Genomic DNA, 57,671 nt, shown 5'->3' with positions numbered 1-57,671 from the left:
TGCGGCAGCGGGAGAATATGTGCGCGGCATTAACGGTCAGTGGCTGAGAAAAGTGGCACAGAGCAGTCAGTAACCGGCGAAAAAAAACCGGGCGCATGGCCCGGTCTTTTACAGCGTCATCCTGAGATGAGTGAGACTTATGCCGTCACGATCTGCTTGATAGCGTCTTTCGCTTCAGCGGTCGCTTTGCTGGCCACTTCAGGACCGTAAGCGATGCCTTCAGCAAACACGAACTCAACGTCAGTGATGCCGATGAAGCCCAGGAACAGCTTAACGTATGGGGTAAGAAGATCGGTTGGGGTATCTTTATGAATGCCGCCACGGCTGGAGATCACCACAGCCTTTTTGCCTTTAACCAGACCTTCCGGACCTGCTTCGGTGTAGCGGAACGTCACGCCAGCACGGGCAATCAGGTCGAAATAGTTTTTCAGCTGCGTCGGGATGTTGAAGTTGTACATTGGCGCGGCAATCACCACTTCATCATGAGCCTGCAGTTCTGCAATCAGTTCATCGGACAGGTCCAGTGCTTCCTGCTGACGTGGTGACAGTGGCGCTTCGGATGGGCGCATTGCACCCACTAACTCACCATCCAGAACCGGAATCGGGTTAGCGGCCAGATCACGTACAGTGACTTCTTTACCCTGTGCCTTTGCCTGTTCAACGTAGAAGTCAGCGAGCTGGCTTGACTGTGAGTAGCCTGCAAGGATGCTTGATTTCAGAACTAAAACTTTGGTCATGGTGGTTTCCTGTCTGTTACGCGGAAGACTTTCCGCTCAATGGTTTACACTCTACGGTTATCAATGGCGCGGTGAAAGCGCAATATTTCGAGACCCATGTTCGAATTTATTGAATAAGCGTAACCGGGGCCAGCCGCCGGAACGGTTCAGAATGTGCTATGATGCGCACAATTATTTTATTGAATCAGCTGGTTATCCCGGCTTGCAGGGCGCTGCTTCTCGCAGCGACACCGTCTGAGTAAGGTACGTCACTATTATGTCATCTCCCGATACTTCCCCACTGGCAGCGCTCTGGCCACGGCTCGACGGTGTAATGCTGCGCGATCGCCAGCGTCTGCAGCGCCGCTTGCAGGGTGCCAGAAAAGCTAAAAATTCCGAGGCACAGCAGGGCATTGCCCGTGAGCTGGAGCAGGAATTTATTGCTGCTGAACAGCGCGTGGCCCAGCGCCACGCGGCTACGCCAGCCATTACCTTTCCGGACAATCTGCCGGTCAGTCAGAAACAGCAGGATATTGCCGCCGCGATTCGCAACCATCAGGTAGTGATTGTTGCGGGTGAAACCGGCTCAGGTAAAACCACGCAGCTGCCGAAAATCTGTCTGGCGCTGGGACGCGGTATCACGGGTCTGATTGGTCATACGCAACCGCGCCGTCTGGCTGCGCGCACCGTGGCGAACCGTATTGCTGATGAGCTCAGCACCTCACTGGGTGGCTGTGTCGGCTATAAAGTGCGGTTTAACGACCAGGTCAGCGAACTGACGCAGATTAAACTGATGACCGACGGGATCCTGCTGGCGGAGATCCAGCAGGATCGCCTGCTGATGCAATATGACACCATCATCATTGATGAGGCGCACGAGCGCAGCCTGAATATCGATTTCCTGCTCGGTTATCTGCGTGAGCTGCTGCCGCGCCGCCCCGATCTGAAAGTGATTATCACCTCGGCGACCATCGATCCGCAGCGCTTCTCGCGGCACTTCAACAACGCGCCGGTGATTGAAGTCTCCGGCCGGACTTATCCGGTCGAAGTGCGCTACCGGCCGGTGGTTGAAGAAGCGGATGATGGCGATCGCGATCAGCTGCAGGCGATTTTTGATGCGGTGGATGAACTGGGACGCGAGAGTCGCGGCGATATCCTGATCTTCATGAGCGGTGAGCGCGAAATCCGTGATACCGCCGATGCGCTGAACAAACGCGACCTGCCGCACACCGAAGTGCTGCCGCTCTATGCGCGACTGTCGAACGCGGAACAGAACCGGGTATTTCAGTCGCACAGTGGCCGTCGCATCGTGCTGGCGACCAACGTCGCGGAAACCTCACTGACGGTCCCGGGCATCAAATATGTCATCGATCCTGGCACGGCGCGTATCAGTCGCTACAGCTTCCGCACCAAGGTGCAGCGCCTGCCGATTGAGCCGATATCGCAGGCCTCCGCTAACCAGCGAAAAGGGCGTTGCGGTCGTGTTTCGGATGGTATCTGTATTCGCCTCTACTCGGAAGATGACTTCCTGAGCCGTCCGGCTTTTACCGATCCGGAAATCCTGCGCACCAACCTGGCGTCGGTGATCCTGCAGATGACCTCACTGGGACTAGGCGATATCGCCGCCTTCCCGTTTGTGGAAGCGCCCGATAAGCGCAATATTCAGGATGGCATCCGCCTGCTGGAAGAGCTGGGCGCGCTGACCCTGAATGAGGAGAGCGGACACTACAAACTCACCGGGTCCGGGCGTCAGCTGGCACAGCTGCCGGTCGATCCGCGTCTGGCGCGGATGGTGCTGGAAGCGCAGAAATTTGGCTGCGTACGTGAAGTGATGATCATCACTGCCGGTCTGTCGATCCAGGACCCGCGCGAGCGCCCGGCAGAGAAAAAGCAGGCGTCCGATGAGAAGCACCGGCGCTTTGCCGACAAAGATTCCGACTTCCTCGCCTATGTGAACCTGTGGAACTACCTGGCGGAGCAGCAGAAAGCGCTGTCCGGCAACCTCTTCCGTCGCCAGTGCAAAAGTGACTTCCTGAACTATCTGCGGGTGCGGGAATGGCAGGATATTTATACCCAGCTGCGGCAGGTAGTGCGCGAACTGGGCATTTCGGTTAACAGCGAGCCGGCTGAACTGCAGCCTGTTCACTGCGCGCTGCTCAGCGGTCTGCTGTCACATATCGGCCAGAAGGACACCGACAAGCAGGAGTACACCGGTGCACGCAATACCCGCTTTTCGATTTTCCCCGGCTCCGGGTTGTTTAAAAAACCGCCGAAATGGACCATGGTGGCAGAACTGGTCGAGACCAGCCGCCTGTGGGGCCGCACTGCGGGTCGCATTGAACCGGAGTGGATTGAACCGCTGGCGCAGCATTTGATTAAACGCAGCTACAGTGAACCGCACTGGGAGAAATCGCAGGGCGCGGTAATGGCTGCCGAGAAGGTTACGCTCTATGGTCTGCCCATTGTCGCCGCGCGCAAGGTGAACTATGGAAGCATTGATCCCACTCTGAGTCGTGAGCTGTTTATCCGTCACGCGCTGGTGGAGGGCGACTGGCAGACCCGACATGCTTTCTTCCGTGCTAACCAGAAGCTGCGCAGTGAAGTCGAAGATCTGGAACACAAATCCCGCCGTCGCGATATTCTGGTAGATGACGAAACGCTGTTTGCTTTTTATGACCAGCGCATTGGCAAAGAGGTTGTTTCAGCGAAGCATTTCGACAGCTGGTGGAAAAAGGCCAGCCGTGAAAACGCGGAGCTGCTGAACTTCGACAAACAGATGCTGATCAAAGAGGGCGCGGATAAGGTCAGCCAGCTTGATTATCCTAACTTCTGGCATCAGGGCAACCTTAAACTGAAGCTGAGTTACCAGTTCGAGCCGGGGGCCGATGCGGATGGCGTGACGGTACATATTCCGCTGCCGCTGTTGAATCAGATTGAAGATAGCGGTTTTGAATGGCAAATCCCGGGCGTACGCCGTGAGCTGATCATCGCGCTGATTAAGTCACTGCCCAAGCCGCTGCGCCGCAACCTGGTGCCGGCACCCAACTACGCCGAGGCGTTCCTGGGGCGTGTCAACGCAATGGAGATGCCGCTGCTCGATGCGCTGTCGCGTGAGTTTCGCCGCATGACTGGTGTCACGCTGGAGCGGGAAAACTGGCAGTGGGAACAGGTGCCCGATCATCTGAAAATGACCTTCCGTGTGCTGGATGAGCACAACCGCAAACTGCTGGAAGGCAAAGATCTCACCGCGCTCAAGGCACAGCTGAAAGGCAAAGTGCAGGAGACGCTATCGAAAGTGGCAGATGACGGGCTGGAGCAGAGTGGTCTGCATATCTGGAGCTTTGGTGAACTGCCGCGCAGCTACGAACAGAAGCGCGGTAGCTATCAGGTCAAAGCCTGGCCTGCGCTGGTCGATGAGAAAGAGAGCGTCGCCATTCGCCTGTTTGACAGCGAGCAGGAGCAGCAGAAAATGATGTGGCGCGGTCAGCGTCGTCTGCTGCTGCTGAATGTGCCGTCACCCGTTAAATATCTGCACGAGAAGCTGCCGAACAAAGCCAAGCTCGGACTTTACTTCAACCCTTATGGCAAAGTGCTGGAGCTGATTGATGACTGCATCGCCTGCGGCATCGACAAACTGATGGATGAAGCGGGCGGTCCGGCCTGGGATCAGACCTCATTTGAGCAGTTGCGTGACAAAGTTCGCGGCGAACTCAATGAGACTGTAGTGACCATCGCGAAGCAGGTTGAACAGATCCTGACGGCCGTCTTCAACATCAATAAGCGTCTGAAGGGCCGGGTCGATATGACGATGGCGCTGGCGTTGTCCGACATCAAGGCGCAATTAAGTGGCCTGGTCTACCGCGGCTTTGTCACCGGAAACGGCTGGCAGCGGCTGGCGGATACGCTGCGTTACCTGCATGGCATTGAGCGTCGGCTGGAAAAACTGCCTGCCGATCCACACAGCGATCGTGCGCGCATGTTAAAAGTGCAGGCAGTGGAACAGGCGTATCAGGCGTGGCGCAACAAATTGCCGCCACAGCGTCAGGATGATGAAGAGGTGCAGAATATCCGCTGGATGATTGAGGAGCTGCGTATCAGCTTCTTTGCTCAGCAGCTGGGTACGCCGTACCCCATCTCAGATAAGCGAATTCTGCAGACAATGGAGCAGATAGCAGGATAAAAGCCAGGATGCGTGCCTTAACAGGCACGCATCAACAGTGAAGGGTTGGGAAGGCTACTGCGCGAGAGATTCCAGCTTATCTTTAAACGAGGTGACCGAAATCGCGCGATTGTCAGCCAGATAGCGATCTTTCGCTGCCGGTGCTGAGCTTTGTACCGCGATTAACTGCCAGCCTTTATCGCTTTTGAGCAGCAGCGGTGAACCACTGTCGCCCGGCAGGGTGTCACACTGATGCGACAGCACGGCACGCTGCGCCCAGCCGGTAATCAGGCAATCACTGTGAGAATAGAGCGTATCCAGATGATCGGCCGGATAGCCTGCCTGCGTCACTTTGCGTCCGGTCAGCTTCAGCGCCGCAGTAAGGTCGCTGCGTGAGCCATCGAACAATGGAATCGGCGTAATTGCAGAGGGCGGATTGCGTAAAATCACGATGCCATAATCATAGGGCGCAGCACTGCTCGGCACGATCCAGCCTTCACCATCCGCTTTTAATTTTGACGCCAGCGAGGGTTCAACGCGCGCATCAATATCATGAAGCTCGTAACGCCAGCCTTTATCACTGGCCATAAATCGCAGTGCCACCGGCTTATCGAAATTACCCGGTGGAGAGAGCAGACAGTGTCCGGCCGTCAGCGCCAGATGCGGAGAGATGAGCGTGGCAGTACAGAGGTTGCCGCTTTCGGTTTCCAGCTGACCAATGGCATCCCAGGGGGCAGCGGTAATATCGGTGATTGCCTGGCGATGATCCTTGCCGAAGAACAGCATCTTAATTTCAGCAGGAGTAGGCGAGTCATCGTCATCATCGGCGTGAACCGTGGTGGCAAAGCTGAAGAGTCCAACCATTAACAGGGTAGCCAGGCGCATAGAAATCTCAATGGCGACAAAAATTAACGTTATTGTTATTACGTAAGTACGGTAACTATAGTCGGTGAGCGTTGAAAAAGGGAGTTTTATTGGTTAATCAGTACGCTACAGCGGCTAAATAAAAAAGCTGGCTGCAACAATGCCACACAGGATCATAACAAGCAGAATAATTTCGAAGCGATAGCGACGCACTATTTCATCCACTCTCGTCATTTCATCCACTCCAGTAAAGAAACACCCGGCATAACCGGGTGTTTTTAATTATCATCTCGTGGCCGTGCGCTGAAGGCGACCTTAGTTTTTAGCTGCTGGTTTCACAACTTTTTTGTGGTGAACTTTTTTAGCGGCCTGCGCTTTCTGAGCAGCTGGCTGAGTTACTTTTTTATGGTGAACTTTTTTAGCAGCCTGGGCTTTCTGAGCGGCTGGTTTAGTTGCTTTTTTATGGTGAACTTTTTTAGCCGCCTGCGCTTTCTGTGCAGCAGGTTTTACCGCTTTCTTGTGGTGCACTTTTTTAGCCGCCTGCGCTTTCTGCGCGGCATCTTTTTTCACTGCTTTTTTGTGGTGTTTCTTAGCAGCCTGGGCTTTCTGAGCTGCTTTATGGTGTTTCTTGTGCGCAGTTTTGTGAACGGTTTTAGCCGGTGCTGCAGCGGTAGTTGTTGTTGCGGCTGGCGCAGCAGCTGGAGCAGCTGTGGTGTCAGCAGCGAAAGCAACAGAAGACATACCCATAGCAGCGGCGACAACCAGTGCAAATAATTTTTTCATTGCAAATCCCTCGGAGACTGTTTTTTCATGTGTAGCCCACTGCGGGGCCGGTGAAGAGACTATAGGGAAATCAATGAACGGTGTCCGTGGGTGTTTGGTATCGGCGTGTAACCGATTGTACAAAGGCGGAAAAGGGCGGTCAGCAGACCGCCCGGAAGCTTAGCTATTCAGGTAGCGTTGTTCAAGATGCTGGCGGAAGAGAGCCGGATTCAGCGCTTCGCCGGTAGCATTGATCAGCAACTGGTCGGTGGAGAAACGGCTGCCGTGCTGCCAGATGTTCTGTTGCAGCCAGTCAAATACCGGCTGCAGTTCACCATGCTGAATCAGCTCGCTGAGTTGAGGGATGGCCTTCTGAACTGACCGGAACAGCTGTGCGGCATACATCGCGCCCAGCGTATAGGTCGGGAAGTAACCAAATGCGCCGTCGGTCCAGTGGATATCCTGCATACAGCCATCGCGATAATTACCCCGGGTATCCAGACCCAGTGACTGCATCATCTTCTCATCCCACAGCGCCGGGATGTCTTCAACCTCAATCTCGCCTTCAATTAGCGCCTGCTCGATTTCATAGCGCAGAATGACATGCGCCGGGTAGCTCAGTTCATCTGCGTCAACCCGGATCAGGCCGGGTTTCACCTGCTGGGTCAGGCGCACGAAATTATCCGCCTGCAGAGCGGGCTGATCGCCAAAGGTAGCGATCACCTGCGGTAAAATGCGCTGCAGGAATTCGCGGCTGCGACCCAGCTGCATCTCCATAAACAGGCTTTGTGATTCGTGAATAGCCGTGGAGCGCGCCAGCGCCACTGGCTGACCGCGCCACTGCTGCGGCAGATTCTGCTCATAGCGGGCATGACCGGTTTCGTGAATCACGCCCATCATGGCGCTGAGAAATTCATTCTCGTTGTAACGGGTGGTGATGCGCACATCTTCCGGGACGCCGCCACAGAAGGGATGCGCACTGATGTCGAGGCGGCCATGGTTAAAGTCAAAACCCAGCGTCTCCATAATGCTCAGACCGAGCTGACGCTGCGCTGGAATGGCGAACGGCCCGTGCGGCGTGATAAATGACTGCTGTGCCTGTTTTTCCACGACTTGTTGCAGCAGATCGGGCAGCCAGGTTTTCAGCTCGCCAAAGGTTTTATCCAGTCGGGCGCGGCTCATACCCGGCTCATAGAGATCCAGCAGCGCATCGTAACGCGAACAGCCACGGGCGTCAGCGCGGCGCTGGGCCTCTTCGCGGCTCAGTCGTACGACTTCTTTGAGGTTGGCGGCAAAGCCCTGCCAGTCGTTGGCGGGACGCTGAGTGCGCCATGCATGTTCACATACGGAACCGGCGATCGATTTGGCTTCAACAAAATCATCAGGGAGCAGGGTGGCCTGATGATATGCGCGCTGCATCTCGTTGAGATTGGCCCGCTCGACATCGTTCAGCGACTGCTGCTCGGCGGCTTTAAGCCACTCGCCGACCTGTGGGGCGGTCAGGATCTGGTGCTGTAATACGCTCATTTCGGCCAGCGCTTCACCACGCGCCTGACTGCCGCCAGGTGGCATAGTGGTTTGCATGTCACAGCCAGCGATGGCCGTGACGTGACTGAAACGGGAAAGGCGCTGGAACGTTTTGGTAAGTTGTTGATACGCTGAGGTCACGTAAGACTCCTTGTGGATTTTAACGCAGCGGAATTTCACGCAAGGTTAGATCAACCGGCCAGCAAAAGCGAACGCTGGCACCGCCCAGCGGGCTGGACTCAATGGTTACGTTGCCGCTGAGTGCCTGGGCAATGGAGTGAACAATGGCCAAGCCCAGTCCGCAGCCGCCTGTGGCGCGATCGCGGCTGGGATCAAGCCGGACAAAAGGTTCGAAAACCCGTTCACGTTCGTCGGGCGGAATGCCCGGGCCGTCATCTTCAACCTGCAGACAACCGACCGGACCGTCGAACCATAAACTGACGCGCAGTCGCTGCTGCGCATAACGCAGCGCGTTGTTCACCAGGTTATCCAGCACCCGCTCCATCAATCGGGTGTCAGAAATGCCGATGTTTTCACGCTGCGGCAGATCAAGGTCGAGTCGCATGTCCGGGTTGATGGTGCGGAAATCGTCCAGCCGCTCGCTCAGCCAGCTGGCCAGATCCAGCGATTTAAGATTCAGATCGAGGCGCGGCCGGTCAAGACGCGCATAGGTCAGCAGCTCCTCAATCAGGCTTTCAAGCTGGCCGATGTCGCGATTCAGCGCCACCCGTTCGCCATCCGTAAGGTTATCGCTCATCTCCAGCCGGTAGCGCAGGCGTACCAGCGGCGTTCTCAGCTCATGGGCAATACCGTCAATCAGCTGCTTCTTGCTGGCGACCAGCGTGTTGATGTTCTCGGCCATCTGGTTAAAGGCGATACCCAGCCGGAACAGACTGGAGGTGCTGTCGAAATGGGTACGTACATCCAGTTCGCCCCGGCCAAAGCGCTGTGCCGCTTTTTCCAGGCGCTGCATCTCCTGCCAGTGCGGGCGGAGCCAGATAAATACCGGCAGCGCCAGCGACATGCCAATAAACACCAGCAGAGCAATATCCAGCAGTCGCATCTGGTGCAGATAAAAGAGATAGGGAATCGGCCCCACCGATAAGACATAGTGGCTGCGCGGAATATGCTGCAGAAAGGTGTATTGATCGTCGAGCGCCACGATCTCGCCTGCCCGTAACCGCCGCATGTTGGTCTCATCGAGCTGATATTTGTTCATCGGCTCAATGTGCAGGTCGAACGACAGGCCGAGATCAAGACTCTTGATGGTTTTGTTCCAGTCACGCGGCGGGATCTCACGCAGTTCGCTGCGGATCAGGTAGAGCGAGCTGGCCATCAGATCATTCATCGACTGCCGGCCCGCGCGCTCAGCGGTGAACTTATAGACCAGACCCACCAGCAGCGCCATGACCAGAAAGCAGACAAACAGCAGCAGATAGAACTGAATAAAAAGCTTTCTCATAATTCGCGCGTATCCCAGGCCTGGGGTGCGAACAGATAGCCTTTATTGCGGATGGTTTTAATGCGGAACGGCTCGGTGGCACTGTCGTGGAGCTTTTTACGCAGCCTGGAGATGGCCACGTCGATACTGCGGTCCAGGCCGTCATAACTGACGCCGCGCAATGTTTTCAACAGTGCATCACGGTTAAGCGTCTGACCTGCATGGCTGGCGAGAACCCACAGCAGATCGAAATCCGCAGTGGAGAGGGCGATCTGCTCGTCAAACAGCGTCACCTGACGGTTCAGGGCATCAATGGTCAGCGAGCCAAAACGCAGCATACGATTCGCGGCAGGCGCAGCAGGCGCATCTTCCGGCTGCCCATGCTGGGACTGGCGCAGATGCAGGCGCAGGCGGGCCAGCAGCACAGCGGGTGGTGTGGTTTTCAGGATGTAATCCTGCGCACCCATCTCCAGGGCCAGAATATGGTTCATGTCGCTGTCCAGTGAGGTAAGCAACACGATTGGTCCCTGCCAGTTGGCCCGCAGGTCGCGACAGATGGTCATGCCATCTTTGCCCGGCAACATGATATCCAGCATCACCAGGTCGGGCTGCTGTTCGGCGATGACCGCTTCAGCACGGTCGCCGCGTGTTTCAACAATGACTTCAATATCGTGACGGCCAAGATAGGCCGCAATCAGCGAACCCACTTCGGGTTCATCTTCTACATAAACAATTTTGTTCATAGTTCACAGGGCAGAGTCAGGGATGAATGAAAGCATATCTTTTCCTGGTCCTGAGCTCTACGTTATCGCACGAAATATCCGTGGCTTGCTGGTATATAACCGGCAAAATGTGCAATCATTAGCGCGGCCTTTTTGCGCCAGGTTTGGGATATTGATGATTACCATGAGGAGCGTTAGTGTGTCTGATAAAGAGCTGGCATCAGCCATATACCCTGACCGCATCTGCTTCAATTACAGTGACTTTCTTTCCGCTTCCTGCAAAAAGCGCTGGAGCTTCGTCGATGCTATTTATGGTGTGATGCCGATATTTGGCATGGTGACACGTAAATCGGCACACCGTTTACAGGGCAGTGACGACCCGTTAAAAGAATTAGCATTACAAATCATTTCCACTCAGGTTAGCGACGAAATTAATATCGCGCGCCTGATTACTCTCGCAGAACAACAACATATTAGTCGCTTTGATATCCAGCTCCCTTATCCGCTTTCGGCGGAGCAGCTGGATGCCATCCACTATGAGTATGCGAAGCCGCTGAACCTCACACAGCAGGATGACCTGCTGTGTGTATCCATCCCAGTGCAGGCACACTGAGACCCCTTTTTATCGGGCTTTAAGTCGTCAGCTCCCACACGGCGGGCAATGTCGCGGCAATCAGCAATCCCATCGCAATGCGCTCCAGCGAGGTCAGCGCAATATCGCCGCGGCCGCCGCGTCGTGCAAACAGAAACAGCAGCAGGCCCGGTGTGTAAAGCACCACTGACATCATCAGGTGCATGGGTCCCGAGGCGTACAACAGCCAGATGCCATACACGCTGGCACCCACACCGATTGCCATCGCCAGCGGCTTATGCTGTCCGCGCACCACTTTGATCAGATATAACCCCACCAGCAGATAGGGCACCAGAATCATCTCCGAGGCGATGGTCAGCAGGTTGTTATAGTCAGCACCGGTCAGGGCAATCAGGATCAGGCAGAGCTGAATACTGCCGTTGGTCAGCCACAGCGAGGCAGCTGGCGCGTTATGGCGGTTCTGCCGGGCGATACTGCGGGGAAAAGCACCCTGTTGCGCGGCAATCAGCGGCACTTCCGCGGCCATAATCGTCCAGCTCAGATAGGCACCGCACACGGAAACAATCAGACCCACCGCAATCACCGCATCGCCCCAGTGCCCCATCAGTCGGGTCATTAATCCGGCCATTGACGGGTTACGCATTTCAGCCAGTTCAGCACGCGGCACCACGCCAAGCGACAGCAGTGTCACCAGCAGATAGACCAGCAGCGCAGCCAGCACGGCGAATAAGGTTGCGCGGCCCACATCCTTTTTCTGGCGTGCACGGGCAGAGACGACCACAGCACCTTCAACCCCGATAAAGACCCACAGGGTAATCAGCATGGTCTGCTTAACCTGCTCCCAGAGCGGTTTTCCCAGCGTGACACCGGAAAAATCGAAGCGGAAACGATCATAGTTGAACGCCATCACCGCCAGTACAATAAACAGCAGCAGCGGCACCAGCTTGCCCAGCGTCGCCATCAGATTGATGCTGGCCGCGGTCTGCACGCCGCGCAGTACCAGCCAGTGAACCAGCCACAGCAGCACGGACGCACCCAGCATCGCCTGCCAGGTATTGCCATCACCAAAGATAATCCGGTCGGGTGTATCGGTGAAGAAGCTCAGGGCAGAGAAGACAATCACCAGATAGGAGACATTGGCGATTACGGCGCATAGCCAGTAGCCCCAGGCGGAACAGAAGCCCATCAGTTCGCCGAACCCGGCGCGTGCATAGGTAAAGATGCCGCCGTCCAGTTCGGGCTTAAGGCGGGTCAGCAGCAGCATCGCCAGCGACAGAAAAATAATGCCGACACCGGTAATCAGCCACCCCAGCAGCAGCGCGGCCGGACCGGCCACTGCGGCCATGTTTTGCGGCAGACTGAACACGCCTGCGCCCAGCATTGAGCTGAGCACCAGCGCCGTCAGCGCACCGAGACCTAATTTTTTCTCCAAAACTACCTTCCCGCTAGCATATATGGCTGGGTAAATCGGATTCTGTCGCTGGGTTATGTCACACCAAAGGCAGAATACAGGGACAATATCCGGTAAACAGGCGGAGGATTTTACGGAGAGTGGCAGGGGATGGCAATGCGTGACTATGCAAAACAGCGCAGGAATTATGCAAACAGCAGGGCGGCGGGTGCCGCCCTGGAGGGATTACTTAAACAGGTCAGCCGTAACGGTCAGGTTGCCGCCACTCTGGTTCTGCCACTGACGGGTGACGTGGTAGAACTTGGCACCTTTATCGGCTGCACGCTTTGCCACTTCTTCTGAAATCGCCGTTGGTGTACCGAAGTGCCCGGTGAAGGTGACGGTATCAAACGGCTGCATCTGCGCGGCAGTGATTGCGTTCACTTCCTGTACGGATTTACCGTTTGGCAGATTGACGGTATAGCGCTTGCCGGTAGAGCTTTGGGTTTCGAAGAAACGGCCCACTTTGTTGCTTGGCGTTTCAGACGAGGCCACGCCTGGAATCTCGACGTTAGCCGCCGCAGCGCCACCGGTAGCCAGAGCGGCTTTACCCGCTTCTGAATCGGCAGGAATCGCATTCGGTGTCTGCACCTTGCGTTCTTTAGCATCCGCTTTATAAACATAGGCGGTGACATACTGATTGCCGCCGCTGTTGGCATCGATCTGGCGAACGATAAAGAAGGAGGCCGCGCCTTTCTGTTTAGCCGCTTTTGAAATCGCGTCGTTCACATCCGGCTGGCTGGCAAAGAAGCCGCTGACCGAAACGGTATCGAACGGTTCAAGCTTATACGCTTCTGCTTTTGGCAGTTCATTGACGCCATTGAAACGACGGTAGGTCGTGGACTGGGTGGCTGCCGGGGCATCAGCTTTATAGAGGTCAGCCGTGACGCGCCAGTTACCGCTGTTGCCGTTGCTGTCGTTGATCGCCTGGATGTAATAAGAGGCAGCGCCCATCTGATCTGCACGCTTAGAGACCGCATCGGCTGCGTCGCCAATTGCGTTGAAACGACCGGTGATATTAATACGTTCGAATGGCTTCAGCGCGACCGCTTTTTCTGGCGTTAACTCCTGCGCAGCGAATGCATTGGCTGCCAGCAGAGACAACAGAGTGGACGCCAGAATAGTGTTCTTCAGCTTCATAAAAATAATCCTTCGCCTTACGCAAAAATGAGTACGAAAACGTGCTGGACTCTTGATGTATAACAGATTAGCCGCTGATTATTGCATGTTATAAACAGACTGTCGCAGCGATTTTTTGTGTCAGATCGCGTTATTCAACCATGATTTTTTCATTTGTTTGTCATCAAACACAGTTATGGCGTGTTTTCGTGCGGGTTACCATTAAAAGCGGTAACTGTTAGCGCTTAAACAGTTAATGCATTGTTAAATAAAGGTTTTTATTGAAGGTTAATTCGGCCGGGCACAATTTATTCTGGCAGATTATCTGCTTGCAGGACTGTTTCGCAGTGGGATTACGCAGCTTTTTTAGCAGAATCCTGAATAATCATGTGAATGTCACTACTCTGCGTAGCTGCTCTGGATCGCTCGTCACATTTTAAGTAGGTTATAAACACTTTGAAATACATGCATTCCGACTATAAGTCGCTGAAACGCTGTTTTAGCTGCGATGTCGTCATGCAGATCCGGGCCATCATCCTTAACCGATGAAAGGAAACACTATGTTAATTGGAATCCCCAAGGAAAGGTTGCCAAACGAGTCGCGCGTGGCTGCCACGCCAAAGACCGTGGAACAACTCATTAAGCTGGGTTTCAGCGTCACCCTGGAGCATGACGCCGGTCAACGCGCCAGCTTTGATGATGAAAGCTACAGAGCAGCAGGTGCCACACTCTGCGACCAGAAACAGGTATGGCAGTCCGATATCGTTCTGAAGGTGAATGCACCGGATGAGGATGAGATTGCGCTCACCCGGGCGGGCAGCACGCTGGTCAGCTTTATCTGGCCTGCACAGAATCCCGACCTGCTTTCAAAGCTGGCTGCGCGTCAGGTCACCGTCATGGCAATGGACTCGGTACCGCGTATTTCGCGGGCGCAGTCGCTGGATGCTTTGAGCTCGATGGCGAACATTGCCGGTTATCGCGCTATCGTCGAAGCCGCCCATGAATTTGGACGCTTCTTTACCGGTCAGATCACCGCCGCCGGAAAAGTGCCACCGGCCAAAGTTATGGTGATTGGGGCCGGTGTGGCAGGGCTGGCCGCGATCGGTGCAGCGGGCAGTCTGGGCGCGATTGTCCGGGCCTTTGATACCCGCCCTGAAGTTAAAGAGCAGGTGCAGAGTATGGGTGCCGAATTCCTTGAACTCGATTTCGAAGAGGAAGCGGGCAGTGGCGATGGTTACGCTAAAGTCATGTCCGAGGCGTTCATTAAAGCGGAGATGGCACTGTTTGCCAGCCAGGCTAAAGAGGTGGACATCATTGTCACCACGGCGCTGATCCCAGGTAAACCGGCACCGAAACTGATCACCGAAGAGATGATCGCCAGCATGAAACCAGGCAGCGTAATTGTTGATCTGGCGGCGCAGACCGGCGGCAACTGTGCGCTGACCGTCGCTGATCAGGTGACCGTAACGCCTAACGGCGTGAAAATTATCGGTTATACCGATCTGCCCAGCCGTCTCGCAACTCAATCTTCCCAGCTTTACGGCACCAACCTTGTCAATCTGATTAAGCTGCTGTGTAAAGAGAAAAATGGCGAAATCCAGGTCGATTTCGACGATGTAGTGGTGCGGGGCGTGACTGTCGTGCGTGAGGGTGAAGTCACCTGGCCAGCACCGCCGATTCAGGTCTCTGCTGCGCCACAGGCTAAACCGGCAGCCCAGAAACCCGCAGAGAAGGCTGAAGCAAAGCCTGTGTCTCCGTGGCGTAACTACCTGCTGATCGCACTGGCTGTCGTGCTGTTTGGCTGCCTCGCAAACGTAGCGCCAGCTGAGTTCCTCTCCCACTTTACCGTGTTCGCGCTCGCCTGTGTGGTGGGTTATTACGTGGTCTGGAACGTCAGTCACGCGCTGCATACGCCGCTGATGTCCGTTACCAACGCCATCTCCGGCATTATCGTCATCGGTGCGGTACTGCAGATGGGCCACGGTGGCTGGGTCACCTTTATCTCCTTTATTGCCGTGCTGATTGCCAGCATCAATATCTTTGGTGGCTTTACCGTCACCCAGCGCATGCTGAAAATGTTTCGTAAGGGGTAACACATGTCTGGCGGATTAGTCACTGCAGCCTATATTGTGGCTGCAATTCTTTTCATCTGTAGCCTTGCGGGTCTCTCGCGTCACGAGACCTCAAAGCGCGGGAATATTTTTGGTATCAGCGGCATGGCGATTGCGCTGGTTGCCACCATCTTTGGCCCGGACAGCGGAAATGTCGTCTGGATCCTGCTGGCGATGGTCATTGGCGGCGCTATCGGGATTCGTCTGGCGAAGAAAGTCGAAATGACAGAAATGCCGGAGCTGGTCGCGATTCTGCACAGCTTTGTCGGCCTGGCCGCTGTGCTGGTCGGCATCAACAGCTACATCGACCACGCGCCTGGCCTGCCAGCCGTGATGGAGAATATCCATCTGAGCGAAGTGTTTATCGGTATCTTTATTGGTGCTGTCACCTTCACCGGTTCGCTGGTAGCGTTTGGCAAGCTGTGCGGCAAAATCTCTTCAAAACCGCTGGCGTTACCGCATCGTCACAAGCTGAATCTGCTGGCGCTGGTCGTCTCGTTCCTGCTGCTGCTGTGGTTTGTTAACACCAGCAGCACGGGTGCTCAGGTGTTTGCACTGATCCTGATGACAGTGATTGCGCTGGCGTTTGGCTGGCATCTGGTTGCCTCTATCGGCGGCGCGGACATGCCGGTTGTGGTGTCGATGCTGAACTCCTATTCAGGCTGGGCCGCTGCCGCTGCCGGTTTTATGCTGAGCAACGATCTGCTGATTGTAACCGGTGCACTGGTGGGGTCGTCGGGTGCGATTCTCTCCTACATCATGTGCAAAGCGATGAACCGTTCGTTCATCAGCGTGATTGCGGGCGGGTTTGGCACGGAAGTCAGCAGCGGCGATGACAGTCAGGAAGCGGGCGAGCATCGTGAAATCACAGCTGAAGAAACCGCAGAGATGCTCAAGGCATCCAGCTCGGTGATTATTACCCCTGGCTACGGTATGGCAGTGGCGCAGGCGCAGTACCCGGTTGCGGAAATTACTGCCCGACTGCGTGCACTCGGCATCAACGTGCGCTTCGGCATTCATCCGGTGGCAGGGCGTCTGCCGGGTCACATGAACGTGCTGCTGGCCGAGGCCAAAGTACCTTATGACGTGGTGCTGGAGATGGATGAGATCAACGACGATTTCAGCGACACCGACACGGTGCTGGTTATCGGTGCCAATGACACGGTTAACCCGGCGGCGCAGGATGACCCCCGCAGCCCGATTGCGGGCATGCCGGTACTGGAAGTGTGGAAAGCGCACAATGTCGTGGTGTTTAAACGCTCAATGAACACCGGTTATGCTGGCGTACAGAATCCGCTGTTCTTCAAAGAGAATAGTCAGATGCTGTTTGGCGATGCCAAAGCCAGCGTGGAAGCCATTCTCAAAGCGCTGTAATAAAAAAAGGGCGGCTAATCCGCCGCCCGTCTTCTATCAGGGGAGAATCAATCCTCCTCATCCTCTTCATCATCCAGGTCAATCGGCGATTTGAAATCGTCAGGCTTGAGCGCCAGCAGATCGCAGCGCAGATGATCAATCACCTGTTCCGCCGTATTACCCAGGAAGGCTGCCGACAGGCCTGTACGTCCTATGGTACCCAACACCACCACACCAGCACCCAGATGCGCCGCCAGATCCGGGATGACTTCTTCCGGCAGGCCTTTAGCCACATGGGTGAACTCTTCACCAATCGAGAACTTCTGCCGCAGCGCTTTCATCGCCACCAGATGCTGACCACGAATCGCATCGTTATAAACGCTGGGATCAAAGTCCGGCAGTTCGATAGCGATGTTGATAGGCGTAATCGGATAAGCGCCGACCAGGTGCACCTCGGTCTGATTCACTTTTTCTGCCAGTTTCACCGTTTCACGAATCAGCTTCTGATTCAGGCCATCGTGATGTGGCTCTTCACTGGCAAGATTGACCGCGACAATAGCTTTACCGCCTTCCGGCCACGGCTGATCTTTGACCATCCAGACCGGACACGGGCATTTACGCAGCAGATGCCAGTCAGTCGGGGTGAAAATCACGGATTCAAGACGATCATGCTGATGAGCCATCTTCAGCACCAGGTCATGCTGATGGGCAAGCACTTCCTGAATGATGGCCTCAAAAGGACGGTTGTGCCAGATCACTTTGATGTCAATTTCGACACCGGCATCCAGATAAGCGCGGGCCTGCTCACGGATCCATTCAGTGCGCTGGCTGATGACGCCCTGGCGCATTGATGCGCGTTCGTCAGGCGAAAGCAGGGTGGTCATCTCGTATGAGAAATCATAGATAGGCAGAAAGGCTTTGATCCTTCCGCCAATGCGTTGATTCAGATAGACCGCACGTCGCAGCGCGGGCTGATCGTCTTGCTGGGCATCAATGGCGACCAGAATATTTTGGTACTGGGACATGAGGCGTTCTCCTTAAACCAGAGCGACTGGAATAAAGATAGCCTATGTTGCACAGCGGAAGAAGGGAAAAAGTTACTGCCGGATCAACAAAATAAGATTTATTGATCCGGCTGCGGATCAGGCGGCCTGATGGCTCTGACCGGCTAACTCTTCCAGCAGGGCGTGGTTTTCAATAGTGATGTATTTCCCTTTCACCGCCAGCATACCGGACTTCTGAAAACGACCCAGCAGGCGACTGATGGTTTCAACCGTCAGGCCCAGGTAATTACCAATGTCACCACGCGTCATGGTGAGGCGGAATTCACGCTGAGAAAAACCGCGCTGGCCGAAACGACGGGAAAGGTTCCAGATAAACGCCGCCAGGCGCTCTTCGGCATTTTTCTTCGACAGCAGCAGGATCATATCCTGATCGCCTTTGATTTCACCGCTCATCAGACGCATCATCTGCTGACGCAGGGCAGGCATTTTTCCTGACAGGTCATCCAGGGTTTCAAACGGGATTTCACAGACCATTGCAGTTTCCAGCGCCTGCGCAAAGCTGGGATGGCTGGAACCCATGATGGCATCAAAGCCGACTAAATCGCCCGCCAGATGGAAACCGGTGATTTGCTCATCACCCTGCTCGGTAATGGTGTAACTTTTGATCGTGCCGGAACGAATCGCATACAGAGATTTCAGTTCGTCGCCTGCTTTGAAAAGGGTTTGCCCTTTCTGAATTGGTTTTTTACGCTCAATGATATTGTCGAGCTGATCCAGCTCATGTTCATTTAACGTGAAGGGGATGCAGAGCTGACTGATGCTGCAATCCTGGCAGTGAATGGCACAACCGCCCGACTGAATACGACGAATGCTGCGTTTTTCAGGGATCATAATGGTTTGCTCGACGATTATTGACTGGTGTCAATTTTAACATTTTTTGTGCTGAAGGGAACTCATCCGAGCAGTTTTACACCCACAAACATTATGGATGAAGCACACATCGACAAACGCTGATGTGACGGGCTTCTCAGAATGCCGTTACCGTTAACTGTCACGAAAAGTTTCCGCTTTTATGATCTGTTACCCATATCTTCATCAGCGGCAACATGGATAAAAGCGGGGTAGCCCGGCGATTGCAGCTTTTGCTACGCTAACTGCTTAAGCCTGTTTTGTAGGTTCCATCAATTTTAATCAGGTGTGAGAAAACCATGAACCTTGATGACAACGATCTCTTTCGGGATGCCATGGGCGATGTCACGCCGTTAAAAGACACCACCACAACGTTATGGCTTAAGTCGCCCTCGACTAAAGCGCCCCGTAAACCGCCAGGAGAGAAGGAGCAGGAGAATTTCCTGACACGGGGTTATCTGGAGATTATCCCGCTTAACACACCGCTGGAGTATAAAGCCGACGGCATACAGCAGGGTATTCTGGATAAGCTGCGTCGGGGTGAGTACAAACTGGATGCCAGTCTCAACCTGTTGCGGCAACCAGTGGAGACCTGCCGTCAGGCGCTGTTTAACTTTATGATGCAGGCGCAAAAGCAGGACTTACGGAATCTGCTTATCATTCATGGCAAGGGCCGTGATGACGAATCCCATGCCAATATTGTGCGCAGCTATCTGGCGCGCTGGTTACAGCAGTTTGATGACGTGCAGACTTACTGCGTGGCCCAGACCCGCCATGGCGGAGCCGGGGCGCTCTATGTGGGACTGCGGAAGACCGATAAGGCGCGCCTTGAAAACCGCGAACGGCATGCGAAACGCAGCCGCTAGCTGTGAAACTTACGGATGGTGGACATTAACACTTCAGCACTCAGGCTCAGCTCTGCGCCGGTACGGGTAATGATGCCCACTGGCTCGCCTGGCCCGGAGGAGTTGATTGGCAGCGCACAGACCGCGTTATGGCTGAGGTCCTCTTTAATCGCGCCGGACGGCACGAACCAGATGTAGTCGTAGCGAAGCGCCAGCTGGCGCGCCAGTGAAGTCGACGACGTTTCAATGCAATGGGGTGGCAGCGTGCAGCCCTGTTCATCAAGCATCTGCTGCGCAATCCGGCGCGGTGCGGTGCCTTCCGGGGAAATCACCACGGGCCATTGCATTGCCCTCGATAGAGTGACGTTGTCACTCAATAATGGGTGTTCGGGCCTGACCACCAGCTTCAGTGACTCCAGAAACAGCAGTTCGTAAGTCAGCCCGGTCATCATATCGCTGTCCGCCATCCGGCCAATACCGATGTCAAACTCGCCGCCGCGCAATCCCGCCAGTAACACATTGTTATGCAGCGTCGCCACCTGGATAGTGGTGTTAGGCTGCAGCTGATGAAAACGATCAAGGATGCGGGGCAGCATGCCCATCGCAGCAGTAGTCAGCGCGCCCAGCCGGATAATCACTGGGGCATCGCCCGACTGCTCATTAAAGCTCTGTCCGGCATGATTCAGCGCATCAAGCACCCGCACTGCATGCGTCAGAAACTGTTCTCCCATCGTGGTGAGCTGGGCACCCAGGCGACCCCGCTCAAACAGACGAACGCCTGTCAGCTCTTCCAGCTCATTCAGGGTTTTGGACAGAGCAGGCTGACTCAGGCTCAGCGTCTCTGCTGCCCGGCCCAGTGTGCCTTGCTGCGCGACAGCAACAAAGGTATGTAGATGGCGCAAGCGAATGCGCTGATTGAAAAGGATATTTTTTTCCATACCTTAAACTTAATGAGAATGACCGCTTACAGGCAACTGTTTAAAATGAATTCTGTTAACTTTGCTGCAAATTTATTTTAACAAGCGTGGCAGAATGGCTACTTAATCCGCTAACTCTCTGATTAAGAAGCGCTCATCTCATATTGTCACAGACGCACTGGTTTCTGAGACTACGATATATCAAGAGCTTAACGGCTTAAAGTTGAATAATTCTCACTATCATATAAAAATCTGACCGCTTAAGGTTAACGATGGGCTATCATAAACGCCGTTTTTTTTACTTAATCTGATGCCAGATTGCGCTATTGCCAGGGAGTGTTCATTGACCAGCATCGGGGCGGTAGATGTCCGCCAGCTTATCAACCAGCAGAGCCTGAGCCACTGGCAAAAACGGCTCATTGCGCTCTGTTTTATTGTGGTGGCACTCGATGGCATGGACATTGCGATCATGGGATTTATTGCGCCAACACTTAAAGCTGCATGGGGCGTCACCAATCACCAGCTCGGGGTTGTCATCAGCGCAGCATTGATCGGGCTGGCGCTGGGAGCCATGGTCGCGGGCCCGCTGGCTGACCGCTATGGCCGACGTATGATGATCATCCTCAGCGTTTTCTTTTTTGGTCTCTGGACACTGGCAACAGCGCTGTCTCAGAACATCGAGCAGATGATGCTTTTCCGCTTCCTGACCGGTCTGGGACTGGGTGCGGCAATGCCCAACGTCGGTACGCTGGTGGCGGAATATGCGCCTGAACGGAGACGGGCCTTTATTATCACTGTGGTGTTCTGCGGTTTTACCTTTGGTGCCGCCAGCGGTGGATTTGCCGCATCCTGGCTATTACCGCGTTATAACTGGCACTCTGTGTTGCTGCTGGGTGGCATTCTGCCGCTGCTGGTGTTGCCATTCCTGTTCCGCGGCCTGCCGGAGTCAGTGCGGTTTCTTATCAGTCGTGGCGCACCCGCTGCCCGCATTCACGCCATCCTCGAACGGATGATGCCGGGAAAAACGGTGCCTGATTGCGCATTTCACGCGCCTGAAGCAACATTGCCGGCAGGCGGCGCGATTAGCACCGTCCTGTCGCGCCGCTATCTGTTTGGCAGCACAATGCTGTGGGGGGGCTATTTCATGGGACTGTTCATGGTCTACCTGATTGGCAGCTGGCTGCCATCTCTGGTGAATACCCTGGGTATGTCAGTGACCGAAGCGGCGATTATCACCGCCATGTATCAGGCAGGCGGAACGCTGGGCTCACTCTTTGCGGGCTGGATGATGGATCGCTTCAATGCCAATCTGGCCCTGGCGGCCATCTACGGCTGCGGCGGACTGTTTATTGTGGCGCTTGGCTTTTCGCCCGCCGAAGTCGGCATGATGAGCGCGATCGCCTTTTGCAGTGGCTTCTGTTTTAACGGTGCCAATACCGGGATGAATGCCTTATCCGCCAGCTACTATCCTACACACGCTCGCGCCACCGGCTCCAGCTGGATGCATGGCGTGGGGCGCATCGGCGCAATTCTGAGCGCCTTCGTCGGCGCAGAGATGATGTCACTCGGCTGGTCTTTCAGCGTGATATTTTTGCTGCTGGCGATACCCGCTGTGATCACTACCCTGATGCTGCTGTTAAAAAACCGCTACGGCTTTAAGCCGATCACAGATTCGTGATTTTTTCCACTGAGGCCAGCGCGTTGCATTACATTAGCAGCAACGCTCATGGTGTCAGGTGGATAAGATGGACAAGTTTATCAGTGCGGATCTCATCCGCACCCGTTTCTCTCAGGCGATGTCAGCAATGTACCAGCAGGAGGTGCCGCAGTATGGCACGCTGATGCAACTGGTCGCCACCGTCAACGAGCGCTCGCTGGAAGCCGATATCGCGCTGAAAGATCGTCTCACGGCCGCCGATGAAATTGACCGACTCAGCCTTGAACGACACGGCGCAATCCGTGTGGGCACGGCAGACGAATTAGCCACGCTGCGGCAGCTGTTTGCGGTGATGGGGATGTATCCGGTTGGCTATTACGATCTCTCTCAGGCGGGTGTGCCGGTGCACTCTACGGCGTTCCGGCCGGTCACCGATGCGGCGCTGCGGCGCAATCCTTTCCGGGTCTTTACCTCGCTGTTACGTCCTGAACTGATCGACGATCCCGCGCTGCGCGAAAAGACGGCGGAGATTCTGGCCGCACGCGACATTTTCACTTCCCGTTGCCGGGCGCTGCTGCAATTGCATGAGCAGCAGGGCGGATTAACTGACGTTCAGGCTACCGAATTTGTTACCGAAGCACTGGAAACCTTCCGCTGGCACGCCCACAGTAGCGTGGACAGTCAGACCTATCAGGCGCTGAACCAGCAGCATCGATTGATCGCAGATGTCGTCTGCTTTCCCGGCTGCCACATCAACCATCTCACCCCGCGCACGCTCGATATTGACCGCGTTCAGCAACTGATGCCATCGCGCGGCATCGATCCGAAAACGCTGATCGAAGGACCGCCGCGTCGTCAGGTGCCGATTCTGCTGCGTCAGACCAGCTTCAAAGCGCTGGAAGAGCCGATCATCTTTAAGGACGGGCATCAGGGCACCCATACAGCGCGCTTCGGTGAAATTGAGCAGCGCGGCGCGGCGCTGACGCCTGCAGGTCGTGCGCTCTACGATCGGCTGCTCAGCGAGGCGGGGAGTGGTCAGGACAATCAGCAGCACCAGCAACATCTGGCGGCCATATTCCGCGACTTTCCCGACGACGAGACCACGCTACGCCAGCAGGGGCTGGCCTGGTTCCACTATCGCCTGAGTGAAAAGGGCGTTGCCACGCCGCCGGACAAGGGTGAAGTGCTTGAGGATCTGATCAGGGAGGGGCGTGTACTGGCAGACCCGATCGTCTATGAAGATTTTCTGCCCGTCAGCGCGGCGGGAATTTTTCAGTCCAACCTCGGCGATCGGGCGCAGGTCCGTTCAGCGGGACAGGCGAGCCGGCAGACGTTTGAAGCAGCGCTGGGCTCTGCGGTGCTGGATGAGATGGTGTTATATGAAGAGCGCCAGCAGCGCTCGCTGGCACAGTGCGGAGTACGGCCGTCCTGATGTTATCCTCGGGCTACACCTCCGTTGCCCGTAACAGCTTAACTAATCCGGATATTAAAGCTCTGCTCCTGAAGCAGAGCAACAGGGAAACAGACTGATCTCATTAAAGAAAAATTACCCTTTATCGGCCAGCGCAGATTTCGCGGCGTAAGTATCTTAATCGGTTAGCATTCTGACTACTTAACGATGTTAAAAACTGCACAGAATCACAGCCGGTCACCGCTTTCAGGCGATATGGCACGGTACTCATCCTGGGTAAAAGGATAAACAATGCTAAACCCTGACTGAGACAGTAGCTCTGAACCTGTTGATGAGCATATTCACGCCCGCCTCTGATGTTTCGGCATAATCTGCAAATCCCCTCCATACCTGGACAATGGTGGCGGGCCTGCAAATAATGGAGGAACGTCTGAACAGGGAAACGGGAATGAAAAACGAAACAGGTCTGAGGATCATGACGGCCGAGGGGGAGTTGCGTGGATGCATGGACGATGACCTTTTCGTATTCAAAGGCATACCTTATGCGGCGGCTCCGGTTGGCGCGCTGCGCTGGCGTCCACCACAGCCGGTCACGCCCTGGCATCAGATGCGCGATGCCACCGCATTTGGGGCTTCTGGCTGGCAAAATCGCACATACTGTCAGGCGGTGGGCGGTGGCGATCCCGGTGAGTTTAGTGAAGATTGCCTCTACCTGAATGTCTGGACACCCGATGTGGCGCCGTCAAAGCCGCTGCCGGTAATGGTGTGGCTGCACGGTGGGGGCTTCACCATCGGTGCAGGCGGGCTGGCGCCGTACAACGGTAAGCCGCTGGCGTCACGTGGTGCAGTGGTGGTCACGCTGAATTACCGGCTGGGTCACCTCGGTTTCTTCTCCCATCCTGCGCTGGATGCGGAATACCCTGCTGCGGGTACAGTAAACAATTTTGGCCTGCTCGATCAGATTGCCGCACTGCAGTGGGTGCAGCGCAACATTCCAGCTTTTGGTGGCGATCGCCACAATGTGACGCTTTTCGGTGAATCCTCTGGCGCGCGCAGCGTGCTCTCCCACTGCTGTTCGCCGCTGGCTGAAGGGCTATTCCATAAAGGGATCGTGCAAAGTGCCTATAGCCTGCCGGATACGCCGCTGAAAAAAGCGCGTCAGCAGGGAATAGCGGTAGCCCGCCATTTTGGTCTGCCGCCCGATGCCAGCGCGGATGACCTGCGCGCACTGCCTGCCGATGCCTTCTGGTCGCTGGAAGGGCCACTGGCGATCCCGCCGGTGCCGATTGCCGGTGATGCCGTGCTGCCTGAGCCGATGCTGAAAACCTTTATGGCAGCTAAACAGCATCGCCTGCCGCTGATGGCGGGCAGTAACAGCGATGAAGCCAGCGTGCTGGAATATTTTGGCGTGGATGCCACCGCAGTATTGCATCAGCTGCGCAATAAAAACCGGCTCACCTATCGGACGCTGAAATGGATGTATGACATCCATGACGATCAACTGCTGGGACGTGCCGTGGCGCGTGATATGGCTTTCAGCCTGGTGCCGTGGCTGGTGATGCGGGCGCAGCACAATGCCGGCATGCCGGGCTGGCGCTACTGGTTCGATTATGTTTCTGAGCACGCTCGCGACCTTTATCCCCATGGCACCTGGCACGGTAACGAAGTGCCTTATGTCCTGAACACCCTGAGTCAGATGCCGGATCCCAATGAAGCGCGGCCATTCAGTGAAGCCGATCGCGCTTTTGCGGCACGTGTCAGCGAATACTGGTTTACCTTTGCCCGTGACGCCACGGAATATAAGCATCAGCTTGAAGGCGAAGTTATCTGGCCAGCCTGGCATCCAGGCAATGACGTGACAATGTCACTTGGGAATAAGCGTATGAGCGGGTTGACTCTGAAAAGAAACTTTATGCGCGCCCGTATGCGGCTTTTCAGGCTGTTGATGACGCGTATGGTCAGGCTTTAAGCAGATGATGAAAATTAGCCTGCTAACCATTAAGTTATGCGAATGCAATTAATCTACTTATTTAATTTTAACTTTATGAATTTAAGGGTTTTTTACTGATTAACTCATCGTTGACGCTGTAAATTAATAGGTAACAAAACAGTTACATTTTCACTATCTCATGCCGATAAATCTCCTATGCCCGACGCTTGCGGGTCAACGTGTATAGGATTTTGGTATGGGAATGCTCAAAAATTTTACCATTCGCGCAGTGATGCTCACTATTCTGGGCCTGTTTTGTTTACTGTGGAGCGGCGTCGGGTTGTACAGCATCCACTCGCTTGGCGCGCTCAGCGAAGGCAACAATGTTGACCGTCATCTGGTTGAGCAAATGACGGTGCTGAGCAAAGGCAACGATCAATATTTTCGTGTTATCACGCGCCTTTCCCGCGTAATGGAAAGCAAAGCAGCAGGTAAAACGCTGACTGATGAGGCCTATGCCCCTGTGCAGCAGGCGCTGGACAGCATGACTCAGCAACTGGCGCGTTTTAAACAGCTTGCACCCGGTCCGATGAATCCGGAAGTCGTCGATGGCGTAATTCAGAGCTGGCAAAAGCTGGTGGATGAGGGCGTAACGCCACAACTGCAACTGGCCCGCCAGGCCTCACCGGACCCGTATCGCCAGCAGGCGAACAATGTCACACCGCCGCTCAGTCGTGCCTTTGGCGTCAGCGCAGAGAAGTTTAACCAGGGCGCAGCCGAAAAACTGGACAAAACCCGGGTTGAAGTTGATCACCTCACCGCGATGACCAAAACGATTATTACCATCACGGTGATTATTGGCCTGCTGATTCTGCTGTTTACCGACCGCTATCTGGTGGCGATGCTGGTTCGTCCGCTGGAAAGTATTCGTACCCACTTCGCGGTGATCGCGACAGGCGATCTCAGCCAGCCGGTAGCCGATTTCGGTCGCAACTGTGTCGGTAAACTGGTGCCGCTGCTGAGCGCTATGCAGGATAGTCTGCGGGAAGCGGTCAGCGCCATTCGCAGCGGCACCGAGAACATCTCGCGCGGTGCTGCAGAGATTTCTGCCGGTAACAATGACCTCTCTTCACGTACCGAAGAGCAGGCCGCTGCGCTGGAACAGACTGCGGCCAGCATGGAGCAGTTGACGGCCACGGTGAAATTCAACGCCGATAACGCTCGTCAGGCCAGCCTGCTGGCAGAAACCGCCACCACCACGGCACAACGTGGCGGTCAGCTGGTGAGTGAAGTGGTCAGCACCATGGATGGCATCTCCGGCAGCTCGAAGAAGATCGCTGAGATTACCAACGTGATTAACGGCATTGCCTTCCAGACCAATATCCTGGCGCTGAACGCTGCGGTCGAAGCGGCACGTGCCGGCGAACAGGGGCGTGGTTTTGCGGTCGTGGCATCTGAAGTGCGTAACCTGGCACAGCGTAGCGCCAACGCCGCCAAAGAGATCGCGACGCTGATTGAAGACTCGGTGCAGCGTGTAGGGAAAGGCGCGGAGCTGGTCAGCACCACCGGCGGCACCATGAACAATATTCTGAAATCAGTGCAGGATGTGGATGCGATCATGAAACAGATTGCTTCCGCCTCGGAAGAGCAGAGCAAAGGCATCTCTCAGGTGGGTGCTGCGGTAACCGAAATGGATAGCGTGACCCAGCAGAACGCCTCACTGGTTGAAGAGGTTTCTGCCGCGGCGAGCGCACTGGCATTGCAGACAGAAGCGCTGCAGGCCTCTGTGTCGAAGTTCCGTCTCTCCAGCAACCGCCAGACCGCACCGGTCATCACGAATAAACCTGCCGTGCCGAAAGCAACCGTGCTGAATGCGCCTCAGGCTAAACCGGCGGATAACGGCGACTGGGTCACCTTCTGATCCCTGCACAGCCACGCCACCAGTTCCGCCAGGAACGGTGGCGCATCCGGCGCGGGCCGTTGCAGTAAACTGTAAACGGCTCCGGTTTTGACCTCGCCAGCGAACGGCTTAATCAGCCTGCCGCTGGCGATATCACTCTCCACCAGATTGCTGTCGGCAATCGCCACACCAAACCCCTGAATCGCGGCACTGATCGCTAAATCCATCGTGGCAAAATGCTGATTTCGCTTCATGCTGAGCGTCACCTGCTGCGCCTGTAACCAGCACTGCCAGTCATGCGTGTCTGACGTGGGATGCAAAAAGGTCATTGCGTCCAGCGCCGCCGTCGTTTCCGGGCAGGGCTGACCAGCCGCTATCACCGGCGTCAGCGACTCGCTGAACAGGCAGATCCCGTCAGGATGCGGCTTGCCATAGATAATCGCCGCATCAAAGTTCTCAAGCTGGGCCGCATGATCCAGCGTGGTGGTCAGGGCCACATGCAGTTCAGGGCAGTGACGTTCAAGCGCCATCAGCCGCGGTACCAGCCAGCGCATAGCACAGGTCGGCGCTTTCAGGCGAAGGCTGACCTGACTGCGACGGACCTTTTCGCTGGCCTGGACCATCAGATCAAAGCCCTGGCTGAGTTCAGGCAGCAGCGCGTCACCCTGCGGGGTCAGCCGCAGCCCGCGCGCATGGCGGTCAAACAGCGTCACGCCCAGCCACTGTTCCAGCGCGGCAATCTTACGACTGACCGCGCCCTGGGTCAGGCAGAGCTCGCGGGCAGCATGGGTCAGATTAAGGTGACGAGCTGTTACCAGAAAGGCGTGAATGGCATTGAGTGGCAGCGATGAGCGTGACACGGTGGACCTCAGCTATGCAATTTTGTCATGGCTATTATGACGACATTTCGCTTGCCGACTCAAGCCACAGCCCGTTGAATAACGATTTATCGCATCTGAACAGTTATGCACCTGACGGAGAAAATATGTCCCTGAAAACGCCTGTCGCTATTCACTCAAAATTGCCGGACGTTGGCACCACTATTTTCAGCGTAATTGGTCAGCTTTCGGCGCAGCATCAGGCGATTAACCTGTCGCAGGGCGCACCCAGTTTCCCCTGCGATCCGGCGCTGGTCGACTCGGTCAGCCGTGCCATGCAGGAGGGGCACAATCAGTATGCCGCTATGATGGGCTTGCCGGCCCTGCGCGAGGCACTCGCCGGCAAAGTGCAGACGCTCTATGCACAGAAATATGATGCCGCGAGTGAGGTACTGATCACCGGCAGCGCCAGTCAGGGACTCTATATGGCGATTACCGCGCTGGTTCATCAGGGCGATGAGGTGATCTTCTTTGAACCGGCGTTTGACAGCTACGCGCCGGTGGTGCGGTTACAGGGCGGTACGCCGATAGGCCTGAAGCTGCAGGTGCCGTCTTTTGCTATCGACTGGGATCAGCTGCGTGCGGCGATCACGCCGCGCACCCGGATGATCATTATTAATACACCGCACAACCCCAGCGCGCAGGTGCTGACGCCCGACGATCTCAATCAGCTGGCGGCTCTGATTCGCAACACCGATATCGTGGTGCTCTCCGATGAGGTTTATGAACATATTCTGTTTGATGGCCGGCCGCACTGCGGCATGGCGAGGCATCCGGAGCTGGCCGCACGCAGTATCATCGTCTCCTCGTTTGGTAAAACCTTCCACGTCACCGGCTGGCGGGTAGGCTACTGTCTGGCACCGGCAGAGCTGATGACCGAACTGGTGAAGGTGCATCAGTTTATGATGTACGCCGCCGATACGCCGATGCAGGTTGGGTTCGCGCACTATCTGCAGACGCCAGAGAACTACCTGTCACTTAACGCTTTCTATCAGCAGAAGCGCGATCGGCTAATTGCTCTGATGCAGGACTCGCCGTTCCGGCTGCTACCGAGCGCCGGTTCGTTCTTTATGCTCGCCAGCTATGGACATTTCAGTGACGAACCGGACAGTGAAATGGTAAAACGTCTTATCGTCGATCACGGTGTGGCAACCATACCGCTGTCGGCGTTTTATATGGATGGCACAGACAACAAACTGATTCGTCTCTCTTTTGCGAAAGACGAGGCGACACTAGAGGCTGGCGCGGCTGCGCTATGTGCTTTTTCTCACTGAATCACGCGAGCGTGATTCAGTACGGGGAACAGGTAACCAGGACTTTTCGGGGTAAATAAATAATGAAAAAACTGAATGCGCTTTTTCTCGCTCTGGGCATGATGACAACGGTACAGGCACTGGCTCAGGATTTACGTTACGGCGTGGAGTCACAGTATCCGCCGTTTGAAAGCCGCAACGCTAAAGGTGAGCTGGAAGGCTTTGATATTGAACTGGGTAATGCCATCTGTAAGGCAGGCAACTTCAGCTGCCACTGGGTTGAGAGCAGCTTTGATGCGCTGATCCCGGCACTTCAGGCGAAAAAGTTCGACGCCATTAACTCGGCGATGAATATCACTGAAGCGCGCGCCAAAAGCATCGCGTTTACGCAGCCAATCTACCGTATTCCGACCATGTTAGTGGCGAAAAAGGGTGAAAATCTGGCCCCGACCGCCGAAGGTCTGAAAGGCAAAAGCATTGGTGTATTGCAGGGATCGATTCAGGAAACCTATGCGAAGAAGCACTGGGAGACGCAGGGCGTGACGGTGACGTCGTATCAGGATCAGAACCAGGTCTACAACGACATGGTCGCGGGCCGCCTTGATGGCACGCTGGTGATGTCTGCCGCCGGTCAGTCTGGCTTCCTCGATAAGCCACAGGGCAAAGGGTTTGGTTTTGTGGGCAAGCCCGTCGAAGATGACGCGATTCTCGGCTCAGGCATCGGCTATGGCCTGCGCAAAGATGATGCGTCGTTGAAGCAGTCGCTGGACGCGGCGATCGCCAAAGTGCAGGGCGATGGCACCCTCAAAAAGCTGGCTGAAAAATACTTCCCGGGTATTGATGTCAGCGCGAAGCCATAATCGCAATCGGGCGCGTTCTGCGCCCGATTTCCCTGCTTAACCCGCCGCCATATAACAGAGCTTTTCTGCCACCTGATAGGACTTCACAAACGACGGTATCGGCAGAAACTCGAAACGTGAATGGAAGTTATGTGCGCCGGTAAAGAAGTTCGGCGTCAGCAGCCCTTTGGCGGACAGTGCCGCGCCGTCCGTGCCGCCACGCATCGGAATCACTTTCGGCTCAATCTCCAGCGCGGCAAAGGCGCTGAAGATCAAATCTATTGCCCGGCGATCCTCACCCAGTGCATTACTGATGTTGCTGTAGATATCGCTGATCGTGATGCTGACCTCGCCGGTGGGATAGCGCGCCGCAAGATCCGCTGCCGCCTGCTGCAACTGCTGCTTACGGGCTGCGAAGCTTGTCAGATCAAAATCACGGATTGAAGCCTTCAGCGTCGCCTTGCTGGCGTTGGCCTGAATCTCATTAAACCAGATGTAACCTTCGCGGCCTTCGGTGTGCTCCGGTGTCTGCTGACGATCAAACAGGCTGATGTAGTCATGCGCCATCAACAGCGGATTGACCAGCACGCCTTTGCCCGACATCGGATGTGCCGGCACACCGGTAAACACAATCTCTGCCGCGGCACCATTAAAGTTCTCGTACACCACTTCGCCCAGTTCGCAGCAGTCGATGGTCCAGGCAAAATCGACATTAAAGCGCGTTTCCAGATCCAGAGCTTTCGCACCGCGCAGGCCAATCTCTTCATCCGGCACAAAGGCCACCACGATATCGCCATGATCGCCTTTGAGGTTCGCCAACAGCGTCATCACCACGGTGACCGCCGCTTTATTGTCTGCGCCCAGCACGCTGGTGCCATCGCTAAAGATCACCTGCTGGCCGACGTAAGGCGCGATCTCCGGATGCTCATCGCGGCGCAGCCAGATATCCTGCTCTGCATTCAGACAGAGATCGTCACCCTGCCAGGTGAGAATCTGCGGGTGGATATCGGGCGACAAACCGACATCAACGGTGTCGATGTGCGTAATAAACCCGATGCGCGGTGCGTCTGGACGGTTGCCACGTTTCACCGCGGTCACCGTAGCATGTTTATCAAGCACCACCTCATCCAGCCCCAGCGCTCGCAGCTCGTCCGCCAGCAGTTCCGCCATGGCGTGCTGGCTCGGCGTACTCGGCAGAGTCGTGGATTTGGCATCGCTCTGACTGCTGACGGCGAGGTAACGGAAAAAACGTTCGGTGAGTTGCGACTCAAGTTTGTCTGTCATCACTATTCCTTATTAGTCAGCCATGGGCGGGGTTCGCTATGGTGCCGAATCGTGCTATCAATGAAGCATCTGAATGATTCATTTAGATATTGTGATCACCGGAAGTCAATACAAAGCGAGGATGATAATGAAAATCAAGATAGCCACCTTAGCGCTTGTTACGGCTGGGATAGCGCTGGCTGGCAGCGTTAACGCCAAAACGCTGGTCTACTGTTCTGAGGGATCGCCAGAGAATTTTAACCCTCAGCTCTATACCTCCGGAACCAGTGTTGACGCCAGTGCGGTGCCGGTCTTTAACCGGCTGGTGGACTTTACGCCTGGCACCACCGACCTGGTGCCCAGCCTGGCAGAACGCTGGGAGATCAGCCCGGATGGCACCGTCTACACTTTCCATCTGCGCAAAAACGTGAAGTTCCAGAGCAACAAACAGTTCAAACCCAGCCGCGACTTTAACGCCGATGATGTGATCTTCTCGTTTATGCGCCAGATGGACCCGAAAAATCCCTACCATAACGTCTCTGGCGGCACCTATTCCAACTTCGAAAGCCTCGAACTCTCCACGCTGATTAAAAGTATCGACCGGGTTGATAACCACACCGTGCGCTTTACGCTCGCCCATCCTGAAGCGCCGTTCCTTGCCGATCTCGCGTGGTATTTCGCCTCAATCCACTCGGCTGAATACGCAGATGCCATGCTGAAAGCGGGGACGCCGGAGAAGGTCGATATGAACCCGATCGGCACCGGCCCGTTTGAGCTGGTGCAGTACCAGAAAGATTCCCGCATCCTCTACAAAGCGTTCCCGGACTACTGGCAGGGTAAGGCGAAGCTTGATCGACTGGTGTTCAGCATCACGCCGGATGCCTCTGTGCGCTATGCCAAGCTGGAGAAGAACGAGTGCCAGGTGATGCCATTCCCGAATCCCGCCGATCTCGACAAAATGCGCGCCAATCCGGATATCACCCTGGAACAGAAGGCGGGTCTGAACACCGGCTTCCTGGCATTCAACACCACCAAAGCGCCAACCGACAACGTTAAAGTGCGGCAGGCGCTGGCAATGGCGATCAACAAACCGGCGATCATCGAGGCGATATTTAAAGGCACCGGCACGGTCGCGAAAAATATCCTGCCACCAGGCGTCTGGAGTGCGGACAAAGATCTGAAAGATTACGACTACGATCCAGAAAAGGCCAGAGCGTTACTGCAACAGGCGGGTGTGAAACCGGGCACCGAGATTGCACTCTGGGCGATGCCGGTTCAGCGGCCTTACAATCCGAATGCACGCCGCATGGCGGAGATGATTCAGTCGGACTGGGCCAAAGTTGGCATCAAAGCCAGTATCGTCAGCTATGAGTGGGGCGAGTACCTGAAACGCGTTCGCAGCGGCGAGCATCAGGCGGCGCTGATGGGCTGGACCACCGCGACCGGCGATCCGGATAACTTCTTTGGCCCGCTCTACAGCTGCACCTCTGCACAGGGTGGTTCCAACTCCTCAAAATGGTGCTATCAGCCGTTCGAGAAGTTAATCACCGAAGCCCGTGCTGAGCCGGATCAGGGCAAACGTACTGCGCTCTATCTGCAGGCGCAGCAGATGATGCATGACCAGATGCCCGCCGTAATGATTGCACACTCCACCATCTTTGAGCCGGTGCGCAAATCGGTCAGCGGCTATCAGGTCGACCCGTTCGGCAAACACATCTTCTATCAGGTTGATATTAAGCAGTAACCCGTAGCAGTTAACTTCAATGGCCCGCACATCAGTGGGCCATTGCAACTGCTGACAAACTCACATGAGTTTGATTCTAACCGCAACACATAAGCTGAATGCGAAGGGAACACGAGCAGAGGAGGAACGCGTCCCGCGCCATGGACAAAAACGCCGGGCGTTTTTGAACAGCGCAACGCGCTGGCCCGGGTACGGGCGCACCTCAGGGATGAGGTGCGTACTAAAAACGCCGGGAGCGTTTTTGAACAATGCAACGCGTTGGCCCGGCAACGGGCGCACCTCAGGGATGAGGTGCGTACTAAAAACGCCGGGAGCGTTTTTGAACAACGCAACGCGTTGGCCCGGCTACGGGCGCACCTCAGGGATGAGGTGCGTAATCGCGCGGGCCGGGCATGCCATGGATGGCGGCTGTTGCGACTTTCCGGTCTGGTCGTATTCCCTTAGCCGGCACCGTCTCACAGCGAATCGGCGCAGATCTTAATTACCATTCAAAATACCCACGCTAGTGTACCCCTTATCCCATCCTCACCTGCTGATCCATCTCAGTCAGCCGATGCTGCAAAAACTGCAAAAACAGCGTCAGAGCCGCATTGCGCTGACGTCCCGACACTGTCTGAAGCTGCAGCGTGCGTTGACTCAGTTGGTCCACCCCCATCGATCGCAACACCAGATTTCGGGACTCGCGCTCAAACAACAGGGTAAACGCGCTACAGATGGTCACCGCCTGCGGCGTATGCAGCAAAAAGTGATAAAGCGTAGCGAAATAGTCGCAGGTCAATACCGGTTCAACCACGCAGTCATTCATCTGACAGGAGAGATCAAACAGCTGCCGCACGGTCGTGTGATGGCCCGGCAGCGCCAGCGGCCAGCGATGCAGATCGCCCAGTGTTACCTCACGTGACGCCAGCGGATGTGACTCATGCATCGCCAGTAACACCGGGGCAGGCCACGAGCCAAGCACCTCAACGCTGCGCTCAGGCTGGAGACTGAATTGCAGCGCCACATCGCATTCACCCGCCCTGACACATGCCGCCACGCCCTGGGAGTGCGTCACAATAATCGCAAACAGTGCGCCGGGATTCGCCAGTCGAAACTCCGCCAGCAGGCCAGGCAACAGACTAAACGCCATGCCATCCGTGCAGGCGATACGGATCAGGCTGCGGCGTACCGCTTTCAAGCCCTTAATCTCCGCAAGCGCATATTCCATATCAAGCTGACTTTTACGCACGTGATGCGCAAAAATCTCACCCGCCTCATTCAACACCATGCCGCGCGCATGCCGCTCAAAAAGGGGCACACCAACCTGCGCTTCGAGCCGCTGAATCTGACGGCTGATCGCCGACACCGCGACAAACAGTTTCTCACTGGCGGCGCTCAGCGAGCCGCTCTCAACGACCGCCAGGAAATAGCGTATCTCGCTGCTTAACATGGTCACTCCGACAAAATGCATCATAAAAGGGCAGCATAGCCTTGCTTTAAAAGCAAAGCGCACTCGATAAATTGATAATTGTGGCAATGGGTGAAGTTTGTCAAAGATAAAGCACGATAAAAATAACAGACAGGGCAAACATGACAGAGCAACAGGCAGTTGACCAGGCGATGCACTATTTCGATAGCGGTGAGTTTCAGAAGCTGCTGGCACGGCGTGTCGCCTGCGTGACAGAAAGCCAGCACACCAACCGACGGACAGAGCTGGACCACTATCTGCAGCAGGAAATTGGCCCGCAACTGGCGAAGATGGGGTTTACGCTGCACCCGTTTGACAATCCGCAACCCGGCAGCCCGCCGTTTCTGATCGCCACCCGCATTGAAGATCCGCTAAAACCGACGCTGTTCTGCTATGGCCACGGCGATGTCGTGTTTGGCGACGATGAAAACTGGCGAGAAGGATTATCGCCGTGGCAACTCACAGCTGAAGGCGACCGCCTGTATGGACGGGGAAGCGCGGATAACAAAGGGCAACACTGCGTTAATTTCGCGGCGCTGGAGCAGGTGTGGCAGGCACGCGGCGGCGCGCTAGGCTTCAACTGCAAAATCCTGTTTGAAATGGGTGAAGAGATCAGCTCGCCGGGGCTGGCTGAGATCTGCCATCAACAGCAGGCGCTGTTAAAGGCCGATCTTTTTATCGCCTCGGATGGCCCGCGTCTTAATGCGCAGCGGCCAACACTGTTTCTGGGTTCGCGCGGTGCGGCGAACTTTCGTCTGACTATTCGGGCGCGTGACAACGCCTACCATTCCGGCAACTGGGGCGGATTGCTGAGCAATCCCGGTACCCAGTTGGCCAGTGCGATCGCCTGCCTGGTGAATGCGCAGGGCGTATTACAGGTTACCGCACTGAAACCGGACTCTCTGACCGACGCCGTGCGCGCCATCCTCAGTGATATTGATGTGGGCGGCATGCCGGGCGATCCCACACTTGCTGACGGCTGGGGCGAGCCTGGTCTGACACCTGCCGAGCGGCTCTATGGCTGGAACACGCTGGAGGTGCTGGCCTTTGAAACCGGCAATCCGGCTCGACCCATGAACGCGATTCCGGGCAGCGCCACAGCGGTATGTCAGCTGCGTTTTGTGGTCGGCACCGACTGGGCAAATCTGGTGCAACATGTCGAACGTCATCTGCATCAGCACGGTTTCGATAACGTCAGCGTGGAGTTTCTGCGCGGCTCACCGGCAACACGGCTTGATCCGCAGGATCCGCTGGTGGACTGGGCGCTGGATACGCTGGCGCGTAGCAGCGGCAAAAAACCGGCACTGCTGCCCAATCTCGGCGGCTCGCTTCCCAATGAGGTCTTCGCCGACATTCTGGGCCTGCCGACGCTGTGGGTGCCACATTCCTATCCCGCCTGCGGCCAGCATGGCGTTGACGAACATATGCTCATCTCGATTGCACGGGAGGGTCTGGCGATCATGACCCGGCTGTTCTGGCAACTGGGAGAAGAGGGCGAACAGCTGATGACGCGCCACCATCAGTGGCGGAGAGGTGAACAATGAGCAGCATCGCGCAAAGTGCCCCGCAGGTGAAACCAAGCCTGCACAAAACGCTGTTCGCCACCTGCATCGGTAACGCGCTGGAGTGGTTCGACATTGCGGTTTATGGCTTTTTTGCCAGCTATATCGCGCACGTCTTCTTCCCGGTCAGCGATCCGTCGGTATCGCTGCTGCTGACCTTTGGTAGTTTTGGTATTTCCTTCCTGATCCGTCCGCTGGGAGCCATTGTGCTCGGCAACTATGCCGACCGGTATGGTCGCAAAAAGGCGCTGCTGCTGTCGATTAACCTGATGATGCTGGGCGGGGCGATCATTACCTTTATGCCGGGCTACGCCACCATCGGTCTGGCGGCACCGCTGCTGATCATCCTGGCGCGTCTGATTCAGGGCTTCTCTGCTGGCGGCGAATTTGGCAGTTCGACCGCCTTCCTGGTGGAGCACTTTCCTGAGCGCAAAGCCTTTATCGCCAGCTGGCAGTTCGCCACCCAGGGGGCGAGCACGCTGATGGCATCGGTTTTTGGGCTGGGGCTGACACAGTGGCTGAGCGAAAGTGAGATTCAGGCGTGGGGCTGGCGTATCCCGTTTGCTTTCGGCTTACTGATTGGGCCTCTGGGGATCTACATTCGCCGTCATGTGCAGGAACCTGCCAGCTTTGCATCGCAGGAAAAGGAAGCCGCACCGCTTAGAACGCTGTTCGGGCGGCAGAAAGCGCTGATCGCGCTGGCAATTGGCGTGATGGTGATCTCGACCGCAGTCAACTACATGCTCAATTACATTCCGACCTATGCCACCAAAACGCTGCACCTGCCAGGCTCGGTCGCCTTCACCGCCACGCTGATAGCGGGGATTATCCTGACGGTGGTAACGCCCATCATGGGGTTGTGGGCGGAGCGTATTGGCCGGTTGCCGCTGATGTGGGGATCGCTGCTGTTACTGGTGGTCACCATCTATCCCGCATTTAAATGGATGGTCGATCATACCACGCCCACCACGCTGATCCTGCTGGTGGCCTGGATGGCGCTGCTGAAGTCGATCTACTTCTCGACGGTGCCGTCGGTGATGGCCGATCTCTTCCCGGCGACTACCCGCGCCAGCGGGATGGCGATCAGTTACAACGTGGCTGTAACGGTATTCGGCGGGTTTGCGCCGCTGATTTGCAGCATGCTGATTGCCGCCACCGGCAGCAGTCTGGCACCAGGCTACTACCTGATGGCAGTGGCTGTGCTGAGCGGTATCGCGCTGCTGCGCTGCAGTAAGCGGGTGTCATAGCAGAATCAGAAACGTTCTGTAGTGAGATCGAGCCTGCGCAGAAAACACGGTCAGATCGGAAAGTCGCAAAAGCCGCCATCCCTGGCATGCCCGGCCCGCGCGATTACGCACCTCATCCCTGAGGTGCGCCCGTTGCCGGGCCAACGCGTTGCGTTGTTCAAAAACGCTCCCGGCGTTTTTGTCCGTGGCGGGGAACACTTTCCTGCTCTGACCGTGTTCCCTGCGCGTTGAGCCTATAGGGTGCTGCCACACTCACACTGATTCAGTCTTGTCATGACTCTGTCAGGTCTGAAAATCGAGCCTGCGCTTAACTGAACTGCAGATAGGCAACATGGGTCTGCAGATACTCCTCCAGACCATGTTTTCCATCGGCTCCGCCGACACCCGACTTACGCCATCCGGCGTGAAAGCCCTGCATCGCCTCAAAGTTCTCACGATTAACATAGGTTTCGCCAAACTTAAGTTTTCGCAGCGCAATCAGGGTGGTATTGAGGTTCTGCGTATAAATTGAGGAGGTCAGTCCGTACTCGCAGTCGTTGGCCAGCGCAATTGCCTCATCCAGCGTTTTAAAGGTCATTACCGGCAGCACCGGACCAAAAATCTCCTCCTGCATAATCGCCATCTCCTGACGGACATCGGTCAGCAGCGTGGGCTGGAAGAAAAAGCCTCGCTCTCCGGCACGCTTGCCGCCCAGTACTACTTTTGCGCCTGCGGCAACGGCGTCTGCCACTTTCTGCTCGACCCGATCCCGTGCGGCGGCATTAATCAGCGGTCCCATATCGATATCACTGCGTTCGGCGGGATCGCCAAACGTCACCTGCTGAAATGCGGTAGTCAGTGCGCTGATAAAACGATCGTAAATACCTTCCTGCACATAGACGCGCTCCACGCAGTTACAGACCTGGCCGCTGTTGATAACTCGTGAGCTGATAATAGATCGCACCGCGAGATCCAGGTCGGCATCCTCCATCACGATGGCGGGCGCTTTGCCGCCCAGTTCCAGCGACACTTTGGTCACATTTTTAGCCGCGGCTTCCATGGTGGCGATACCTGCGCCGACGCTGCCCGTCAGGCTCACCAGCCCGACCTTAGGATTTGCCGCCAGTTCCTGTCCCACTTCCGGTCCCAGACCATAGACAATGTTGATGACGCCAGTGGGCAGACCCAGCGTCTGGATAATGTCGGCAAACAGTGCGGCATTGTTCGGCGTCAGCTCGCTGGGTTTAATCACAATCGTGTTGCCCGTGATCAGGGCTGGCGCCGCTTTGCGGGCGATCAGGAAAAAGGGAAAGTTCCACGGTAAAATCCCGGTGGTGACGCCAATCGCTTTTTTAAAAAGGAAGATGTTTTCGTTGGGGCGGTCGCTGTTGATGATCTCGCCTTCATAACGGCGGGCCCACTCCGCCATGTAATCGAGGTAGTCGGCGGTAAACAGCACTTCCGTCCTGGCCAGTCCCTGGGTTTTGCCGCCTTCCGCCACGATGGTTGCCGTCAGTTCAGGCTCGCGGTTGCGGATGGCGCCGGCGATTTTGTGCAGCCAGACGCCGCGCTCTGCCGCAGGCAGCGCTTCCCACGCCGGCTGAGCGGCTTCGGCGGCATTGATCGCAAGGCTGGCATCCTGACGGGTGCCCTGGGGTATGCGTGACAGCAACGCTTCAGTGGCCGGATTGGTGACTTCAATCCACTGGTCACCCTGATGGGCGACAAACTCGCCATTAATGTAATGTTGATGATGTGTTGTCATTCGCTTAGCTCTCCGCTATCGATACGTTGCAGTAATGTGATAGCAGGGTGAAACAGATCGCTAAACGTGACCTTTAGCTTATTGCCAGCCTGGTGGTCCGGATGGCAGCCAATCACAGATATCGGTGAGTTCTGCGGCAAAAACGTCAATCTGTTGTAGATTTAAAAGAGTGAAATCGTGAAAAAGGGGTTAAATCATGGCAAGCGGATGGGCGGCAGAAGGCGCAGTACAGGAACAGATTGATAGCACCGTTAACGACGGGATTGAGCGGGTCAGACAATCGCTCGGGCAGGGCGAAAGCGCCACCGAATGTGAACTCTGCGGCGAACCGATTCCCGAAGCGCGCCGTCAGGCACTCAAAGGGGTGCATTACTGCGTGGCGTGTCAGGAAAAAATCGACAAACAGCAGCAGACCAGCAGCTTATATAACCGTCGGGGCAGTAAAGACAGTCAGCTGCGCTAACTCTCAGGAGCCTGGCATCGCCAGGCCGCTGCCAATAAACCACGCCAGAAAGCCCACGCCCGCCACGATGATGGCGATCGGAAACAGAATTCCAATTCTCATATTCAACCTGCTGCAAACAGCGATTTCAGGGAGCGCGATCTTATCATGAGATCTGGAGGACTGCGCGGTGGGTTTTCAGCAGGGTGAAAAGCTGGAACTGCGTTGCCTCGTTCTCCTCACGCAGCACCTCGCCTTTTTTATAAATAATATGATGTACATGGCCGAGCTGACGCCAGACCACAATCGCCGAGGCGATAAGGGCGCAATGTTGCTCCGCCTGCACACACTCAATGGTGGCATAGTGCGTTTCATCCAGACCATTCACAAACACCTTTATCGCATCTGCAGGTAATATCGCCCGGAGATCATCCAGCATCACCTGGCTGACTGACTGCGAAAGAAACAGTGTTAACCACTTCGTTGTCATCCCAATCCCTGATCCAATCAATTTGCCCCAGTTTATACGACCTTCTCTGCGGTAAAGAAGGCTTCTTTGCCCTTTTGCCACCATACCAGTTTAAATGGCAGTCAGTTTAAAAGTGTGCTGCGCCACACAGCAAAATGATAAAAAAGTCAGAATAATAAGATACTTAACATATTCATTGTCCGGTTATCTGACAACGTTGAAATTGTGATCCTTAACGTTGATAACGGGTAAATATTGCCACTTCGCTGCGGCTTCCGGCATTTATCCAAAGGCTGAGGAATTCCTGCAAAACGTAGACTGCATGCTGAACGGAAGCTGACAGGTTTCCGACAGGCCTCAACCTAACCGGGGAATAACAATGAACAGCGCCATTATTGCAGGTATATTCTGGCATTTTGTCGGTGCTGCCAGCGCCGCATGTTTTTACGCGCCTTTTAAACAGGTGAAAAGATGGTCATGGGAAACCATGTGGTCAATTGGTGGCCTGATGTCGTGGCTGATCCTGCCGTGGGCGGTGAGTGCCATTTTACTGCCAGACTTTATGACCTATTACAGCAGTTTCACGCTGTCGCAACTGACGCCGGTCTTTCTGTTTGGCGCGATGTGGGGCATTGGCAATATTAACTACGGCCTGACCATGCGTTACCTCGGCATGTCGATGGGAATCGGTATCGCAATTGGCATTACCCTGGTGGTCGGCACGCTGATGACGCCACTCCTGCAGGGCCGTTTTGGCGAACTGTTCGCCTCGGCGGGGGGCCGGTTAACCCTGCTGGGCGTGCTGGTGGCGCTGATTGGCGTTGGGATTGTGACACGTGCCGGGCTATTAAAGGAGCGGGCGCTGGGAATAAACGCCGAAGAGTTTAATCTCAGAAAAGGACTGCTGCTGGCGGTAATGTGCGGCATTTTCTCAGCGGGTATGTCCTTTGCGATGGATGCGGCGAAACCGATGCATCAGGCCGCCGCTAATCTGGGCATCGATCCGCTTTATGTGGCTTTACCCAGCTACGTCATTATCATGGGCGGCGGTGCACTGGTGAATCTGGCCTTCTGTTTCTGGCGGCTGGCCACCCGGCCTGAGCTGTCGGTACGTAAAGATTTCTCTGTCGGGAAGTCGCTGCTGATTGCCAATACCGCTTTTGCGGTGCTCGGCGGCACCATGTGGTATCTGCAGTTCTTCTTTTACGCCTGGGGCCACGCCAGAATCCCGGCGCAGTATGACTACGTCAGCTGGATGTTGCACATGAGCCTTTACGTTCTGTGTGGTGGCCTGGTGGGCCTGCTGATGAAAGAGTGGAAGTCAGCAGGGCGTCGCCCGGTGAGCGTGTTATCGATCGGTTGTGTGGTGATCATCATTGCCGCTAACATCGTCGGGCTGGGTATGGCGGCCTGATTGCGAAGAGTAATGCTGTCTTTATGCAGGAAGGGCCTGAATAACAGGCCCTTAGCGTTAGCAAAGATGCGGTCAGATCGTGCGCGCTCAGGGAACACGATCAGATCGGAAAGACGCAAAAGCCGCCATCCATGGCATGCTCTACCCGCACAATTACGCACCTCATCCCTGAGGTGCACCCGTTACCGGGTCAACGCTCTGGGTTGTTCAAAAACGCCTGGCGTTTTTGTCCATGGTGCGGGACGCTTTCCTCTTCTGACCGTGTTCCCTGCGCTTTGTAGCATGTGCATTGCTGCTCATTCATTGCGGCAATCTCAGTGCGCTAAATTGTTTGCCGCAAGGGTGTTGAATGGGCCTCCAACACAGGCCCTTTTTATTCAGACTCGGCACTTTTCAAAACCTGCCGTGGCGCAATAAATCGCTGACGCCAGGCGCTGGGCGTTAAACCGGTATCACGGGTGAAGACCACCGAGAAATAGTTACTGTCATCAAAGCCGCAGCGGGCGGCAACCTCACTAATCAGGCAATCCTGAGTGCGCAGCAGATATTTTGCCTGGCAGAGCTGCAACTGGCGCAGGTAATGACCAATGGTCATTCCGGTCTGCTGACGAAAAAGCTGCCGCAGCGCCCGCTCACTGAGCTGATTCTGCTGACAAAATGCCGCCAGATCGAAGGGACGGGCAAGGGCACCCTGCAAGGCTGACATTAGCAGATCGAGCTGTTCCCCCTCCGGCAATGCCCAGGGGCGATCGGCAGCGTAACCATGGCGGCGCAGAATCAATGCCAGCTGTAAAAACAGTGCCTCAGAGAGCTGCACTGACAGCGGATCGCTTTTGCGGCTTTCACGCTCCAGCTGGCTGATAACACCACGGGCCAGTGACATGCCGCGCGTGGTCAGACGCCAGCAGCTGGGCGAGTCCGGTCCCTGTTGTGGCAGGAGCTGATTCCAGTCAAGGCTAAGGCCAAAGCGGTCACGGCAGTAGAGGATATTATCCAGCACCAGATTGTTGACGCTATCGTAGCTATGGCAGTCACTGTCGCGGATATAAAAAACATCGCCGCAGGTTATCAGCCAGGGACGATCATTGAGGACATGCAGGCCGTTACCGCGCCAGACAATCACGATTTCGCTGAATTCGTGTTGATGGGGCGGAAAGGAGGGTTGGGGCATCCTTTCGGCAACCGCCACCGGTAAACTGGCGGCGGGAAAATAGTCATCCCGACTGAGTATCAACGCCATACTTTGCTCCTTTACAACATCTGCTGGCGCTCCGCTCGCGGTGCGCAGCCAAATTCGCGCCTGAACAGGGTTGAGAAATGGTTACTGTCACCAAATCCACACTGGAAGGCGATATCGGTAATTCGCATATCACTGTGACGCAGCAGATGACGAGCCTGTAACAGCCGCAAACGGTTCAGATAGCGCTGCGGCGTACTGCCGGTTTGCTGTTTCATCTGCCGATGCAGGGTTCGCAGTGACAGGGAGAAGCGATCAGCCAGCTCCTCCCAGACAATCTCGTCACTGTAATGGTCGCCGAGCCAGTCGAGCAGGCGATGCAACCGTGCCTCCTGATCCTGACTCTGCCCGTCAATACAGGCTTCACGCAGCAGCACCAGCAACTGTAAAAAGAGCTGTTCCTGGTGCGCCTGTTTCTCCAGCGACCAGGTATCGTCCTGCTGCATTTTCGCTGTCACGCTCAGCGCCTGCGCCATTACTTTATGATTGATACGCCAGTGAGAGGTATATTGCCCGTCCTGATCGCAGGGCAACAAAGCCTGCAGCCCGGAGAGAAAGCGAAACGCGCCGGGACTGCGATAAAGCACATTGGTCAGGCAAAGATTGTCGGTCTGCTCATAGAGATGACGATCGTGATCGCGCACAAAGCAGACACAGCCCGCACATAGCGTCTGCGGCTGACCATTAAACACATGAATGCCGGAGCCTTGCTCCACCAGTACAATCTCATGAAAATCATGATGATGTTCCGGAAAAGCTGCCTGCGGTATGCGGGGTTCAATCGCTATCGCGTAATCGCCTTCGGGAAAAAAATCTGCACTGTGCAATATGGTCATCGTCGTCTCTCGCTGCTTAACAAAACCGTAACGCAGTCTAATCAGGACGCTGTTACCTTACCTTGAATTTTCAGCTGGACTCAGCAGGAATCATGCTGATTTTTCAAGAAATCCCTGGCAGTTAACAGATTTGCGGCAGGGGTCACATCGCCTCTGCTGCCATCTCTGTGATCTCTCTCACGAAGTTCTTTGCCCATCTGCCAGCCACTAACGTCTGTTGGCATTCTCGGGAAGGTGACGACCAGGCAAGATTTTTACTCTGTGACCACTTAATCACAGGGAAAAGTCGCCATGACCAGGAGAAACATTGTTGCTATCGATCTCGGCGCATCCAGCGGACGTGTCATGCTCGCCAGCTGGGATGCCGCGCAGCGCCAGCTGGCACTGCGTGAGGTCCGGCGCTTTAAAAATAAGCGCCAGCGTCGTGCCGGTTATGACTGCTGGGATCTGTCTATGCTGGAGCAGGAGATACGCGCCGGGCTGGCTCAGTTAGATGATGAAGGCATCGTCCCTGACAGTATCGGCATCGACACCTGGGGTGTTGATATGGTGCTGCTGGATGCAGAGGGTGAGCCGGTGGGTGAAGCGGTCAGCTATCGTGATGCGCGCACGCATGGCCTGATGGAGCAGGCGCAGCACGAGCTCAGCCGTAGCGCCATTTATGCCCGAACCGGCATTCAGTTTCTGCCGTTCAATACACTCTATCAGATGCGCGCTCTGCATCAGCAGCAGCCCGACTGGCAGGCCCGCGTGGCGCATGCGTTGATGATACCTGACTACCTGCATTATCGCCTGACCGGTAATCTCAACTGGGAATACACCAACGCGACCACCACGCAAATGCTCAATATTCACAGCGGTGAGTGGGATCGCGATTTGCTCGCCTGGGCGGGCGTTGATGCGCGATGGTTTGGCCAGCCGCAGGCACCAGGCAATACCGTCGGTCACTGGATCAATCGCGCAGGCACGGCGGTTCCGGTGATCGCCGTCGCCACTCACGACACGGCCAGCGCAGTTCTTGCAACGCCGCTGATGCAGGACGACGCCGCCTATCTTAGCTCGGGTACCTGGTCGCTGATGGGCTTCGAAAGTCTGCAGCCCTATGCCTGCGATACTGCACTGCGCGCCAACATCACCAACGAAGGCGGCGCAGAGGGGTATCGCGTACTGAAAAACATCATGGGGCTGTGGCTGTTGCAGCGAATCTGCAGCGAACTGCAGATTGACGATCTCAGCATGCTGATTGAAGAGACAGCCCGTCAGCCCGCCTGTGTTTCACTCATCAGTCCCAATGATGCGCGTTTCATCAATCCAGACAGCATGGTCAATGAGATTCAGAACGCCTGCGCAGAGCAGGGCATGCCGGTGCCACAATCTGCCGCTGCGCTGGCGCGCTGCATATTTGATAGCCTGGCGCTGCTCTACCGTGAAGTAATCCAGGAGCTGGCTCAGTTGCGCGGCAAGCCTTTCAGCCAGTTGCACGTGGTGGGAGGCGGCAGCCAGAACCGCTTTCTTAATCAGCTCTGCGCCGATGCCTGCCAGATCCCGGTCCTGGCAGGCCCGGTTGAAGCCTCCACGCTGGGTAACGTTGGTTGCCAGCTGACTGCACTGGGCGAGCTGACCGATGTGGCTGATTTCCGCTGCAGCGTCATTAACAACTTCCCACTCGAAAAATTCGAACCGCAAACACACAGCGTCTTCAGTGCCAGTCAGGCACGCTTCGCGACGCTGAGTCAACCCGCTAAGGAACCCGCTTATGACTAAGCAGATTGAACAGGCTTTTGAACTGGCTAAACAACGCTACGCTGAAAATGGGGTTGATGTTGAGCAGGCCATCTGCCAGCTGGATCGCATTCCGGTCTCCATGCACTGCTGGCAGGGTGATGATGTCCGGGGATTTGAGAACCCCCAGGGCGCACTGACCGGCGGCATTCAGGCGACCGGTAACTACCCTGGACGGGCACGGAATGCCAGTGAACTACGCAGTGATATCGACAAGGCTATGTCGCTGATTCCTGGCGCTAAACGTCTGAACCTGCACGCTATCTACCTTGAAAGCGACAAGCCGGTGGACAGGGATGCCATTGAACCTGCCCATTTTGCCAATTGGGTCGCCTGGGCCAAAGAGAATAAGCTGGGCCTCGATTTTAACCCAAGCTGCTTCTCGCATCCAAAGAGCGCTGATGGCTTTACGCTATCTCACAGTGATAAAACCGTCCGTCAGTTCTGGATCGACCACTGCAAAGCGAGTCGCCGCATCTCCGCTTCATTTGGTGAGCAGCTTGGCACCCCCTCAATGATGAATATCTGGGTGCCGGACGGTATGAAAGATATCACCGTGGATCGGCTTGCCCCGCGTGAGCGCCTGATGAGTGCGCTGGATGAAATCATCTCAGAAAAAATCAACCCGCAGCATCATATCGATGCGGTTGAGAGCAAGCTGTTTGGCATAGGCGCTGAGAGCTACACCGTAGGTTCTAATGAGTTTTATCTTGGCTATGCCGCCAGTCGCCAGACGGCGCTGTGCCTGGATGCAGGACATTTCCATCCCACTGAAGTGATTTCCGACAAAATTTCCGCCGCCATGCTCTATGTGCCGCGCCTGCTGCTGCACGTCAGCCGTCCGGTGCGCTGGGATAGCGACCATGTTGTGCTGCTGGATGATGAGACCCAGGCTATCGCCAGTGAGATTGTCCGTCACCAGCTGTTCGACAAAGTGCATATCGGCCTCGACTTCTTCGACGCCTCAATTAACCGTATTGCCGCCTGGGTTATCGGCACCCGTAATACCAAAAAAGCGCTGCTGCGTGCCTTACTGGAGCCAACCGACCGCTTACGGCAGGCCGAGAACAGCGGCGATTACACCGCGCGGCTTACCCTGCTGGAAGAGCAAAAATCACTGCCATGGCAGGCGATCTGGGAAGCGTGGTGCCTGCGCCATGACGTCCCGGCTGATGCCAGCTGGTTAGGCGATGTCCGTCATTATGAACAACAGATCTTGAGCCAACGTTAAGGATTTCACTATGCAAAGCATTCTTTCTTCCGGATTTGTTAAGGGAATGGTCAAAGCGACCAGCGACATGTGGCTCAAGGGCTGGGACGAACGTAACGGCGGTAACGTCAGCCTCCGTCTGCTGGAGGAGGAGGTTAAGCCCTTCGCCACCGATTTCTATAAGGAGCCGCGTTGCATTGAGCTGACACAGCCAGCGCCAGCGCTGGCGAATGACTGGTTTCTGGTAACCGGGTCAGGTAAATTCATGCGCAACGTCCAGCTGGATCCGGCGGATTGTCTGGCACTGCTGCAGGTGGATGACAAGGGACTTTCCTATAAAATTCACTGGGGCCTGTCGAATGGCGGTTTGCCCACCTCTGAGCTGGCATCACACTTTCAGTCTCATGCGGTACGTAAAGCCGTCAGCAAAGGCGCAGATCGGGTGATAATGCACTGCCATGCGACCAACTTTATGGCTCTGAGTTACGTGATTGAGATGGACTCTGCGCGCTTTACCCGTTTGCTGTGGGAAGGCAGTACCGAATGTCTGGTGGTCTTCCCGGATGGCGTGGGTGTGCTGCCATGGATGGTTCCTGGCACCGATGAAATCGGCACTGCGACTGCCGGACAGATGCAGTCTCACACCCTGGTGATGTGGCCATTCCACGGCGTCTTTGGCACAGGCCCGACACTCGATGAAACCTTTGGTCTGATTGATACGGCGGAAAAATCGTCAGAAGTGATCGTCAAAGTGCTTTCAATGGGCGGAATTCGCCAGAGCATCACCACCGAACAGCTGATTGCCTTGGGTGAGCGCTTTGGCGTGAAGCCGTGGCAACCGGCGCTGGATGTGGGGCCAGCCAATGCTGCGTAAAGCCTTTGTGATGCAGGTGAATGCCGACTGTCATGCAGAGTATGAGCGTCGTCACTCCCCAATCTGGCCTGAACTGGCTGAGACGCTGAAAGCACACGGCGCGCATAACTATGCCATCTGGCTGGACGCAGAGCGGAGTCTGCTGTTCGCCAGCGTTGAGATTGAATCTGAAGCACGCTGGGAAGCGGTGGCAAAAACCGAGGTGTGTCAGCGCTGGTGGGCATCAATGAAAGATGTGATGCCGTCTAATGCGGATAACAGCCCGATCAGTCAGTCATTGAAACCAGTGTTCTTTCTGGAATAAAGCAGGGAAAGGGCGGCATCGCCGCCCTGATACTCTAACGCTTAGCCTGACACAAGCCGGTCAGCGTTGGCCACATGGCCATCAGCGTATCAATAATACCCTCAAGATCGTCACGCTCTGCGCCTTCGCGCGCGCGCACTGACATGCCCTGCAGCATACAACTCAGATAACGTGACAGCGCCGGAATATTTACTGCCGCACTCAGTTCGCCACGTCGCTGGCGCGCCAGCAAAAAATCACTCAGCACATGCTCCTGCGACTGATGTTGCTGTTGTAGCATGGCGGCAATCTCTGCCGACGCCGCCGACAGGGCAGTTGAGGTGCAGATAAAGAAGCACCCACCGGGAGAGTCACGTTCGGTAAAACAGGCAGCAGTAGAGCGGAAATAGGCTTCAATGGCCCGATCCACCGGTAACTGATCATCGCCTAATGCCGCTTTACGCCATGCGCTGAACTTCTCTACATAACGCTCCATCGCTGCGCGAAATAGTCCCTCTTTATTCACAAATTCTGCGTAGAGGGTTGGCGCTTTTGCGCCGGTTGCGGCGACCAGATCGGCGAGAGAGGTTCCCTCGTAACCGTGCGTCCAGAACAGGGTCAGAGCTTTATCAAGCGCGGCTTCGCGATCGAACACTTTGGGTCGGCCGCGGCATTTTTTTACATCGCAATCCTGAACCTGACTCATACACCCTCTCAGACAGTAAAACATCTTATTAAATTACCGATCATTATAAAAATGTGCAAGGTCCATTAATAACGTCACCCACAAGCGTTGTCATTTTGTGCGTCGGCGCAATCTTACCGCCCCTATGGTTAAGTCAGAAAAGGGGCTGAAGCCCATAATCACGCCACATCACGAATAAAATAACGCTCATTAAATAAATATTGACGACGAATCGGATCAGAGTCTATCATTTATTTAACGTTCGTTAATTAAACGACGACAACTTGACTCAGACCATCCGAATTCAAATACCGAATAGAGAGAATTTTATGAAAACCATCAAAACTACTTTGGCAGCACTGCTACTGACTACCCTGACCTTTGGCGCTTATGCCGCTGATCTCGTGACCAGTGAGCCGTCTAATCAGCAGCCAGTAGGCACCATCTCAGTACAAGGCGGCACCAACCTGACTTCCCTAGAATCACAGCTGAGTGCCAAAGCTGATGAAGCCGGTGCGAAATCATTCCGCATCACCTCAACCAGCGGCCAGAATAAACTGCACGGCACGGCTGTGATTTATCAGTAATTTGGTTTCAACAGATGAAGTGAGAAGGGGTTCGTTATGAAACGTATCAATATGATGGTCGCGGCGGCGGTGCTAAGTGGCCTCTCCTTTGCCAGCGTGGCGGCCCAACAGGTAAGCAGCACCCCGCTGGATCAGCAAAAAATCGGTGTCATCAGCGCAACGGGCAGCACGAATCTGACCTCGCTGGAGCAGCAGCTGTCAGAGAAGGCCAGCGATGTCGGCGCAAAGTCTTTCCGCATCACTTCGACCTCTGGCAGCAACAACCTGCATGGCACAGCCGTTCTTTATAAGTAACAGGCGCTATAAATAATCATAAACAGGCTTCAGATAAACCTACTTATCTGAAGCCTTTTTTATTTAGTACCGCGCTGATTATCCGTTACTGCGTAACTGCGGATAGCGTCGGAAAATATAAACACACCACAGCAACGCCACCAGACCAATCATCCCGCCGACATTCCCCACTTCAGCCATGCCCAGATGGAGACTGACCTGGTTACCCAGCAGCGCGCCCGCGCCAATACCAATATTGTAGATACCGGACATCAGCGACATTGCAACATCCGTGGCATCTGGTGCCAGCGAGAGTACCCGCACCTGCATACCCAGCCCGATCATCATCATCGCCACTCCCCAGACAACGCACAGCGTGGAGATAGCTGCAGGGCGGACGGCGGCAAAGATCAGCAGGCCCATGCAAAGGGTGATCAGCGCAATGGCAGCAATCAGCAGGGCGGAAGGAAATTTGTTACCCAGCGTACTGAAGAGCAGGCTGCCGATAATGCCCGCTGAACCAAACAGCAGCAGCAGCAGGGTTGTGAAATTGCCGCTGGCGTGCGCGACGGTCTGCATAAATGGCTCGATATAGCTGTAGGCGGTGTAATGCGCGGTCACCACCAGCGTCACCAGCAGATACATGCTGACCAGCGCCGGACGGCGAAACAGCATCGGGACGCTGCTCAGCGAACCGGTATGCTCACTCGGCAAGCGTGGCAGAATACGTACCAGCATGATCATCAGCACCAGAGCCGAAAGCCCAATTGCGCCGAAAGTGGTGCGCCAGCCAAGATACTGTCCCACTACGCGGCCAATCGGCACGCCCAGCACCATCGCCAGCGCGGTACCGGTCGCCAGCATACTCAGCGCCTGGGTTTTTTTACCCGCCGGGGCAACACGAATCGCCAGCGAGGCGGTGATCGACCAGAACACCGCATGAGACAGGGCGATGCCGACGCGCGATACCATCAGCGACCGGAAATCCCAGGCGACGGTCGAAAGTATGTGGCTGACGATAAAAATCAGGAACAACACGCCCAGCAGCAGCCGTCGCTCAATGTTGCGGGTCAGCAGCATCAGCGGCAGTGAAAGCAGTGCGACTACCCAGGCGTAAATGGTCAGCATGATCCCGACATCAGCCGTCTGCATTGAAAAGTCAGCAGCGATATCGGACAACAGGCCAACCGGCACGAACTCGGTGGTATTGAAGACAAATGCGGCGATGGCCAGCAATACCACGCGTAGCCAGGCAGTTTTACGTGAAACAGTTGTTGGTTGCATGAGGAGTCAAGTCAGTCAGTACAGCGAAATCGGATGTGGCAGAAACATCCAGTGAAAGTGACCTGCGTCACAAATTACTGACCATTGTAGTGAATAAAGCGGGAAGCGAAACCTTATAAATGCCTTTTATTGCTGATTTTTAATTATCTCCCTGTCACAGGGCGATAGCCTGAGATTATCAGGAGCGAAGAGGTGCAATCATCATTCAGAGCAGCGGGTTACCCTCAGGCAGGATGTCATGGAACAGCACAGCGGGAAGCGTTTCACCTCTGGGCTGTCCGTTTGATTAACGCGATGGCGTAGTATGTTTCAGGGCCACATTAAGCTGACTGGCCTGCGGGTCGCTGTGATTAAGCGGACAGCAGTTTTCGCAGCCGATGGCTCCCGCATAATATTTTTTTGCCTGCAGAATGGCGGCATTCACATGATAAAAACTGCCCAGAAACAGTCGGTTATCCATGTCAGGAAGATGGGGGCAGCCCGCGGCATGAACAACATGATTATCGTTATATCCCGATTGTTTATTAACGTAGTAGTAGAGAGCCACAGGCGGTCCTTGTTGCCGTGTTAAAAGGCAAAGCAGATGAATTATTACAATAAAAAGGATTATAGCGGGAAAAGCACGTTTTGTTTGTTATGGATCTGAAGGGAATGTTCAGCATGATAAGCTGCCAGGCCCGCTGGAGAGGTCGGAGCCTGGCTCGGGAGAAAACGGTCAGAGTCTTTTACTATGCAGACGCGAGGCAACAAGCAGCGCCAGGATCAGCAGAACGCTGATAAACAGCGTGATTCCGCTCCAGCCAAAATTATGCCAGAACAGACCGCCCAGCGTGCCCGCCACGCTGGAACCCACGTAGTAACTGAACAGATAGAGCGAGGAAGCCTGCCCACGCGCCCGGCGTGCACGGGGACCAATCCAGCCGCTGGCGACCGCATGAGCGGCAAAAAAACCGGCGGTGAACAGCATCATTCCAGGCAGAATCAGCCAGAGCGAGTTAAAGGCAGTGACCAGCAAACCCAGCAGCATGATGGCTGTTGCGCCCAGCATCACCGGCCCGCGTCCCAGACGACTGGTCAGCGCACCCGCTTTAGGTGAACTCCATGAGCCGGTGAGATAGACCACTGATAACAGACCCACCACGGCCTGGCTGAGATGCCAGGGCGCATCCAGTAAACGGTAGCCAATATAGTTAAACAGGGTGACGAAGGCACCCATCAGCAGAAAGCCTTCGGCAAACAGCCAGGGCAGGCCCGGATCGCGCCAGTGCAGCCGGAAGTTAATCAGCAGATTACGTGGACGCAGCGTGATGGGGCGGAAATGACGCGATGCAGGCAGGATCTTCCAGAACATCAGCGCTGAGGCCAGCGAAAAACAGCCAATCACCGCCACGGCGATGCGCCAGGAGAAGAGGTCGGTCAGGACACCGCTTAACAGACGCCCGCTCATCCCGCCAATTGAGTTACCGCTGATATACAACCCCATTGAAAAGGCGACGACCCGCGCATCCATCTCCTCACTAAGATAGGTCATACCGACCGCCGCAACACCGCTGAGCGACAGTCCCATCAGCGCCCGCATAATCAGAATGCCGTGCCAGCTGGTCATGGTGGCGGAGATCAGCGTGCAGATGGCCGCCAGCATCAGAGCGGTCACCATTACCGATTTGCGCCCGATAGCATCAGAGAGCGGCCCGGTCACCAGCAGACCCAGCGCCATCAGGCCGGTAGAGATAGAGAGCGACAGGCTGCTGGTCGCCGGAGAAACACCAAACTGCTGTGACAGCACCGGCAGAATCGGCTGCACGCAGTAGAGCAGGGCAAACGTCGCCAGCCCCGCAGAGAAAAGCGCCAGCGTGACGCGCATAAAAGCGGGTGTTCCCCGCCGGATATGACCTGCTGCGGCAACGGACTCCTGCGGTTCAGCCACCGCTTTCTCATCCACTGTGGCCTGTATTGAGCGACTCACACATCTTCCTCTCAGTCTGAAAACCTGTCGTCAGCTTAGGAAAGTGGCATTATGTTGTCTAATATATTAATAATCTCAAATAAGACGTTTAAAATATGAATATCGAACTGCGTCATCTGCGCTACTTCATTGCGGTGGCGGAAGAGCTCCATTTCGGGCGGGCAGCCCAGCGTCTGAATATTTCCCAACCGCCGCTCAGCCAGCAGATTATTCAGCTGGAGGCGGAGACCGGCGCAAGGCTGTTTACCCGTAACAACCGCAGCGTGCAGCTGACCGCCGCCGGCCATCAATTGCTGAGCGATGCCCGGGCGATACTGTTGCAGGTTGAGCAGGCGGCCGATCGCGCTTCCCGGTTACATCGTGGCGAAGAGGGAGAGCTGCGGATCGGCTTTACCTCATCGGCTCCGTTTACCGCCGTGGTTTCTGATGCGCTGTTCCAGTTTCGTCAGCGCTGGCCGCAGGTGCATATTCAGATGCAGGAGATCAACACTCGCCAGCAACTGGCACCGTTACATGACGGACGGCTCGATCTCGGCGTGATGCGCAACACGCCGCTGCCCGCCGACCTGCGTCATCAGCTGCTACTGAGCGAGCCGCTCTATGCCGTGGTGCACAAGGCGCATCTGCTGGCTGAGGCTGAAAAGATCTCTGTGACGGCGCTGGCGGCTGAACCCTTTGTCTTTTTCGATCCTCAGGGCGGAACCGCGCTCTATAGCGATATTCTGGCATTGCTGCACCGCTACCACATCAAGCCTTACATCACCCAGGAAGTGGGTGAGGCGATGACCATCCTGGGGCTGGTGGCAACCGGTTTAGGCGTTTCCATTCTGCCCGCCTCCTTTCGCCGGGCACGGCTGGCCGATTTGGTCTGGCTGCCCTTAACGGAAGAGGATGCGATTTCAGAACTCTGGCTGGTCTGGTCAGCCGGACGCGAAATAAATGCGCAGATGGAGAATATGATGGCGTTGCTGCGTGAAAACCACGCCTGAAGCGAGCGTGACACAGCATCAATCTGTGCGATAAATCACATTTCTAATCAAATATTTGACGCTGTCGCCTGATCTGCCTCACCATGGCGCATGTTTATTTAGAAGCGCGAAAATAACCGGGAGCAGGGTTGTGAATCCGGACAGTCAACCTGGCCACATTGACCAGATCAAGCAGACTAATGCAGGTGTCGTATATCGATTAATTGACCGTTACGGTCCCATTTCGCGTATCGAACTTTCCCGCCGTGCCCAGCTTGCTCCGGCCAGCATAACCAAAATTGTGCGCGAGATGCTGGATGCGCATCTGGTGCAGGAGACTGAGTTTCAGGATCCCGGCAGCCGTGGCCGTCCGGCCATTGGCCTGATACTGGATACCGACGCCTGGCACTATCTGGCGATTCGTCTGCATCGCGGTGCCATGACCTTTACGTTGCGCGATCTCAGCAGCCGTGAGCTGGCAGAAGAGAGTCTCCCTCTGCCGGATGAAGCTGCTCAGCCCTTACTGACCTCGCTGATTGACCAGGTCGATGCTTTCTTTATTCGTCATCAGAAGAAGCTGGAGCGTCTCACGGCCATCGCCATTACGCTGCCGGGGCTGATCAACGCGGCATCAGGCGTGGTGCATCGGCTGCCGGGTTATCAGGTACGCGATATGCCGCTGGGCGATGCGCTGGCGGCGCGAACCGGCTTACCGGTGTTTGTGCAGCATGACATTTCAGCCTGGACGCTGGCGGAGTCGCTGTTTGGTGCTTCCCGGGGCGCGCAGGATGTGATTCAGATTGTGATTGATGAAACCGTGGGGGCTGGCGTCATCAGTGGCGGTCAGCTACTGCATAAAAGTGGCCGGGCGCTGGTTGAGATTGGCCATACTCAGATCGACCCTTATGGCCAGCAGTGCTATTGCGGGAATCATGGCTGTCTGGAGACGGTAGCCAGCACCGGCAGTTTGCTGGCGCTGGCGGCGCAGCGTCTGCCTGCCCAGCCTGACAGTCTGCTCAATAACCAGCCGCTGACGCTGACTTCACTGTGTGCGGCCGCGCAGTCGGGTGATCGTCTGGCGCGTGACACCATTGCCAGCGTCGGGCATCACGTTGGGCGGATCCTGGCAATGATGGTCAACATTTTTAATCCACAACATATTCTTATCGGTTCTCCTCTCAATGCCGCCGCTGATGTGCTGTTTCCCGCAGTGCGCAACACTATTCTGCAGCAGTCACTGCCTGCCTACAGTGCTGGTATTCAGCTGGCACCTACTGAATTCAGCGAGCCTGGAACGCTGGGCGGAGCCGCGTTGATCAAAGATGCGCTCTACAACGGACACCTGTTAGTGAAACTGTTGCAAGGTTAAGCAGGCCTGAACTTGCGCTAACGCAATCTGTTCTCATCCTCCATTCCTTAAAATGCCGGTTCGCAGCAAGGTTAATCACCGATTAACCGCAACGGTTCGAGAGGAGAAGTTGAGTGAACAGACTATTTGTTACCGGCACCGACACCGCAGTAGGCAAAACGGTAGTGTCCCGCGCACTGTTACAAAGTTTTATCGAGACCGGACAGAGTGCTGTGGGCTTCAAGCCCGTCGCGCGCTGTGCTGTCAAAACCGCGGATGGCCTGCGTAACAAAGATGCACAGGTTCTGCAAAGCGCGTCGTCAATCGACCTGGCATACCAGGCGATCAATCCGCTGGCTTTCCAGGAAGAGGAGATCTGCACCCATCCGGGGCAGATTATCGATTACGGATTGCTGACCCGGGGATTAACCAGCCTGACGCAGCAGGCCGATCGGGTGGTTGTTGAGGGCACAGGTGGCTGGCGCAGCCTGATGAACGACGGACGTCCGCTCTCCTGCTGGGTCGTTGAGCAGCAACTGCCGGTGGTACTGGTGGTCGGCATCCAGTCGGGCTGTATCAGTCACGCCCTGTTAACCGCAGAAGCGATAGCGCAGGATGGGCTGCCACTGGTGGGCTGGGTGGCCAATCGCATCAATCCGGGACTGGCGCAGTACAGCGACATTATTGAGATTCTGCGTGAAAAAATTAGTGCGCCGCTACTCGGCGAGCTGCCTTATCTGCCGCGTGCAGAACAGCGTGATCTGACCTCTTACATCGATATTTCTCTGCTGGAGCAGAACAATCTGCACGCTGTGAGTGCAAAAATCGCCTGATTATGAAACAAACTAAGTCATCTGAGTCGGCAATGAGCCTAAAGTTTCAGGCTTGTTGTCGGCTGTCTTTAACTATTTCCATTTAGAATTGAAAGACCTGGATCGGATATCGCGAAACCCTGACGTCATGGCGCAGAAAATGCATTAACTCCGCTTATCACACTGAGCTGGAGCCCCATCATGTCGCACTCGCACGAGAAAGGTTTGTTATATGGGCTTGAAGCCCGCATTGGCCCCATCCCGGCGTTCTTTGCCGCGCTGCAACATCTGCTGGCCAGCGTGGTGGGCATTATCACACCCCCCCTGATTATTGGCTCGGTTCTGGGATTGCAGGCCTATATTCCTTATCTGATTAGCATGTCGCTGTTCGTCTCCGGCTTAGGCACGTTTATGCAGGCCAGACGTTTTTATGGCGTCGGGGCGGGCATGATCTGCCTGCAGGGTACCAGTTTCGCATTTCTGGGCGTGATTCTCTCCGGTGGCCTGATGGTAAAAGGGCGCGGCGGTTCGCCCGAAGAGATTATGGCGATGCTGTTTGGCTGCAACCTGGCGGCGGCGCTGATCCCGGTTCTGATCAGTCGCTGCGTCGGCACGCTGCGCAAAGTGCTGACACCAGTGGTAACCGGTACGGTAATAACCCTGATAGGCATCAGCCTGATAAAAGTCAGCATCACTGACTGGGCGGGTGGTCACAACGCCACAGATTTTGGCTCGCCGGGGAATCTGGCGCTGGGTGCGTTGACGCTGCTGGTGATCGTGGCGCTGAACCGCTCGCGTAACCGCTGGGCGCGACTGGTGGCGGTAGTGGCCGGCATCGCGGTGGGATGTATTGCAGCAGCCTTAACCGGTCATCTGCAACTCAGGGCCGCGCCGGAGAGCAGCTGGCTGGTGTTGCCTGCTTTCTTCCGGTTTGGTTTCGCCTTTGACTGGACCATTTTTCTGCCGATTGCGCTGGTGTCTGTGATTGCGGTGATTGAAGCGGTCGGGGATCTCACCGCTAACTGCCTGATTTCCCGGCAGCCAATCACTGGTAAACCTTTTCAGCAGCGGTTGCAGGGCGGCCTTGTTGCCGACGGCCTGAGCTGCGTGCTGGCCGCGGTCTTCTCCGCATTTCCAAACACTACCTTCGCGCAGAACAATGGCGTGATCCAGATGACCGGCGTCGCCAGTCGTTATGTCGGTATGCTTCTGGGGATTATGCTGGCGCTGCTGGGGCTCTTTCCCTATGTTGGGTCGCTGTTGCAGCAGATTCCGCCACCCGTACTGGGTGGAGCGACAGTGGTGATGTTTGGCAGTGTAGTCGCTGCCGGTATCCGGGTAATGACCCAGACGCCGCTGGGTCGCCGCGAGATGCTGATTGTCGCGATCTCATTCGGGATTGGTCTGGGGGTGGAAGCGGTGCCGGAGGTGCTGAAGCAGTTCCCGCCGCTGATTAACCATTTATTTGGTCACGCGGTGACAACCGGCGGCATTCTGGCGATTGTGCTCAATCTGGTCCTGCCAGACGAGGCACCTGCGGTGGCAGAGGTGGAGGCGGAAACGCTCACGGAGAGCTAAAAGCTAAAAAGCCGTTAAATGCAGAAGGGCCGATGTTGTCCTTACAGACAACGCAGTAATTCAAAGCGATAGGAGCATACGCCAGTAGCAAAGTATAGCGGGCCAGGGATGGTGGGTTTTGCGTCTTTGCGGCGGGCGTATGCTCCCTGAGCCATTACCTTAAATACCAGAAAGAATGGTCCCATGTAGCCCGTAAACTGATTCGCTATAAGACCGAGTCTGCGAAGGGAACCGGATCAGATCGGAAAGACGCAAAA

At 55.6% G+C, this 57,671-nt stretch carries 50 protein-coding genes (1 of these 50 cut by a window edge); 27 read left to right on the top strand and 23 right to left on the bottom strand.

From position 1 onward, the window contains the following. On the top strand, positions 1–73 hold the 3' end of the coding sequence (locus N1689_RS05955) for a YdbL family protein (protein WP_161735194.1). It extends 266 nt beyond the left edge of the window; only the last 73 of its 339 coding nucleotides appear in the window; its start codon lies beyond the left edge, outside the window; the stop codon is at positions 71–73. A gap of 64 nt (positions 74–137) precedes the next feature. Here N1689_RS05955 and N1689_RS05950 read toward each other — a convergent pair whose 3' ends face one another. Continuing rightward, on the bottom strand, positions 138–737 hold the full coding sequence (locus tag N1689_RS05950) for an FMN-dependent NADH-azoreductase (protein WP_161735191.1): 600 nt from the start codon (positions 735–737) through the stop codon (positions 138–140). Positions 738–993: 256 nt separating this feature from the next. Between N1689_RS05950 and hrpA the strand changes: the two genes are divergently transcribed. After that, complete coding sequence (hrpA, locus tag N1689_RS05945; RefSeq protein WP_260058258.1) at positions 994–4,896, top strand: ATP-dependent RNA helicase HrpA; 3,903 nt, start codon at positions 994–996, stop codon at positions 4,894–4,896. 54 nt (positions 4,897–4,950) lie between these two features. On the opposite strand, the gene N1689_RS05940 is transcribed toward hrpA, so the two are convergent. The 5 genes from N1689_RS05940 to rstA all read right to left on the bottom strand — a co-directional run bounded on the left by N1689_RS05940 (position 4,951) and on the right by rstA (position 10,212). After that, positions 4,951–5,760, bottom strand: a complete 810-nt coding sequence (locus tag N1689_RS05940; protein ID WP_008925243.1) for a serine protease — start codon at positions 5,758–5,760, stop codon at positions 4,951–4,953. Positions 5,761–6,054: 294 nt separating this feature from the next. Continuing rightward, the gene (gene asr, locus N1689_RS05935; RefSeq protein WP_260058257.1) at positions 6,055–6,522 is read right to left on the bottom strand and encodes an acid resistance repetitive basic protein Asr; all 468 of its coding nucleotides are present in this window, start codon (positions 6,520–6,522) and stop codon (positions 6,055–6,057) included. A gap of 159 nt (positions 6,523–6,681) precedes the next feature. Continuing rightward, positions 6,682–8,169 (bottom strand): carboxypeptidase M32, encoded by a 1,488-nt coding sequence (locus N1689_RS05930; RefSeq protein ID WP_260058256.1) that lies wholly within the window; start codon positions 8,167–8,169, stop codon positions 6,682–6,684. Between the two features lie 19 nt (positions 8,170–8,188). Beyond that, a complete protein-coding gene (gene rstB / locus N1689_RS05925) occupies positions 8,189–9,490 on the bottom strand; it encodes a two-component system sensor histidine kinase RstB (protein ID WP_260058255.1) in 1,302 nt (433 codons plus the stop codon). Next, on the bottom strand, positions 9,487–10,212 hold the full coding sequence (gene rstA, locus N1689_RS05920; RefSeq protein ID WP_013357953.1) for a two-component system response regulator RstA: 726 nt from the start codon (positions 10,210–10,212) through the stop codon (positions 9,487–9,489). Before rstA ends, rstB begins: the two co-directional genes overlap by 4 nt. A gap of 178 nt (positions 10,213–10,390) precedes the next feature. On the opposite strand from rstA, the gene N1689_RS05915 reads away from it, so the two are divergent. Further along, a complete protein-coding gene (locus N1689_RS05915; protein WP_161735178.1) occupies positions 10,391–10,804 on the top strand; it encodes a hypothetical protein in 414 nt (137 codons plus the stop codon). Between the two features lie 19 nt (positions 10,805–10,823). On the opposite strand, the gene N1689_RS05910 is transcribed toward N1689_RS05915, so the two are convergent. Then, entirely contained in the window at positions 10,824–12,215 is a 1,392-nt protein-coding gene (locus N1689_RS05910) for a basic amino acid/polyamine antiporter (protein WP_222925438.1), read from the bottom strand. A gap of 204 nt (positions 12,216–12,419) precedes the next feature. Next, positions 12,420–13,373 (bottom strand): DUF1471 family protein YdgH, encoded by a 954-nt coding sequence (gene ydgH / locus N1689_RS05905; protein WP_260058254.1) that lies wholly within the window; start codon positions 13,371–13,373, stop codon positions 12,420–12,422. Between the two features lie 539 nt (positions 13,374–13,912). On the opposite strand from ydgH, the gene pntA reads away from it, so the two are divergent. Together pntA and pntB are read left to right on the top strand one after the other, a co-directional pair. Next, positions 13,913–15,445 carry a Re/Si-specific NAD(P)(+) transhydrogenase subunit alpha gene (pntA, locus tag N1689_RS05900; protein ID WP_161735172.1) on the top strand — a complete coding sequence of 511 codons (1,533 nt, stop codon included), beginning with the start codon at positions 13,913–13,915 and terminating at the stop codon, positions 15,443–15,445. A 3-nt stretch (positions 15,446–15,448) separates the two neighbouring features. Next, on the top strand, positions 15,449–16,837 hold the full coding sequence (gene pntB, locus N1689_RS05895) for a Re/Si-specific NAD(P)(+) transhydrogenase subunit beta (protein ID WP_260058253.1): 1,389 nt from the start codon (positions 15,449–15,451) through the stop codon (positions 16,835–16,837). A 47-nt stretch (positions 16,838–16,884) separates the two neighbouring features. On the opposite strand, the gene uspE is transcribed toward pntB, so the two are convergent. Both uspE and N1689_RS05885 read right to left on the bottom strand, forming a co-directional pair. After that, the gene (gene uspE, locus N1689_RS05890) at positions 16,885–17,841 is read right to left on the bottom strand and encodes a universal stress protein UspE (protein WP_013357947.1); all 957 of its coding nucleotides are present in this window, start codon (positions 17,839–17,841) and stop codon (positions 16,885–16,887) included. A 117-nt stretch (positions 17,842–17,958) separates the two neighbouring features. Then, entirely contained in the window at positions 17,959–18,711 is a 753-nt protein-coding gene (locus N1689_RS05885; protein WP_010244686.1) for an FNR family transcription factor, read from the bottom strand. 317 nt (positions 18,712–19,028) lie between these two features. Between N1689_RS05885 and smrA the strand changes: the two genes are divergently transcribed. Beyond that, entirely contained in the window at positions 19,029–19,595 is a 567-nt protein-coding gene (smrA, locus tag N1689_RS05880; protein ID WP_260058252.1) for a DNA endonuclease SmrA, read from the top strand. On the opposite strand, the gene N1689_RS05875 is transcribed toward smrA, so the two are convergent. Then, a complete protein-coding gene (locus N1689_RS05875; protein WP_161735160.1) occupies positions 19,592–20,512 on the bottom strand; it encodes a LysR substrate-binding domain-containing protein in 921 nt (306 codons plus the stop codon). The two genes, smrA and N1689_RS05875, sit on opposite strands and share 4 nt — an antisense overlap. 322 nt (positions 20,513–20,834) lie before the next feature. Between N1689_RS05875 and N1689_RS05870 the strand changes: the two genes are divergently transcribed. The 4 genes from N1689_RS05870 (at position 20,835) to N1689_RS05855 (ending at position 27,410) form a co-directional block, all read left to right on the top strand. Further along, positions 20,835–22,169: an aromatic acid/H+ symport family MFS transporter gene (locus N1689_RS05870; protein WP_222925440.1), complete on the top strand. Its 1,335-nt coding sequence runs from the start codon at positions 20,835–20,837 to the stop codon at positions 22,167–22,169. A 67-nt stretch (positions 22,170–22,236) separates the two neighbouring features. Next, a complete protein-coding gene (locus tag N1689_RS05865; RefSeq protein ID WP_161735158.1) occupies positions 22,237–23,580 on the top strand; it encodes a VOC family protein in 1,344 nt (447 codons plus the stop codon). A 427-nt stretch (positions 23,581–24,007) separates the two neighbouring features. Next, complete coding sequence (locus N1689_RS05860; RefSeq protein ID WP_260058249.1) at positions 24,008–25,528, top strand: carboxylesterase/lipase family protein; 1,521 nt, start codon at positions 24,008–24,010, stop codon at positions 25,526–25,528. A gap of 217 nt (positions 25,529–25,745) precedes the next feature. Then, positions 25,746–27,410 (top strand): methyl-accepting chemotaxis protein, encoded by a 1,665-nt coding sequence (locus tag N1689_RS05855; RefSeq protein WP_260058248.1) that lies wholly within the window; start codon positions 25,746–25,748, stop codon positions 27,408–27,410. Here the strand turns inward: N1689_RS05855 and N1689_RS05850 are convergent. Next, positions 27,368–28,249, bottom strand: coding sequence for a LysR family transcriptional regulator (locus tag N1689_RS05850; protein WP_260058247.1), 882 nt, complete (start codon positions 28,247–28,249; stop codon positions 27,368–27,370). The genes N1689_RS05855 and N1689_RS05850 overlap by 43 nt on opposite strands. A 125-nt stretch (positions 28,250–28,374) precedes the next feature. Between N1689_RS05850 and N1689_RS05845 the strand changes: the two genes are divergently transcribed. Beyond that, the gene (locus N1689_RS05845; protein ID WP_260058246.1) at positions 28,375–29,541 is read left to right on the top strand and encodes a methionine aminotransferase; all 1,167 of its coding nucleotides are present in this window, start codon (positions 28,375–28,377) and stop codon (positions 29,539–29,541) included. Between the two features lie 62 nt (positions 29,542–29,603). Next, positions 29,604–30,380 (top strand): transporter substrate-binding domain-containing protein, encoded by a 777-nt coding sequence (locus N1689_RS05840; RefSeq protein ID WP_161736913.1) that lies wholly within the window; start codon positions 29,604–29,606, stop codon positions 30,378–30,380. 36 nt (positions 30,381–30,416) lie between these two features. Here the strand turns inward: N1689_RS05840 and pepT are convergent, their stop codons facing one another. After that, a complete protein-coding gene (pepT, locus tag N1689_RS05835; RefSeq protein ID WP_161736914.1) occupies positions 30,417–31,643 on the bottom strand; it encodes a peptidase T in 1,227 nt (408 codons plus the stop codon). Positions 31,644–31,770: 127 nt separating this feature from the next. Between pepT and N1689_RS05830 the strand changes: the two genes are divergently transcribed. Continuing rightward, a complete protein-coding gene (locus tag N1689_RS05830) occupies positions 31,771–33,366 on the top strand; it encodes an ABC transporter substrate-binding protein (RefSeq protein ID WP_260058243.1) in 1,596 nt (531 codons plus the stop codon). Positions 33,367–33,880: 514 nt separating this feature from the next. Here N1689_RS05830 and N1689_RS05825 read toward each other — a convergent pair. Next, positions 33,881–34,795 carry a LysR family transcriptional regulator gene (locus N1689_RS05825; RefSeq protein ID WP_161737003.1) on the bottom strand — a complete coding sequence of 305 codons (915 nt, stop codon included), beginning with the start codon at positions 34,793–34,795 and terminating at the stop codon, positions 33,881–33,883. A gap of 140 nt (positions 34,796–34,935) precedes the next feature. On the opposite strand from N1689_RS05825, the gene N1689_RS05820 reads away from it, so the two are divergent. Both N1689_RS05820 and N1689_RS05815 read left to right on the top strand, forming a co-directional pair. After that, positions 34,936–36,357: a M20 family metallopeptidase gene (locus tag N1689_RS05820; protein ID WP_260058241.1), complete on the top strand. Its 1,422-nt coding sequence runs from the start codon at positions 34,936–34,938 to the stop codon at positions 36,355–36,357. Continuing rightward, complete coding sequence (locus N1689_RS05815; RefSeq protein WP_161737001.1) at positions 36,354–37,622, top strand: MFS transporter; 1,269 nt, start codon at positions 36,354–36,356, stop codon at positions 37,620–37,622. Before N1689_RS05820 ends, N1689_RS05815 begins: the two co-directional genes overlap by 4 nt. Before the next feature lie 307 nt (positions 37,623–37,929). Here the strand turns inward: N1689_RS05815 and aldA are convergent, their stop codons facing one another. Continuing rightward, the gene (aldA, locus tag N1689_RS05810; protein WP_260058239.1) at positions 37,930–39,366 is read right to left on the bottom strand and encodes an aldehyde dehydrogenase; all 1,437 of its coding nucleotides are present in this window, start codon (positions 39,364–39,366) and stop codon (positions 37,930–37,932) included. A gap of 196 nt (positions 39,367–39,562) precedes the next feature. Here aldA and N1689_RS05805 point away from each other — a divergent pair, with 196 nt between their 5' ends. Further along, complete coding sequence (locus N1689_RS05805; protein WP_098050469.1) at positions 39,563–39,829, top strand: DksA/TraR family C4-type zinc finger protein; 267 nt, start codon at positions 39,563–39,565, stop codon at positions 39,827–39,829. 3 nt (positions 39,830–39,832) lie between these two features. Here N1689_RS05805 and N1689_RS05800 read toward each other — a convergent pair whose 3' ends face one another. Both N1689_RS05800 and N1689_RS05795 read right to left on the bottom strand, forming a co-directional pair. Next, positions 39,833–39,931, bottom strand: coding sequence for a YoaK family small membrane protein (locus N1689_RS05800; RefSeq protein ID WP_008925225.1), 99 nt, complete (start codon positions 39,929–39,931; stop codon positions 39,833–39,835). A gap of 43 nt (positions 39,932–39,974) precedes the next feature. Continuing rightward, on the bottom strand, positions 39,975–40,298 hold the full coding sequence (locus N1689_RS05795; protein ID WP_260058235.1) for a hypothetical protein: 324 nt from the start codon (positions 40,296–40,298) through the stop codon (positions 39,975–39,977). 358 nt (positions 40,299–40,656) lie between these two features. Between N1689_RS05795 and rhaT the strand changes: the two genes are divergently transcribed. Next, positions 40,657–41,691 (top strand): L-rhamnose/proton symporter RhaT, encoded by a 1,035-nt coding sequence (gene rhaT / locus N1689_RS05790; protein ID WP_222924000.1) that lies wholly within the window; start codon positions 40,657–40,659, stop codon positions 41,689–41,691. Positions 41,692–42,064: 373 nt separating this feature from the next. Here the strand turns inward: rhaT and rhaR are convergent, their stop codons facing one another. Together rhaR and rhaS are read right to left on the bottom strand one after the other, a co-directional pair. Further along, on the bottom strand, positions 42,065–42,931 hold the full coding sequence (rhaR, locus tag N1689_RS05785) for an HTH-type transcriptional activator RhaR (protein WP_161735872.1): 867 nt from the start codon (positions 42,929–42,931) through the stop codon (positions 42,065–42,067). An 11-nt stretch (positions 42,932–42,942) separates the two neighbouring features. Further along, positions 42,943–43,764 carry an HTH-type transcriptional activator RhaS gene (rhaS, locus tag N1689_RS05780; protein WP_150010171.1) on the bottom strand — a complete coding sequence of 274 codons (822 nt, stop codon included), beginning with the start codon at positions 43,762–43,764 and terminating at the stop codon, positions 42,943–42,945. A 291-nt stretch (positions 43,765–44,055) separates the two neighbouring features. On the opposite strand from rhaS, the gene rhaB reads away from it, so the two are divergent. From rhaB to rhaM, 4 genes are read left to right on the top strand one after another with little or no spacing between them, the layout of a single operon-like run. Next, positions 44,056–45,528, top strand: a complete 1,473-nt coding sequence (gene rhaB, locus N1689_RS05775; protein ID WP_260058232.1) for a rhamnulokinase — start codon at positions 44,056–44,058, stop codon at positions 45,526–45,528. Further along, on the top strand, positions 45,521–46,777 hold the full coding sequence (locus N1689_RS05770) for an L-rhamnose isomerase (RefSeq protein ID WP_260058231.1): 1,257 nt from the start codon (positions 45,521–45,523) through the stop codon (positions 46,775–46,777). The genes rhaB and N1689_RS05770 overlap by 8 nt, the downstream gene beginning before the upstream one ends. Positions 46,778–46,787: 10 nt before the next feature. Continuing rightward, on the top strand, positions 46,788–47,630 hold the full coding sequence (gene rhaD / locus N1689_RS05765) for a rhamnulose-1-phosphate aldolase (RefSeq protein WP_161735878.1): 843 nt from the start codon (positions 46,788–46,790) through the stop codon (positions 47,628–47,630). Further along, entirely contained in the window at positions 47,620–47,934 is a 315-nt protein-coding gene (gene rhaM / locus N1689_RS05760; protein WP_161735880.1) for an L-rhamnose mutarotase, read from the top strand. Before rhaD ends, rhaM begins: the two co-directional genes overlap by 11 nt. Positions 47,935–47,968: 34 nt before the next feature. On the opposite strand, the gene N1689_RS05755 is transcribed toward rhaM, so the two are convergent. Next, on the bottom strand, positions 47,969–48,619 hold the full coding sequence (locus tag N1689_RS05755; RefSeq protein ID WP_222924005.1) for a TetR/AcrR family transcriptional regulator: 651 nt from the start codon (positions 48,617–48,619) through the stop codon (positions 47,969–47,971). Between the two features lie 308 nt (positions 48,620–48,927). On the opposite strand from N1689_RS05755, the gene N1689_RS05750 reads away from it, so the two are divergent. Together N1689_RS05750 and N1689_RS05745 are read left to right on the top strand one after the other, a co-directional pair. Next, the gene (locus tag N1689_RS05750) at positions 48,928–49,185 is read left to right on the top strand and encodes a DUF1471 domain-containing protein (protein ID WP_161735883.1); all 258 of its coding nucleotides are present in this window, start codon (positions 48,928–48,930) and stop codon (positions 49,183–49,185) included. A gap of 36 nt (positions 49,186–49,221) precedes the next feature. Beyond that, positions 49,222–49,479 (top strand): YdgH/BhsA/McbA-like domain containing protein, encoded by a 258-nt coding sequence (locus tag N1689_RS05745; RefSeq protein ID WP_090960886.1) that lies wholly within the window; start codon positions 49,222–49,224, stop codon positions 49,477–49,479. A 78-nt stretch (positions 49,480–49,557) separates the two neighbouring features. On the opposite strand, the gene N1689_RS05740 is transcribed toward N1689_RS05745, so the two are convergent. The 3 genes from N1689_RS05740 to N1689_RS05730 all read right to left on the bottom strand — a co-directional run bounded on the left by N1689_RS05740 (position 49,558) and on the right by N1689_RS05730 (position 52,708). Beyond that, positions 49,558–50,742, bottom strand: a complete 1,185-nt coding sequence (locus N1689_RS05740) for a sugar transporter (RefSeq protein ID WP_161735885.1) — start codon at positions 50,740–50,742, stop codon at positions 49,558–49,560. A gap of 286 nt (positions 50,743–51,028) precedes the next feature. Further along, entirely contained in the window at positions 51,029–51,289 is a 261-nt protein-coding gene (locus N1689_RS05735; protein WP_161735886.1) for a hypothetical protein, read from the bottom strand. Between the two features lie 168 nt (positions 51,290–51,457). Next, positions 51,458–52,708, bottom strand: coding sequence for an MFS transporter (locus N1689_RS05730; RefSeq protein ID WP_222924008.1), 1,251 nt, complete (start codon positions 52,706–52,708; stop codon positions 51,458–51,460). A 95-nt stretch (positions 52,709–52,803) separates the two neighbouring features. On the opposite strand from N1689_RS05730, the gene N1689_RS05725 reads away from it, so the two are divergent. From N1689_RS05725 to N1689_RS05710, 4 genes are all read left to right on the top strand, one after another. Then, positions 52,804–53,697 (top strand): LysR family transcriptional regulator, encoded by an 894-nt coding sequence (locus N1689_RS05725; protein WP_161735890.1) that lies wholly within the window; start codon positions 52,804–52,806, stop codon positions 53,695–53,697. A 130-nt stretch (positions 53,698–53,827) separates the two neighbouring features. Next, positions 53,828–55,045: an ROK family transcriptional regulator gene (locus tag N1689_RS05720; RefSeq protein WP_161735892.1), complete on the top strand. Its 1,218-nt coding sequence runs from the start codon at positions 53,828–53,830 to the stop codon at positions 55,043–55,045. 113 nt (positions 55,046–55,158) lie between these two features. After that, positions 55,159–55,857 carry a dethiobiotin synthase gene (gene bioD, locus N1689_RS05715; protein WP_161735893.1) on the top strand — a complete coding sequence of 233 codons (699 nt, stop codon included), beginning with the start codon at positions 55,159–55,161 and terminating at the stop codon, positions 55,855–55,857. A gap of 180 nt (positions 55,858–56,037) precedes the next feature. Further along, complete coding sequence (locus N1689_RS05710) at positions 56,038–57,414, top strand: nucleobase:cation symporter-2 family protein (protein WP_222924010.1); 1,377 nt, start codon at positions 56,038–56,040, stop codon at positions 57,412–57,414. The last annotated feature ends 257 nt before the right edge of the window (positions 57,415–57,671 follow it).

This window comes from Pantoea sp. XY16, from assembly GCF_025153065.1.
GTDB classification, from domain to species: Bacteria; Pseudomonadota; Gammaproteobacteria; order Enterobacterales; family Enterobacteriaceae; genus Pantoea; species Pantoea alfalfae.
Note: the sequence above shows the minus strand (reverse complement) of the source record. Positions and strands in the feature narration are given on the sequence as shown.

What these genes read in the sequence shown, in the direction of transcription:
- N1689_RS05950 (WP_161735191.1), bottom strand. Translation starts at nt 737, where the DNA reads ATGACCAAAGTTTTAGTTCTGAAATCAAGCATCCTTGCAGGCTACTCA.
- hrpA (WP_260058258.1), top strand. Translation starts at nt 994, where the DNA reads ATGTCATCTCCCGATACTTCCCCACTGGCAGCGCTCTGGCCACGGCTC.
- N1689_RS05940 (WP_008925243.1), bottom strand. Translation starts at nt 5,760, where the DNA reads ATGCGCCTGGCTACCCTGTTAATGGTTGGACTCTTCAGCTTTGCCACC.
- asr (WP_260058257.1), bottom strand. Translation starts at nt 6,522, where the DNA reads ATGAAAAAATTATTTGCACTGGTTGTCGCCGCTGCTATGGGTATGTCT.
- rstB (WP_260058255.1), bottom strand. Translation starts at nt 9,490, where the DNA reads ATGAGAAAGCTTTTTATTCAGTTCTATCTGCTGCTGTTTGTCTGCTTT.
- rstA (WP_013357953.1), bottom strand. Translation starts at nt 10,212, where the DNA reads ATGAACAAAATTGTTTATGTAGAAGATGAACCCGAAGTGGGTTCGCTG.
- ydgH (WP_260058254.1), bottom strand. Translation starts at nt 13,373, where the DNA reads ATGAAGCTGAAGAACACTATTCTGGCGTCCACTCTGTTGTCTCTGCTG.
- pntA (WP_161735172.1), top strand. Translation starts at nt 13,913, where the DNA reads ATGTTAATTGGAATCCCCAAGGAAAGGTTGCCAAACGAGTCGCGCGTG.
- pntB (WP_260058253.1), top strand. Translation starts at nt 15,449, where the DNA reads ATGTCTGGCGGATTAGTCACTGCAGCCTATATTGTGGCTGCAATTCTT.
- uspE (WP_013357947.1), bottom strand. Translation starts at nt 17,841, where the DNA reads ATGTCCCAGTACCAAAATATTCTGGTCGCCATTGATGCCCAGCAAGAC.
- N1689_RS05885 (WP_010244686.1), bottom strand. Translation starts at nt 18,711, where the DNA reads ATGATCCCTGAAAAACGCAGCATTCGTCGTATTCAGTCGGGCGGTTGT.
- smrA (WP_260058252.1), top strand. Translation starts at nt 19,029, where the DNA reads ATGAACCTTGATGACAACGATCTCTTTCGGGATGCCATGGGCGATGTC.
- N1689_RS05875 (WP_161735160.1), bottom strand. Translation starts at nt 20,512, where the DNA reads ATGGAAAAAAATATCCTTTTCAATCAGCGCATTCGCTTGCGCCATCTA.
- N1689_RS05865 (WP_161735158.1), top strand. Translation starts at nt 22,237, where the DNA reads ATGGACAAGTTTATCAGTGCGGATCTCATCCGCACCCGTTTCTCTCAG.
- N1689_RS05860 (WP_260058249.1), top strand. Translation starts at nt 24,008, where the DNA reads ATGAAAAACGAAACAGGTCTGAGGATCATGACGGCCGAGGGGGAGTTG.
- N1689_RS05855 (WP_260058248.1), top strand. Translation starts at nt 25,746, where the DNA reads ATGGGAATGCTCAAAAATTTTACCATTCGCGCAGTGATGCTCACTATT.
- N1689_RS05845 (WP_260058246.1), top strand. Translation starts at nt 28,375, where the DNA reads ATGTCCCTGAAAACGCCTGTCGCTATTCACTCAAAATTGCCGGACGTT.
- N1689_RS05840 (WP_161736913.1), top strand. Translation starts at nt 29,604, where the DNA reads ATGAAAAAACTGAATGCGCTTTTTCTCGCTCTGGGCATGATGACAACG.
- pepT (WP_161736914.1), bottom strand. Translation starts at nt 31,643, where the DNA reads ATGACAGACAAACTTGAGTCGCAACTCACCGAACGTTTTTTCCGTTAC.
- N1689_RS05830 (WP_260058243.1), top strand. Translation starts at nt 31,771, where the DNA reads ATGAAAATCAAGATAGCCACCTTAGCGCTTGTTACGGCTGGGATAGCG.
- N1689_RS05825 (WP_161737003.1), bottom strand. Translation starts at nt 34,795, where the DNA reads ATGTTAAGCAGCGAGATACGCTATTTCCTGGCGGTCGTTGAGAGCGGC.
- N1689_RS05820 (WP_260058241.1), top strand. Translation starts at nt 34,936, where the DNA reads ATGACAGAGCAACAGGCAGTTGACCAGGCGATGCACTATTTCGATAGC.
- N1689_RS05815 (WP_161737001.1), top strand. Translation starts at nt 36,354, where the DNA reads ATGAGCAGCATCGCGCAAAGTGCCCCGCAGGTGAAACCAAGCCTGCAC.
- aldA (WP_260058239.1), bottom strand. Translation starts at nt 39,366, where the DNA reads ATGACAACACATCATCAACATTACATTAATGGCGAGTTTGTCGCCCAT.
- N1689_RS05805 (WP_098050469.1), top strand. Translation starts at nt 39,563, where the DNA reads ATGGCAAGCGGATGGGCGGCAGAAGGCGCAGTACAGGAACAGATTGAT.
- N1689_RS05800 (WP_008925225.1), bottom strand. Translation starts at nt 39,931, where the DNA reads ATGAGAATTGGAATTCTGTTTCCGATCGCCATCATCGTGGCGGGCGTG.
- N1689_RS05795 (WP_260058235.1), bottom strand. Translation starts at nt 40,298, where the DNA reads ATGACAACGAAGTGGTTAACACTGTTTCTTTCGCAGTCAGTCAGCCAG.
- rhaT (WP_222924000.1), top strand. Translation starts at nt 40,657, where the DNA reads ATGAACAGCGCCATTATTGCAGGTATATTCTGGCATTTTGTCGGTGCT.
- rhaR (WP_161735872.1), bottom strand. Translation starts at nt 42,931, where the DNA reads ATGGCGTTGATACTCAGTCGGGATGACTATTTTCCCGCCGCCAGTTTA.
- rhaS (WP_150010171.1), bottom strand. Translation starts at nt 43,764, where the DNA reads ATGACCATATTGCACAGTGCAGATTTTTTTCCCGAAGGCGATTACGCG.
- rhaB (WP_260058232.1), top strand. Translation starts at nt 44,056, where the DNA reads ATGACCAGGAGAAACATTGTTGCTATCGATCTCGGCGCATCCAGCGGA.
- N1689_RS05770 (WP_260058231.1), top strand. Translation starts at nt 45,521, where the DNA reads ATGACTAAGCAGATTGAACAGGCTTTTGAACTGGCTAAACAACGCTAC.
- rhaD (WP_161735878.1), top strand. Translation starts at nt 46,788, where the DNA reads ATGCAAAGCATTCTTTCTTCCGGATTTGTTAAGGGAATGGTCAAAGCG.
- rhaM (WP_161735880.1), top strand. Translation starts at nt 47,620, where the DNA reads ATGCTGCGTAAAGCCTTTGTGATGCAGGTGAATGCCGACTGTCATGCA.
- N1689_RS05755 (WP_222924005.1), bottom strand. Translation starts at nt 48,619, where the DNA reads ATGAGTCAGGTTCAGGATTGCGATGTAAAAAAATGCCGCGGCCGACCC.
- N1689_RS05750 (WP_161735883.1), top strand. Translation starts at nt 48,928, where the DNA reads ATGAAAACCATCAAAACTACTTTGGCAGCACTGCTACTGACTACCCTG.
- N1689_RS05745 (WP_090960886.1), top strand. Translation starts at nt 49,222, where the DNA reads ATGAAACGTATCAATATGATGGTCGCGGCGGCGGTGCTAAGTGGCCTC.
- N1689_RS05740 (WP_161735885.1), bottom strand. Translation starts at nt 50,742, where the DNA reads ATGCAACCAACAACTGTTTCACGTAAAACTGCCTGGCTACGCGTGGTA.
- N1689_RS05725 (WP_161735890.1), top strand. Translation starts at nt 52,804, where the DNA reads ATGAATATCGAACTGCGTCATCTGCGCTACTTCATTGCGGTGGCGGAA.
- N1689_RS05710 (WP_222924010.1), top strand. Translation starts at nt 56,038, where the DNA reads ATGTCGCACTCGCACGAGAAAGGTTTGTTATATGGGCTTGAAGCCCGC.